Genomic DNA, 57671 nt, shown 5'->3' with positions numbered 1-57671 from the left:
CCAAAATCAGGTCTCCCTGGAGCAAAACGGGACGAACGTCACCGGATAGTAACCGCTCAAACATGCGTTTGAAATTGCTGGCCCGACGAAATATGCCGTGACCCAGCAGTCAGTTGCCTGGCTATTGGCGGTATTCGAATTCGATGGCCGCCCCTTCCACATCGCGGCGGCTTTCATTGCGTAATTGAAGTTGCATTTCGTTGCTGATCAAGCGGCCATTGAGCTGGAACGGGCTTTCATCGCTCTGCGGCTTTTCAGTGAACATGGCCGGCAGCAAAGGTTTTCGTCGCGTGGGCGAACTGCCCACATTCGGTTCAAGGTCGTTGACCATGTCGACAGGCAAACTCAGATCCAGCGCGGGCTTGGGCAACGGTGTAGCCACCGCCTTGCTGACCGGCTTGTGCGCCGTACGCTTTTTGGCAGGCTTGGCAGCTTTGCCAGCCGCCTGTTTCGACACAGGCTTGGCCACCGGCTTTTTCACGGGTTTGGTTTGGGAAGCCTGCGCCTGGCCGGCAGGCTGCGCAGCCTGGGCGACGCCGCTGAAACAGCAGATCGGCACCAGGCAAAAACTCAGAGCGATACAGCGCAACAGTTTCATGGACATCGGCAGTCAGGCTGGAAAATGCATATGCTCCCTGTTCCGCCTGCGCCTGACAAGCCTACAAAAGTGAACCTGTCGTCTCTCTGCACAATTGCTGGGCCAAAAGCCCCAGGGTAATCACCGCCCGCTCGGCCTCTTTGTTCCACGGGATGCCGCAGTTAAGCCGGATGCAGTGGTTGAATTGCTCGGTGTTACTGAAGATCAACCCCGGCGCGATACTGATGCCCTGCTCCAGCGCCCGCACATGCAGGTCCTGGGTATTGACCCGCCCCGGCAGGCTCACCCAGAGAATGAACCCGCCGGTAGGCCGGGTCATCTGCGTGCCTTCAGGAAAGTGCTGTTGCACCGCCAACTGGTAAGCACTGAGGTTCTTGCGGTACTCCTGGCGGATGTAGCGCAGGTGCCGGTCATAGCCGCCGTTTTCCAGGTAAGCGGCCACCCCCATCTGCGTCACGCTGCAGGCCGAATGGGTGGTGAAGGTCTGCAGGCGCTGGATTTCGTCCTGGTACCGCCCCGCCACCATCCAGCCGACCCGCACCCCCGGCGACAAGGTCTTGGAAAAGCTCGAGCAATAGATCACCCGGTCCAGCCGGTCGAACGCCTTCAGCGCCTTGGTCTTGCCTTGTTCGAACATCAATTCGCCATAGATGTCGTCTTCGACGATCTGGATATCGAAGTCCGAAGCCAGGCGCAGCAACTGTTTTTGCCGCTCCTCAGGGATGGTGCCGCCCAGCGGGTTGCTCAGGCGCGACGTCAGCACCAACGCCTTGATCGACCACTGGTTGGCGGCCAACTGCAAGGCTTCCAGGCTGATCCCGGTGGACGGGTCGCTTGGAATTTCGATCACTTTCAGGCCCAGCAGGTCAGCCAACTGCAGCAAACCGTAGTAAGTCGGCGACTCGGCGGCGATCAAGTCCCCCGGGCGGGTCAGCACGCGCAGCGACATCTGCAAGGCATCGACGCAGCCATGGGTCACGATGATTTCACGCGGGTCGACCAGCACACCGGCATCGCGCATGCGGATGGCGATCTGTCGGCGCAGCGGCTCGAAGCCTGGGCTGAACATGTAACTGAACGCACGTGGGCTATGGAAGCGGGTCACTTTGGCAATCTGCTGGTGCAGGGCGCGCACCGGCAGGTAATCCACATGAGGCACCGCAGCACCGAACGGAAACACGCCGTCGCGGCGCGCTTCGGTCAACACCTGCTGAATGATGCTGGCCCGGGTCACCAGGCCAGGGCGCTCTACCCGGGCGATATCCGGTGTTTGCGCGGTCAGGGCGGGGGTCTGGTGAACGTAGTAGCCCGACTGCGGGCGCGCGCGGATCAGCCCTTGGTCTTCAAGATTGGCATAGGCCTGCAGCACCGTGGCGTGGCTGACATTGAGCTGGGCGCTCATCTTGCGCACGGAGGGCACGCGCTCACCCGGCTGGTAGACACCCCGGCGGATGTCCTCGGCCAGTTGCTGGGCGATACGCTGGTATAGCAGCAGGTTGGTCATGGCGATATCTCGACGCGCGGACGGGCTCGTTATTGTTGTGCGACTCACTGACGGTAGAGAATACCGTAACAGTTGCGAAGTGTACTGGGACAGATTGCAGAATAGCCAACAATACAATGCCAGGACAGCATCCAGACAAGCGAGCCGGCCCGCTCACCGGTAATTGGCAGACAACCAAGGGGGCTGGGCTGGTGAGCGGGCTAACCCGTGGGAGCGGGCTTGCCCCGCGAACACCGGCGAAGCCGGTGCCATGCATCGCATCGCCCCCTTCGCGGGGCAAGCCCGCTCCCACAATGACCAGGCTCAATCACCTACAAGAAGGACCATCCGGCAGCGAGATCAACGCGCGGGGGCGAGCTTGCCTTTGTCGTCAGAAAAGACGATTTCTACCCGGCGATTCTGCGCCCTGCCCCGCTCCGAAGCATTGGCTTCGATCGGGTACTGGTCACCATAGCCTTCAACCTGCAGACGCTTTTCGTCGATGCCCAGGTCCACCAGCATGTCAGCCACCGCCTGCGCGCGATCACGCGAGAGCTTCAGGTTGTCTTCCGGGGCGCCGGTGCTGTCGGTGTAACCCTCGATGCGCACCACACGGCGCGGGTTGAGCTGGAGGAACTGCACCAGTTTTAGCACCGTACGACTGGCCGAATTCTTAAGGTCGGCACGCCCGGTATCGAACAGCACATCGCCCAAGGTCATCACCAGGCCACGGTCCGTCTGCTCCGAAGCCAATGCGGCAATCTGCGACTCGACCCACTTGCCTTGCTGCTGCACGCTGACGAGCTTCGCTTCACGCAGCGCCAATTGCAGGCGTTGGCGCTCCAGGTCGAGCTTGGCCAGGCGCTCCTGGTTCAGCGCAAGCTTGGCATGTTCGCTGGCAATTTCGCTGTAGCGCTGGCTCAGGTAGGCGTAGTGGCGCACATCGGTACCGGTGCCGATATAACTGGACAGGCGCTCGGCCCGCGCCAGCGATTCACCGGCACGAATCACATCGCGCGGCGCACTGCGCAGCACGTCGGAGTCGTCTTTTACCTTCTGGAAGGTGGCACTGGCTTCATCCAACGCCGCCTCGCTGCGATGGCTGGCGCACCCGTGCAAGCCTGCCGTCAACGCCAGCAACACCAGCGCCGTCATGGGTGTATGGCGCATCATGGCTGCACCTCCAGCTGTTTGCGCAGGCGCGTAACCCGCGATTGCAGCACTTGCAGCTGCTCTTCACTCTTCTGGTTCAGCACCTGGGCCTCGGCCAGGCGTGCATCCAGTTCGGCCTGCTCGGCACGCATGCGCGCATCGCGAAAATCTTCGGTAAGCATGTTGGTCTTGGCCCGGGCAAGCTTGTCTTCGGCCAGCTTCAGCGCCTCGACCTGCTCGGTGGCGCCAACGGCCTTGGCCTGTTCCAGCGCCTGCTCAGAAATGCGCAGCTGCTCGTTCGGCGCCGGGTCGTTGGCGCAACCCGCCAGGCCGAGCATGGCCAGAGCAAGGAATAGTGGTTGGATTCTCACGCAATCTTCCTAATGTTTGGGGGCGTCCAGCGGCACCTGCATCTGCGCCTTCCAGCGCTCGACATTTCGTTGCAGCACAGCCTCGGACGCACCGGAGATCGGCAATTCTGTCAGTTTTTTCGCCAGTTGCCCACGCAACCAGCTGTCATTGCACGCCGAGTTGTGCGACACGGCCAGGTACAGCCCTGGGCGATCGACTGGCAGGCCGCGGGCAATCAGGTCGTTGCTCATGCCCAGGCTCTGGGTCATGGCCATGCCGGAGTAGCGCCCGGCGAGCACATAGTCCACCTGCCCCAGCACCAGTTTCTGGAATGCCTGGGTCAGGTTTTGCGCAGGCTGCAACTTCAGATGGGCTTTGGCGAACGCTTCAAAGGCCGGCGTGAGACGCGCGCGCTCAGACAAACTGCCCTGGTACTTGGCCAGGTCTGCCGGGCCCTCGAAGGCCAGCTCGGCGTCATGCCGCGTCCAGACCAGGTATTCGTTCAACTGCAACGGCGGGTGGATGTAGTCCAGTGCGGTCAGCTGGCCGACCTGCAGGGGCGTATCGAGCAGCAGGTCCATTCGCCCACTGCGCACTTCTTCCAGCGCCTGGTCACGTCGCCCTGCACTCAGCACGTCCACCTTCACACCCAGCTCACTGGCCACCTGCTGCAACAGGTCGACATTGGCGCCGATCAGGTGCTTGGGGTCTTTCGGGTCCTGCCAGGAATACGGGGGCGCATCGGGGCTGCCGGTCGCGACCAAACGTTCGCACTTGCCTGCCGCCATCGCGACGGGCGCCAGCATCGCCGCCATGCATGCCAGTACACCGCCTGCTTTACGCAGCACCATTGCTCACTCCTTGTATTGCTTGGCCCGGCCCATCAGGTACACGCCGCACCTGTAGGAGCAGCCTTGTGCGGCGAAAGGGCCGGCATGACCAACAAATTTTTGTGGCTGTGACTGCCTCTTCGCAGCACAAGGCTGCTCCTACAGGAACCGCGACAAGCACTGCATCGGAAAAGGCCATAAAAAAACCCGGCCCTCAGTACGAGGGCCGGGCTTCTTTATAAGTGAAGCAGGCGGATCAGACCAGCTTTTCCAGCTCCGGAACCGCTTCGAACAGGTCAGCGACCAGGCCGTAGTCGGCCACCTGGAAGATCGGCGCTTCTTCGTCCTTGTTGATCGCAACGATCACTTTGGAGTCTTTCATGCCGGCCAGGTGTTGAATCGCGCCGGAGATACCGACGGCGATGTACAGCTGCGGTGCGACGATTTTGCCGGTCTGGCCGACCTGCATGTCGTTTGGCACAAAGCCTGCGTCGACTGCGGCGCGCGAGGCACCGACGGCTGCGCCGAGCTTGTCAGCCAGGCTGTACAGGTGCTTGAAGTTGTCACCGTTGCCCATGCCACGGCCGCCGGAAACGACGATCTTGGCAGCGGTCAGTTCTGGGCGGTCGGACTTGGCCAGCTCTTCACCGACGAAGGTGGAGATACCGGCGTTGTGCGCAGCGCCAACAGTTTCGACAGCAGCGGAACCGCCTTCTGCAGCAACGGCGTCAAAACCGGTGGTACGCACGGTGATGACCTTGACCGCAGCGCTCGATTGCACGGTGGCAATGGCGTTACCGGCATAGATCGGGCGCTTGAAGGTGTCGGCCGATTCAACCGAGATGATCTCGGAGATCTGGTCGACGTCCAGCAGTGCGGCGACGCGCGGCAGGATGTTCTTGCCGTTGGTGGTGGCCGGGGCCAGCACGTGGCTGTAGCCCTTTGCCAGCTCGACGATCAGCGGCGCGACGTTTTCTGGCAGGACGTGGGCGTAGGCTGCGTTATCAGCAACCAGTACCTTGGCAACACCCGCGATCTTGGCAGCAGATTCGGCAACGCCGCCGACGTTCTGGCCAGCGACCAGCACGTGCACATCACCACCGATCTTGGCGGCTGCGGCGACAGTGTTCAGGGTGGACGGGGCTACAGCACCGTTCTCGTATTCCGCGACAACCAGGATAGTCATTTAGATTACCTTCGCTTCGTTCTTCAGCTTCTCGACCAGTTCGGCCACCGACTTGACCTTGATACCTGCGCTGCGTGCAGCCGGCGCTTCGACTTTCAGGGTCTTGTTGGTGGAAGCGAGCGATACGCCCAGCGCGTCTGGCGTAACGGTCTCCAGCGGCTTCTTCTTGGCCTTCATGATGTTCGGCAGCGACGCGTAGCGCGGCTCGTTCAGGCGCAGGTCGGTGGTGACGATCGCTGGCAGGCTCAGCGATACGGTCTGCAAGCCGCCATCGATTTCACGGGTGACGTTCAGCTTGTCGCCAGCGACTTCAACCTTGGAGGCGAAGGTGCCTTGGGCGTAGCCGGTCAGCGCAGCCAGCATCTGGCCGGTCTGGTTGTTGTCGCTGTCGATGGCCTGCTTGCCGAGAATGACCAGCTGTGGCTGCTCTTTGTCGACAACGGCTTTCAGCGCTTTGGCCACGGCCAGCGAATTCAGCTCATCAGCGGCTTCGACCAGAATGGCACGATCGGCACCCAGTGCCAGCGCAGTACGCAGCTGCTCCTGGGCAGTGGTCGGGCCGACGGAAACGACGACGATCTCGGTCGCAACGCCCTTCTCTTTCAGGCGTACGGCTTCCTCAACGGCGATTTCGCAGAAGGGGTTCATGGACATCTTGACGTTTGCAAGGTCGACGCCGGAGTTGTCCGCTTTGACGCGAACCTTGACGTTGTAGTCGACCACTCGTTTGACAGCTACAAGAACCTTCATGGATTCCTCGTTACTCTCCGGTGAATAGAAAGTCGCCTGGGGACATGCCCGGCGATGCGCGTGGGTACAAGGGCACCTCTAAAAACGTACCGGGAGAAGCAAACTTCAAGGTGACCGAGCAGTCTTGTCGCGACGCTTGCGGCAAATACCCGCGGGTCATTTTCTGTGGTGGCGTGTAAACTCCACTACATACCGTGAATTGGCCCGAAAGCCTTACTCCACACCTGGTCTTTAGAGGTGTACCTGCGCCCGGCGGTAAGCCTACGGCGAACGTAAAACCGCTCGTATCTTGACCGCAACACCCAATCCGGTCAATACGGCAAATCGGTCACCCTCCAGCCGTACGCCTGTGATTTTACTGGCCTGCGGCAAATTCAAACAAACGTTTGTATTGGACCCGCCAAGTGGTGTAGATATAATGCGCGGCCAAGACAAAACGGTGTAGTCCATCCTCTGCGCTGCTACAGCTCCGCTCCCGTGAAGCGCGGTGCGCATGATCACCCCACACCCATAAGACAAAGCAACAGCACGAGCCTTGATGAGTAGGAGAGAACCAGTGGAACGCGAATACATGGAATTCGACGTGGTCATCGTCGGCGCCGGCCCGGCGGGGCTGTCCGCCGCCTGCCGCCTGAAGCAGAAGGCCGCCGAAGCCGGTAGCGAGATCAGCGTCTGCGTGGTCGAAAAAGGCTCCGAAGTCGGTGCGCACATCCTCTCCGGCGCGGTGTTCGAGCCGCGCGCACTGAACGAACTGTTCCCTGACTGGAAGGCACTCGGCGCGCCGCTGAACACCGAGGTCAAGCGTGACGATATCTATGTGCTGAAGGACGCTGGCAGCTCGACCAAGGTCCCCGACCTGTTCGTGCCCAAGACCATGCACAACCACGGCAACTACATCATCTCCCTGGGCAACCTGTGCCGCTGGCTGGCCCAGCAGGCCGAAAACCTGGGCGTTGAAATCTACCCAGGCTTCGCTGCCCAGGAAGCGCTGTTCGATGAAAACGGCGTGGTGCGCGGCATCGTCACCGGCGACCTGGGTGTCGACCGCGAAGGCAACCCGAAAGACGGCCTGTACACCCCTGGCATGGAACTGCGTGCCAAGTACACGTTGTTCGCCGAAGGTTGCCGCGGCCATATCGGCAAGCAGCTGATCAAGCGCTTCAACCTCGACAGCGAGTCCGACGTCCAGCACTACGGCATCGGCCTCAAGGAAATCTGGGAAATCGACCCAAGCAAGCACGAGCAGGGCCTGGTGGTGCACACCGCAGGCTGGCCGCTGGACGTGATGAGCGCCGAAAACACCGGTGGTTCGTTCCTGTATCACCTGGAAAACAACCAGGTGGTGGTAGGCCTGATTGTCGACCTGTCCTACAGCAATGCCTACCTGTCGCCGTTCGATGAGTTCCAGCGCCTGAAGCACCACCCTGTGATGAAGCAGTACCTCGAAGGCGGCAAGCGCATCAGCTACGGCGCCCGCGCCATCTGCAAAGGCGGCCTCAACTCGTTGCCGAAGATGGTATTCAACGGTGGCGCATTGATCGGCTGCGACCTCGGCACCCTGAACTTCGCCAAGATCAAGGGCAGCCACACCGCAATGAAATCCGGCATGCTCGCCGCAGAAGCGGTCGCCGATGCGTTGATCGCAGGCAGCGAGGGCGGCGACGCACTCACTACCTATGTCGACGCTTTCAAGGCCAGCTGGCTGCACGAAGAGCTGTTCGCCAGCCGAAACTTCGGCCCGGCGCTGCACAAGTTCGGGCCGATCCTGGGTGGTGCGTTCAATTACATCGACCAGAACTGGTTCGCCGGCAAGCTGCCCTTCACGCTGCACGACACCAAGCCCGATTACGCCTGCCTCAAGCTCGCGGCCGACTCGAAAAAGATCGACTACCCGAAACCGGACGGCAAGCTCAGCTTCGACAAGCTCAGCTCGGTATTTCTCTCCAGCACCAACCATGAAGAGGAACAACCCTGCCACCTGAAGCTGACCGACCCGAACATCCCGATCGCCAGCAACCTGCCGCTGTACGACGAGCCGGCCCAGCGTTACTGCCCTGCCGGCGTGTACGAAGTGGTCAGCCAGGATGACGGCAGCAAGCGCTTCCAGATCAACGCGCAAAACTGCGTGCACTGCAAGACCTGCGACATCAAGGACCCCGCCCAGAACATCACCTGGGTAACCCCTGAAGGCGCCGGCGGGCCGAACTACCCGAACATGTAAGGCCCGTGCCCTTGCGGCATTAAAAAGCCCCCGCCTCGTCAGAGCCGGGGGCTTTTTGCTGCCTACTCGCATCAGGCAGTGCGTACTTCTTCGAACAGTTCCGGGTGGCGATCCAGCAGTTTGAACAGCTTGACCAACGCCACGGGTGGCCTGGTTTTACCGTTTTCGTAACGGGAGAACGCATTGACGCCACCCCCGAAGATCTCCCCTGCTTCACGCTGGTCGAGATCGAATTTCTTGCGTACTGAGACGATGAAGCCCGGGTCGACCGCCGCAGCGTTGACCTGGCGATTGAACGCCGACATCAGGTCACTGATGCGCAAAGCTTCATCATGGCTCAGCACTGCCTCACCACAGGCAGCACAGTAGTCGCCACTGACATTCGGAATAAGGGTCGCTTCACCCTTGTATCGATAGGGCATGTCCTGAGTGTCGGGCGCAAGCTCCGCACCGCCGCAGATTGGACATCTCATGGTTACATCTCCTTGAAAGACACGATGAGAACGTCGTCCACCACAGACAGTTTGAGGTACACGTACCCCTTGACCGTAAGCGGACGATAAACATCCTGCCAAACGCGATGATCAACGTAGCTGGTCATGCTTTTGTAAAAGTCTCTGCGCTCCAAGCCATTGATGACATCGAGCATATCCGGGTATTCCATCCCCAGTGCCTGGGCGTCTCGCAACGAGGCGGTAGTCGGGCTGATACGTCCAGCACTGACCAATGCCCTTATCCGCTGCAGCGGACAGTGAGGCGTTCTCTTTTCCATGAGAAATTAACCTTCCAGGTTAAATTTGGCTAATAGGTTATTCCAATAGCCCCCACCCGGAAGTCTGCCTCACCACTTGCCAGCCGCTAGTGGCTCATTTGTCACCGCACATGATTGGCATGGGCTCCGCCGCAAACGCCAAGGGCTCGCGACGCCCGAAGTACAGGGCAGTGAGCAGCCCCACCATGCCCATGATCAGACAAAACCCGACACACACCCATGGGCTCCACGGCATCAAGGCGATCAGCGCCAGCGGCGTGGTGCTGGCCCACAGGGCATAGGCGACGTTATAGGTGAAGGAAATGCCCGACACCCGGATCTGCGCAGGGAACAGCCCGACCATCACCGACGGCACCACGCCCACCACGCCACAGCACAGCCCTGCCACGGCATAAGCCAGCCAGGTTGCGCCCCACTGGCCCACCAGGCTTGCATACAACACACCGATGCCCAGCGGCAGCAGCAGGCTGTAGATCATCAGCGCTCGCCAGGCGCCCAGGCGATCGACCAGCAGGCCGGCCAGCACACAACCGATATTAAGGAAGACAATACCCGCACTGCTGAGGGCAAAGGTGTGCCCGGCAGTCATGCCAAAACGCTGCTGCATCACCGTCGGCGTGATCACCACCAGCACCACCACCGCCGACGTCAGCACACAGGTCAGCAGCGCCGCGGGGATCAGCGCCCGGCGATGCTCGCCCAGCACGCGCCGCAGCGGAAACGCCACCGGCTGCTCCTGGCGCTCGCGCAAGGCCAGGAACACGGGCGTTTCACTTAGCCACCGGCGCAGCCACACGCCTATCACGCCAAACACCCCACCCAGCAGGAAGGGGTAGCGCCAGGCATGGTCGAGAATTTCTTCGGGGGTGAACACCTGCGCCAGCAGCGTGGCCGTCAGTGCGCCCAGCAAGTAACCGAAGGTAAGCCCAGCCTGCAAGAAGCCCAGGGCATAGCCCCGTCGCCCAGGTGGCGCATGCTCGGCAACGAACGTCCAGGCACTGGGCACTTCGCCGCCGACAGCCGCCCCCTGCAGAATGCGCAGCGCCAGCAGAATCAACGGCGCGGCGTAGCCGATATCGGCGTACGTCGGCATCACACCGATCAGCAGGCACGGCAGGGCCATCATCAGGATGCTCAGGCTGAACACCCGCTTGCGCCCCAGATGATCGGCGAAATGCGCCATCAGGATGCCGCCCAGTGGCCGCGCCAGGTAACCGGTGACGAAGATCCCGAAGCTTTGCAGCAGGCGCAGCCATTCAGGCATTTCTGGCGGGAAAAACAGCTTGCTGAGGGTCAGGGCGAAGAACACGAAGATGATAAAATCGTAGATTTCCAGCGCGCCACCCAGTGCCGCCAGGCCCAAGGTCCGGTGGTCGCCACGGCTGAACCGTGGCGGGCGAGCGGTATCGATGGCAGTCATGGCAGAGTCCGCAGATCGGCAAAGGGCAAGAGGATAGCAAATAGCTGCCCCCTTGCCCCGCCCACATCGGCGCTAGCGGCTGAAGACCGTGTGCGCGAAGTTCACCCGCGGGCGCAGGTGCAGCGCGCTGGCGGGCACGGCAGCTGGCAGGGGCAGCTTGCCGACCAAAAGCGGCGCATCAATGATCGCCATGAACGATTCCAGTGCCTCGTTATCGGGCGCTTGCGGCAGGCTCACGCTCACGGATTGGCGCTCGGTTTGCGGCACCGAAGGCACTTGCAACTGCTGGGAGTGATAAAGCAGGGCGTGCTGGATTTGCGTGCTCACCCGGCAGAAACGCGCCAGGTCGACGCCGACGTGGCTGGCCAGTTCGATGTTGCCAAGCAACAGATGAAAAGGCTGCAAGGCAGATTGCACCAGGCGTTGCAGCTCCTCGAAGCTGTCCACGGGCGCAATCCGGTAATAGCCCAGGCCATTGAGCAACTTTTCCAGCTGCAAGCGCTGGCTGGGGTGCTCGTCGGCGATGAGGATGCGCAGGGTCTTGTTTGCCATTTTCGGACCTGGGCAGTTAGGTAATAAGGGACACTCCCTGACCATACTGCGCCAGTAACGGCAATCGCCAAAGCTTTGCCTGGCTGGGGTCTACCTAGATAGTTGTCGGGAAACCCGCAGAAATCAAGTCGATGCTTGACGGAATTTTCATTCGTCTTTCACCAGACTTTCAGGATTCCCACTCACGCATGCGCACCCGGCAGTGCTTCATGGCATTGACGATGTGCTTTTCCACCACGCTGCGAGACACCCCCAGGTGCTCGGCAATCTGCTGATGTGACAGGCCATCGAGCTTGCGCAACAGGAAGCAGTCGCGGCAGACCTTGCCCAGTTCATCCAGGGCGCGCTGCATCAGCGCCAGGCGCTGATCGAGCTGCATGTCATGGGTGGGTGCCGGGCTGTGCCAGCGCTCATCGCTGTCGAGCACCTCCAGTGGCTCAGCCTGGCGAACCTGATGCCGCCGGTGGCGGTCGACCACCAGGTTGAGCGCGGTACGGTACAGAAAGGCACGCGGGTGCTCGATCCGTTCCGCATCGGTGCGCTCCAGCACCCGCAGATAAGCATCGTGCGCAACATCTTCGGCCGCCTGACGACTGCCCAGGCGCGCGGAAAGGAAGCCCACCAGTTCGCGATAGTAATGTTCCACGACGTTACCTGAGAGGGCCCTGCTGCTTTTTCTGAAAGCCATTTCACAAAGCTGTGCAGGACCGAAGTGATGTCAACGTGCGATCTTACAAATTATAATTATTCTCAGCAACACGACATCCTCCTGCCCTGTACGCTAAATCCCGCCCGCTAGCCTTCGTCTATCTGGGACCTCAGTGCGCGCCGCTTCTTGCGCTGCGCGTAGCCTTCACTCCTGGCTGGAAGTCTGCATGCGACGTTTACCCCACACCCGCCGTCGGCTACTGCTCAGTGGCTTGGCCCTGCTGAGCCTGGGCAGTTTGCTGGCCTGGAAAACCCTGCCCTTCGGCGCGCAGCCGATCAGCACAGTCGCCGTCACCCGTGCCGATATCGAAAGCAGCGTGACTGCCCTGGGCACCCTGCAGCCGCGGCGCTACGTCGACGTGGGCGCCCAGGCTTCCGGGCAGATCCACACGCTGCACGTTGAAGCCGGTGACCAGGTACGCAAAGGCCAACTGCTGGTAGAGATCGACCCGTCCACCCAGCAAGCCAGGCTCGATGCCGGGCGTTACTCGATCGACAACCTCAAGGCACAACTGGCCGAGCAACGTGCACAGTTTCAACTGGCCCAGCAGCAGCTCAAGCGCCAGCGTGACCTGGCGGCCGCCGGTGCGACCCGTGACGAAGACGTGCAGACGGCCGCTGCCCAGCTCAAGGTGACTCAGGCCCGCATCGACATGTTCCAGGCGCAGATTCGTCAGGCCCAGGCCAACCTGCGCAGCGACGAGGCGGAACTGGGCTACACGCGCATTTATGCCCCCATGGACGGCACCGTGGTAGCGGTCGATGCCCGAGAAGGCCAGACCCTCAATGCCCAACAGCAGACCCCTCTGATCCTGCGCATCGCCAGGCTTTCGCCAATGACCGTCTGGGCCCAGGTGTCGGAAGCCGACATCGGCAAGGTCAAGCCCGGCATGACCGCTTACTTCACCACCTTGGCCGGCGGCAAGCGCCGCTGGACCAGCACGGTCCGGCAGATTCTACCGATCCCGCCCAAACCACTGGACCAGAGCAGCCAGGGCGGCGGCAGCCCGACCAGCGCCACCAATGGCACCACCGGCAGCCAGGTGGTGCAGTACACCGTGCTGCTGGATGTCGACAACCCGGATGGCGCCCTGATGGCCGAGATGACCACGCAGGTGTTCTTTGTCGCCGGCCAGGCCAGCCAAGTGCTGACCGTGCCGCTTGCCGCACTGGACGACAACAATGGCTTGCGCCTCGCCCGGGTACTCAACAGCAAAGGCGAAGTGGAACAGCGCCAGGTCCAGACCGGCCTGAGCGACCGGCTGCGGGTGCAGGTACTTGACGGCCTCAGCGAAGGCGAGCGCCTGGTGATCGGCGCCCCCAGCATCAGCGGAGGTTGAATGACTACGCCCCTGATCGAACTGATCGACATCCGTAAATCCTACGGCGGCGTCGATACCCCCAAGGTCGACATCCTCCAAGGCATCAGCCTGAGCATCCACCCCGGCGAGTTCGTCGCCATTGTCGGCGCCTCCGGCTCCGGCAAATCGACGCTGATGAACATCCTCGGCTGCCTCGACCGGCCAACCGCTGGCAGCTACCACTTTGCGGGCAAGGACGTGGCCGAGCTGGACAGCGACGAACTGGCCTGGTTACGCCGTGAAGCCTTTGGCTTCGTCTTCCAAGGCTACCACCTGATCCCCTCGGGTTCGGCCCAGGAGAACGTCGAGATGCCGGCCATCTATGCCGGTATCGCCGCCAGCGAGCGGCACGCGCGCGCCACCGCCCTGCTCACCCGCCTGGGCCTGGCCAGCCGCACGGGCAACCGCCCGCACCAGTTGTCCGGCGGCCAGCAACAACGCGTATCGATTGCCCGGGCACTGATGAACGGTGGCCACATCATCCTCGCCGACGAACCCACCGGCGCGCTCGACAGCCACAGCGGCACCGAAGTCATGGCGCTGCTCGACGAACTGGCCAGCCAGGGCCATGTGATCATCCTGATTACCCACGACCGCGACGTGGCGGCGCGGGCGCAGCGGGTCATTGAAATCCGCGATGGCCTGATCATCAGCGATTCGGCCGCCGAGCAGCCACCGCCCCCCACACGCCAAGGGCTGCAGGCCGACGACCTGCGCCAGCGCCTGGGCCGCGGCGCCACCCTGCGCGGGGCCTGGAAAGGTGAGCTGGTCGAAGCCTTGCAGGCCGCTTGGCGAGTGATGTGGGTCAACCGTTTTCGCACCGCCCTGACCTTGCTCGGCATCGTCATCGGGGTAGCCTCAGTGGTGGTCATGCTGGCCGTCGGCGAAGGCAGCAAGCGCCAGGTCATGGCGCAAATGGCGGCCTTTGGCTCGAACGTGCTCTACCTCAATGGCAAGCCGGCAACGCTGGGTGAACAGGCCGGCACCATCACCCTCGACGACGTCGCGGCCATCGGCGAGCTGCCCCAGGTCAAGCACGTCATGCCGGTGATCGGCGACAAACTGATGGTGCGCCACGGCAACAACAGCCAGCAGTTTTATGTCGGCGGCAACAACATCTGGTTCCCGGAGATCTTCAACTGGCCGGCGGTCGAGGGCACCTTTTACACCGAGGCCGACGAAGCCAGTGCCGCGCCTGTGGCGGTGATCGGTCAGAAGGTGCGGGAAAAGATGCTCGACCCGGGGCGCGACCCGCTGGGGCAATACATCCTGATCGGCAATGTGCCTTTCCAGGTCGTCGGCATTCTCGCCGGTAAAGGCGCCAGTTCCGGCGACCAGGACAGCGACGGGCGCATCGCGGTGCCCTATTCCGCCGCGGCTATCCGCCTGTTCGGCCAGCGCGACCCAGACTACATCGCCGTCGCCGCGCACGACTCCACCCGGGTCAACGAAGCCGAAGTGGCCATCGATCACTTGCTGCGCCAGCGTCACCAGGGCCGTCAGGATTTCGAGCTGACCAACGACGCAGCACTGATCCAGGCCGAGGCACGCACGCAGAACAGCCTGTCGCTGATGCTGGGCGCGATCGCGGCAATTTCGTTGTTGGTGGGTGGCATCGGGGTGATGAACATCATGCTCATGACCGTGCGCGAGCGTACGCGTGAGATTGGCATCCGCATGGCCACGGGCGCGCGCCAGCGCGACATCCTGCGGCAGTTTCTCAGCGAGGCCGTGATGCTGTCGATGGTCGGCGGCGTGGCCGGCATCGTCCTGGCCCTGGCCATCGGCGGCGGCCTGATGCTGGCCGAGGTTGCCGTAGCCTTCGCCCTGCCTGCCATATTCGGCGCGTTCGCCTGCGCTGTCGTCACCGGCATCGTGTTCGGCTTCATGCCGGCCCGCAAAGCCGCCCGACTCGACCCGGTCAAAGCCCTTACCAGCGAATAATCCATGACCTTGCCAAGCCGAATCAGCCTATTGACCTTATGCCTGAGCCTTGCCGCCTGCAGCACGCCGCCCACGCCTGACAGCGGGATTGCCGCGCCGCACGCCTGGCAAGGCGAGGCCGCGCCGTCATCCACCGAGCTGCCATCAGCACAGTGGTGGCGCGCGTTTGCCAGCAGCGAGCTGGACCGCCTGGTCGAGCGCGCCCGGCTCAACGCTTATGACCTCGCGGCCGCCACGGCGCGTGTGCGCCAGGCCCAGGCCCAGGCCGTCATCGCTGGCGCGCCATTGCTGCCCGAACTGAACCTGGGCCTGGATGGCAGCCGCCAGCGGCTGTTGAAGGGTGAAGGCAACGACCAACTGGACGTCAGCAGCAGCGAACGCACCAGCACCGCGTTCGACCTCAAACTCAGCGCCAGCTACGAGATCGACTTCTGGGGTGGCCTGCGCGCAGCACGGGCCAGCGCCTTGCGCAGCCTCGATGCCAGCCGCTTCGACCGGCAGACGGTCGAGCTGACCTTGGTCAGCGCCGTGGCCGACAGCTACCTGCAAGGCCTGGCCCTGGAAGCGCAACTGAACATCGCCCGGCTCAACCTGCGCAATGCACGTGACGTGCTGGGCCTGGTCGAAGCCCGCCAGCGCACCGGCTCGGCCACACGCCTGGAACTGGCCCAACAGCGAAGCCTGGTGGCTGCCCAGGAGCGGCAAGTGCCGTTGCTCGAACAGCAGTGGCAAGACAGCCGGGTCACCTTGGCGACGCTGCTCGGCGACCCGGTGCAGGCCCTGCCGCCCAGCCGTGAAGCGTTCGATGCGCTGCAGTGGCCGTCCATTGGCAGCGGCGTCCCCAGCGAACTGCTGGCCCGTCGCCCCGACATTGCCGCCGCCGAAGCGCGGCTGGCAGCGGCCAGCGCCAACGTACAGGTGGCCAGGGCGGCGATGCTGCCCAAGCTGACCCTAGGGGCCAACCTGGGCAGTGGCGCCAATACCTTTGCTCATGTGCTCGACAGCTCTTTTTATACCCTCAGCGCCGGGCTGGTCGCGCCGATCTTCAACAACGGCCGGCTGCGCGCTTCTCGCGACCTGGCCGAGGCCGAGCAAGCTGAGTTGCTGGAGACGTACCGAGGCAGCATCCTGGCCGGTTTCGCCGATGTCGAGAAAGCGCTCAATGCGATTCACGGCGTGGACCGCCAACGCCGGTGGCAGGACGAAGAAGTGCAGGAGGCGCGCCTGGCTTTCGAGCTGGCTCAGCAACGCTATGGCGCGGGCGCCGAGACCCTGCTCAGCGTGCTTGAAACCCAGCGCACCCTGTACCTGGCCCAGGATCAGCAGGCGCAGCTGCGCTTGGCACGGCTGCAAGGGAGTGTGGCGCTGTACAAGGCGTTGGGGGGTGGGTGGAAGGTTGAGCGGTAGTGTAGGGCGATGGATTTGCTGCGGGTTCGAGATCGAGCGCCGCCCGCGCGGCGCATCGCGAGCAACGCTCGCTCCTACGTTTGTTTCGGGCCAGTTATTCCTGGGACAAATGCGCGCGGCCGCCTTGGCGCATGGCGCGATATCGCGTCGAACAAACAAGGCGTTCGCGCGCGCCTGTCACAGGCGTTATTGGCCGAGAACAAACGTAGGAGCGAGCGTTGCTCGCGATGCGCCGCGCGGGCGGCGCTCGATCTAAAACCCGCCGACAATCCCTCGCCCTACACCCCGATCCCATCCCCACCCCCTCAAAGCGACCGCTGCGCCACCTTGAGATTGCGCGCATACCAAGGCCGCTGGGGCACCTTCGGTCGCAACTTGTCGAACAGGTCTTCATCGCTGTAGATGATGCGCAAAGCCAGCTTCATCGTCTCCGGGTCCATCTCGACGCTGCGCCCCGGCCGCAAGCCCGGCACCGTCGAGCAACCATGGGTGTCAGGCCCTAGCCAAGGGTCTGCCACTTCGACCCAGCGCCCTGGCGCAAACCAAGGCACGCCATTGATTTCCAGGCGCCGCACCTCGCCGGGGTGAACCCGCTCATGGGCGCGGAACCAGTCCTCGATGCGGTCATCGATCCAGCCATGAAAGTGCCAGAACACGGGGTTTACATGGGATGAAAACGGGTCACCCAGAAAGTCGTTTTCGGCCGCGAACCAACGCGCTGCAAAGTCGTCAGGCGTGCGCGCCGTCGGCACCGGCATGCCGTTGGCCGGGTCACGCGGCACCGAGGCCCAGCGCATGTGCAGCCAGTCATGCAGGCCCAGTTCCACCTCTGAACCGAACTGGCCCAGGGTCAGTGTGCTCAGGTAGTCCGGGTCGCTGTAACGCGACTCCCAGACCTGGAAGTTGCCATGGTAGGTATCCGGGTGCTTGATGTCGCGCACCCACTGGGTGTATTCCGCATCACCACTCGCCAACCAGGTGGGCGGCAAGGCGTTGCCGTCATGGTTGTCCCAATAGCGAGCGAACCCGGCACGGTCGCGCTCAAGCTCCGGCTGTGGCTGCGGAAACCGCGTCCATGAAGGCAGGTCCTGCAAGGCGCGGGCACTGCCAAGCATGTGCCGGTGCATGAAAAAGAAATCCTCACCCGAGCCGTTGCGGTCCTTGTGCCGGCCGCGCGCGTCACGCTCCCGATCACGCGGCCCCGGCTGCCAGCCCAAGCCGCGTAGGGCCGCTTGTTTGTCTTTGTCCAGCTTGTGCCATTTGTCACGCGAGGAATGCCACAACTGGTGGAACAATCGGTGCTCCGGGGTGATCAGCCAGGCCAGCAGTTGCGGGCTTAACGGCGTGCGCTCGCGCGCCTCGGGGAAGGTGTGTTTCAGCGCCAGAAAGTGGTTGTCTTGCACCGGCAACGACAACGCTCGGTCCAGTGGCGCAATGCGCCCGTTGAGGGTCGCGGGCCCGGCATTGCCGAAGCGGCCCCAAACCTCGTCGATGACGATATGGCATTCGTAGCGGGCCTGTACCTCACCTGGCCGGTTCGAGAACAAGCGCCAGCGTAAAGTGCCCGGTTTGTCTGCCAGCAGGTCACCCACCACACGGTAGCGCGGTTGTTCATCGCTGCGTAGGCGCTCGGGGGTATCCAAGTAGCCGCGCAACGCCCGCCCACTGGGCGCAACATCCAGGAACAGCTCCAGCTCGCCTTCAGGCAACCCTTGCAGGCCCGCGTCCTTGCCCTGCAAGGTCCAGCGCCAGATCCCGCGCAAGGTATCACCCAACTGCTGAAGGTGCGTATCAGCCCGTTCGACGACCGCCTCGCCGGGGGTTTCCGGAAACGCCTCGGCGGCCTGCTGGCGCTGTACATACAACGCGCCGGGCACCACCACGCCCGTCAATGCCACTCCGGCGATGAACCCGCGTCGAGAAATCGTCATTGCAACTACCTGTGCATTTATTGCGGCCGTGGAGCACAGCCCGTCCAAGGCTAGAACGTTGTCCACACCGCGAAATTTACCGATGCCGCCGCAGGGGTGCCGCCACGGCTGGGTAAATTTCCACAGGGTGGGCTCGTTCACTCCAGGTAGCGGCGGCCTCTGTGCCCATCCCTCGACGGTGAACCTACTGAGACCAAGATGACGACTCCACGCTGGAAAAAAGCCCTGTTTATCAGCCTGGCCGCGGCCGTGACCGCAGGTGCCGGATTTGCCGCCTGGCACTACTTCACCACGCCGGCCGGCTACTCCAGAGAGGTGGTGCGCCAGGCCAACGACCTGCAGGAACGCATCATCTCGTTCGACAGCCATATCACCCTGCCGCTGACGTTCGGCACTGAGGGCAGCGAGGCCGACAAGGATGGCAATGGCCGCTTCGACCTGGCCAAGGCCGCCCGCGGGCGGCTGTCTGGCGCCGCGCTGACGATCTTCGCCTGGCCCGAATCGTGGACCGGCGACGATGGCCCGCACCGGCCGACCGCAGGCTTCGTCGAAGCCGCACGCCACACTCAGGAGGTGCGCTACAACGCTATCGACGCCATGGTCCGCGACTTCCCCGAACAGGTCGGTATCGCCTACACCCCTCAAGACATGCGACGCCTGCACGGCGAAGGCAAGTTCGCGGTGTTCCTCAGCATGCTCAATGCCTATGCCCTGGGCGACGATATCGACCAGCTCGACCGCTGGGCCGCCCGCGGCGTGCGCATGTTCGGCTTCAGCTACGTGGGCAACAACAGCTGGGCCGACTCTTCGCGCCCGTTGCCGTTCTTCAATGACACCGCCGATGCTTTGGACGGCCTTTCGCCGGTTGGCAAACGCGCCGTACAGCGGCTTAACGACCTGGGTGTGATCATCGATGTGTCGCAGATGTCGAGCAAGGCACTGGCCCAGGCGGTCAGCCTCAGCCGCGCGCCGGTGGTGGCGTCGCACTCTGCGCCACGCGCCATGGTCGACATTGCCCGCAACCTGTCCGACAAGGAAATGCAACTGATCAAGGACAGCGGCGGCGTGATTCAACTGGTGGCCTTCTCCACCTACCTCAAACCACTGAGCGTGAAAACCCAGGACAAACTCAACGCCCTGCGCGCCCGCTACGACTTGCCGCCGCTGGCCAACCTCAACTACGCGCTGATGCCAGGTGACCCGGTCATCGCCGGCTGGCCCGAGCAGAAGGTGGGCCAGTACGCCAACGCGTTGTACGGCATCCTCGACGAAGAGCCACCGGCCACGCTCAAGGACTTCGGCGACGCCATCGACTACACGGTGCGCAAGGTCGGCATCGACCATGTGGGGCTGAGCTCGGACTTCAATGAAGGCGGCGGCATCGACGGTTGGCACGACGCAAGCGAAGCGCGCAACGTCACCGCCGAACTGATCACCCGCGGCTATTCCGAGGCCGATATCGCCAAGCTCTGGGGCGGCAACTTCCTGCGGGTATGGGAGCAGGTGCAGCACGCCGCGCAACCCGCCACCACTTCGTCCCGATAACCCTGCGAGCGCCTTCATGAACGACCGCCGTACCTTCCTCAAGCAGGCAGGCCTGCTGGCCGCTGCCCTGCCCCTGGCCAGCCAGTTGTTGCCGGGCGCTCAGGCCGCGCCATTGCCACCCGCTGGCAGCGACGCCTGGGCCGCTTTTCGCGGCCTGTTCGACCTGGACCCCGCCTACGCGCACTTCGCCAACTTCCTGATCACGTCACACCCAAAGCCGGTGCGCGAGGCCATCGAGGCCCTGCGTGCGAGCTTCGACCGCCACCCCGCGCGCAGGGTTGACTGGGACAGCCAGGCGGAGTGGAAGCACGAGGCCGCAGTGCGTGAATGGGCCGGTCGCTACCTTGAGGTAAACCCCCGACAGATTGCCCTGACCGGCAGCACCACGGAAGGCCTGGGCCTGATCTATGGCGGCCTGAAGCTTGCACCTGGGCAGGAAATTCTCACCACCGTGCACGAGCATTCGGCGGCGCGCCAGACGATGAGTTTCCGCACGGCACGCGATGGCACGCCGGTGCGCCGCTTGCGCCTGTTCGAGAACCCGTCACAGGTCAGCACCGACCAGGTACTCGGCACCCTGGCTGCGGCCATCAGCGCCAAGACGCGGGTACTGGGCATGACCTGGGTCCATTCCGGCAGCGGTGTGAAGCTGCCGGTGGGTGAGATTGGCGCGCTGGTGCGCGAGGTCAATCGCCAGCGCGACGAGAAGGACCACATTATTTACGTGATCGACGGGGTACATGGCTTTGGCGTCGAGGACATGCGCTTTGCCGACCTGAACTGCGACTACTTCATCGCCGGCACCCACAAGTGGATGTTCGGGCCACGTGGCACCGGGATCATCTGCGCGGCCTCCACCGAGCTCAAGCAGCTGAACCCGACCATTGCCACGTTTTCCGAGAATGAAGACTTCGCCACCATCATGACCCCAGGCGGCTACCATGCCTTTGAGCACCGCTGGGCGCTGGGCAAGGCCTTCGAGCTGCACCTGCAGCACGGCAAGGCGAACATCCAGGCGCGTATTCATGGGCTCAATGACTACCTTAAGCAGCGTCTTGAGGCGGTTGAAGCGGTCGAACTGGTGACGCCGCGCAGTGCCCAGTACTCGGCTGGGTTTACCTTTTTCAGGGTCAAGGGCCAGGATGCGGATGACGTGGCCGGGTATCTCAACAGCCAGCGCATTGTCGTCGATGCCGTGTCACGTGATGCTGGGCCGGTGGTGCGTACCGCCCCTGGGCTGCTGAACACCGAGGCCGAGATCGACCGCTTGGTCGATGTGCTGGGGCGGCGGGTGCGTAGTTCGTGACGAATGCTGGGGGCGCTTTGCGCCCCTTTCGCGACGCAAGGCCGCTCCTACAGGCTGAGGATAGCGCTGGACGTGTAGGAGCGGCCTTGGGTCGCGAAAGGGCCGCAAAGCGGCCCCAGTGCCCCCAAACTAACCCCCAACCTTCTGCAGCCAGCCCCCCACATCCTGATAAATCTCCCCCACCTGCCCCACGATCCCGGACATGCGCAAGAAGTCATGGGTCAGCCCCTCGACCCGGGCAAACGTCACCTCGGTACCCCCCGCCACCAGCCAGTCACGGTAGGCAAGCCCTTCGTCATGCAACGGATCGTACTCGGCCACGAACAGGTACGCCGGCGCCAATGGCTCACGCACCGTCGACAGCAAGGGCGACACACGCCAGTCCAGACGCTGCTCCGCCTGCGGCGCATAGTGCTGGTAGAACCACTCCAGGGTAGGCGTTTCCAGCAGGTACCCCTCGGCATGCTCGCGGTGAGAGTCGCGCTGGCAGGAAATGTCTGTCACCGGGTAGAACAGCAACTGCGCCAGCGGCTTGAACGCCAGCGCTTCGGGCTGCTCGACGGCCGTGATGGCCAGCACGGCGGCCAGGCTGGCACCGACGCTGTCCCCGGCCACCACCACCCGACGGTTGTCCAAGCCCAACGCCCCAGCCTGCTCGGCCAGCCAGTTGGCGGCATCCAGCACATCGTGCAGCGCTACCGGAAACTGCTGCTCCGGCGCCAATCGGTAGTCCGGCGCCAGCACCGCGAACTCACCCATGGCTGCCAGGCGGCGGCACACCGAGTCATGCGAGTCGAGGCTGCCTACCACATAGCCACCACCGTGCAGGTAGAAGATCACTGGCTGCAAGGCATCGCCTGCGTCACCCGTGCGGTACAGCCGCGCTGGCAGGCTGGCGCCATCGCGCGCCGGGACCTGCAACTCGCTCACCGCCACGCTGCCGGGCGGGCTTGGGTCGAGCACTTGCGAACTGCCCTCGAACTCGGCCCGGGCCTGGGCCACGTCCATCGCGTGCATGGGCAGGCTTCTGCCCGTCAACCGGCCAAATTCGACCAGCTCCAGAAATCCCGCCAGATCAGGGTGCAATGCCATGTCGGATCCTTGCTTGAACAATATGACTGCTGTCCCTACGGGACGTAGAAGGCGCACCGAAAATTAGCTGTAAGCGCCGCTAAATCGATGGCGGACACACTCGTTATCCCTGCACAACGAAATCCCATCAGAGGCTAACCGTGGACCTTCAGAGCATCCTCAGCAAACTGTTCGCCAACGCCCATGCCGTCGGCATCGAAGGCGTGTTCCAGTTCGTCTTCGGCCCGGACCGTGCCTTCTGGTCGGAAGTGCGCGACACCAGCCGCACCGGCGCAGGCCGGCACAGCACCCCGGATGTCACCATCGAGGTGGCCGAGCGCGACTTCCTCGGCATCATGGGCGGCACGGCCAACGTCGAGGAGCTGTTCGCCAGCGCACGCCTGAAGATCACCGGCAACATGGGCCTGGCCACCTTGCTGCCGCAAATCATCAACAACGCCCGCAAAGGCGCCGCAGCGACCAAGGTGGCGATGAACCAGCGCTACCCAACGCCGGCACGCCTCAGCGAGCGGGTCTCGGCCGCGCTGCCGGTGCAGTGCGAGGTGCAGCGCATTGCCCGGGCAGACATGCCCCTGCAACGGTTTCAAAGCGACTACCTGGCGCACGGCATACCGGTGGTGCTCAGCGATGCCCTGCAGGACTGGCCACTGTTCACCATGGGCCGCGAAGCGTCACTTGAGCATTTCGCCGAGCTGCAAGGCATTACCCGGCACGGTGACTACGTCAAGAAAACCTTCTCTACCGACCGCGACTTCCGCTCGACCTCCATGGCCGACTTCATCGCCTCGCTGGACACCCCGGCCAAGCCTGGCGAAACGCCGGCCTACATGGGCAACAACATCGTCCCGGAAAAACTCCTGACCCTGATCCGCTTTCCGGACTACTTCGAGCGCCAGCGCTTCATCTCGCCACGCATCTGGATCGGCCCAAAGGGCACCCTGACGCCCCTGCACCGCGACGACACCGACAACCTGTTCGCGCAGGTGTGGGGGCAGAAGTCGTTCATCCTGGCTGCGCCCCACCACCGTGCGGCACTGGGCACCTGGTCGACCAGCCCCAAGGGCGGCCTGGACGGCTGCGATTTCAACCCCGACGCACCGGACTACCAGCGCTTCCCAGCAGCGCGTGACGTGCCGTTCCTGCGCGTGGTGCTGCAGGCCGGTGACCTATTGTTCCTGCCTGAAGGCTGGTTCCACCAGGTGCAGTCGGTGTCCACGTCGTTGTCGGTGAACTTCTGGGTGAATTCCGGGCGCGGCTGGTAGCCGCACCTGCGGGGTTAATTTGCAGTGGCGTCGGCTCGTTCCTTGAGAAACCGCTTGCAAGAGTACTCCCGCATGCCCCCCTCAAAAGGTCTGAGCCTGCGCAGTTACCTGTGGGAGCTGGCTTGCCGGCGATTGGGCCGCAGAGCGGCCCCGGAAATGATCAGACAGCAGCCCTGAGGGCTTCGGCAAACCGCTGCGCCACGTCGTCGATCTGCTCGCCACTGATGATCAACGGCGGCAGGAAGCGCACCACCGCGCCATGGCGCCCACCCAGCTCCAGGATCAGGCCACGCTTGAGGCACTCACGCTGCACCTTCGGCGCAAGCTCACGGTTGGCCACAGGGTGACCTAGGGCATCGCGCTGACCTTGCGGGTCGACCAGCTCCACCCCAAGCATCAGCCCACGCCCACGGATATCACCCAGTTGCGGGTAATCCCGCTGCAGGTGAAGCAAATGCTGGCGCAGGCGCTGGCCCATGGCCTCGGCATGCTCGGCCAGGCGATGTTCGACCAGGTAATTAATCACTGCAGAACCTGCGGCCATAGCCATCTGGTTGCCACGGAAGGTGCCGGCATGGGCGCCCGGCTTCCAGGTGTCCAGCCAGTCGCGGTACACCACCACTGCCAGCGGCAGGCTGCCGCCAATTGCCTTGGACAAGGTCACCACGTCCGGCACGATACCGGCATGTTCGAAGGCGAACATCCGCCCGGTGCGGGCGAAGCCGCTCTGGATCTCGTCGACGATCAGCGCCACCCCCGCTTGCTCGGTGATCCGCCGCACGCCCTTGAGCCACTCGATATCGGCCGGGATCACCCCGCCTTCGCCCTGCACCACCTCTAGAATCACTGCAGCCGGCAGCGGCACACCGCTTTCAGGGTCGAGCAGCAGGTTTTCCAGGTAATGCAGGTTAGCCTTCACCCCCGCTTCGCCACCCAGGCCGAACGGGCAACGGTAGTCGTACGGGTACGGCATGAACTGCACACCGTTGCCCAATAAGGCACCCAACGGCTGCTTGGGCCCGTGGCTGCCCATCAGGCTCAGCGCACCTTGGCTCATGCCATGGTAGGCACCTTGGAAGGCCAGCACCGTGCTGCGCCCTGTGGCGCCGCGCACCAGTTTCAGCGCCGCCTCAACGGCATCGGTCCCGGTCGGGCCGCAGAACTGCACCTTGGCTTCCCGGCGCAGCGCCTCGGGCAGCACGCCGAACAGGTCCTGAACAAAGCGGTCCTTGACCGGCGTGGTCAGGTCGAGGGTGTGCAGCGGCAGTTCGTCGGCCAGTACACGCTGGATCGCCTCGATCACCACCGGGTGGTTATGGCCCAGGGCCAAGGTGCCGGCACCGGCGAGGCAGTCGATGAACTGACGGCCTTCGACATCTTCGACATGGATGCCACGGGCGCGCTTGAGCGCCAACGGGATGCGCCGCGGGTAGCTGCGGGCGTTGGATTCCTGTTGCTGCTGGCGTTGCAGCAAGGGCGAATCGGTGAACGCGTACAGGGGTTGCGGCGCACTGGCCGGCAAGACCTGGGCAAAGCTGGAAGCGGTCGACATGGGTAGATCCTCGCAAGCAAGCGAAAGTGCCCCGCCACGCCCCTGTAAGCAGATGTGTGCGGGTAGTTGTCGCTTGGAGAACGCTTCAGCGCAAGGAGGATTTAGCGGTTGTTGTGGGATTTTTACAGCCTGGGCCGGCCAATAGGCCGGCCCAGGCCAGCAGATCAACGCCCCGAACGCGCCGGTACCTGCAACAGCACCCGCAAGCCATCGCTACGGCTGTCGAAACGCAGGCTGCCGGCACAGCGCTGGACGATTGCCTGGACGATCGCCAAGCCCAAGCCACACCCGCCACTCTGGCCGTTGCGCCAGAAACGCTCGGTCAGGTGCTGCAGGTCCGCTTCGGCAATGCCGGGCCCGTGGTCGCGCACCATGAACCCCACCTGGCCGTCAGTCATCTGCACCTCCAGCTCCACCGCGCTTTCGCCACCATGGCGCAGGGCGTTGTCCAGCAGGTTGCGCAAGGCCGCAACTGCCAGCGGCGCGGGCATGCCTAGGTAGATTTGCGTGGCCTCCTCGGGCAGGCGCAATACGATGCGACGGTTATCGCCACCGCCGGCATCCTGCACCGCCTGGCGGGCGACCTGCTCGGCGCTGCACTGCACGCCATCCTCGAACGACAGGCTGCCTTCCACACGCGCCAGCATCAGCAGTTGCTCAAGCGTGCGGTGCATGCGGTCGGTACCTTGCTCGGCATGCTCCAATGCCTGTTCACGCACCGCGCCGTCGGTCATCCGCGCCACCTGCAGGTGAGTCTTGATCGCCGTCAGCGGGCTGCGCAGCTCGTGGGCGGCGTCATCGGTCAGGCGCCGTTCGCGCTCGATGGTTTGGGCGATCCGCAGGAACAACTGGTTCTGCGTGTCCAACAGCGGCTGCAGCTCGCTGGGCAGGCCCGACACCTGCAGGGGCTCGACGCTGTCGGCGCGCCTTCGACGCAAGGCGTCGCGCATCCGGTTGAGCGGCTCCAGGCCCTTGCCCAAGCCGATCCACAACAGGCCGAGGCTGCCGAGCAATGCCATCAGCACCGGCGCCGAGGCGGCCAGCAGGATCGACTGGTTGAGGGCCTCGCGCTCCATGTGGCGGTCGGCGGTGGTGATGCGCACATCGCCGTGGTTGTAGGTGAACGTACGCCACAACGCGCCGTCGATGGTCTGGTCACGGAAGCCGCTGCGCTGGTCATCCATGGCGCCATCATGCTTGTGGTTGCTGGCCAGGATCTCGCCGCGCAGCGAGCTTACCTGGCACGCCATGCCATCCGGCACGCTGAACTGGTCGGCGGAAAAATGCGCGTCCTCGCCCTTGGCCGCCAGCGGCTGCGGCAACTGGTCGATCAACCCGGCCACCATGCGTGCCGAAGCCACCAGGCGCTGGTCGAGGGAGAACATCATCTGCTGGCGCAGGTCGCGCAGCATCCACGCGGCAGCCAGTACCCAGATAATCACGAAGGCGCTGCCCAGGATCAGGCTCAGGCGTACCCGCAGGCTCATGAAGCAGCCTCTTCCGGTGCTTGCGCCGGGCCAAGTCGGTAGCCCAGGCCGCGCACGGTCTCGACGATACCATTGCCAAGCTTGCGGCGCAGGTGGTGGATATGCACGTTGAGGGCGTTGCTTTCGACCTCGTCGCTGAAGCCGTACACGCAGTCCTTCAACTGCTCGCTGGACAGCACCCGCCCAGGGTTCTGCAGCAATGCCTGGAGCAGCGCCTGCTCACGACGGGACAGATCGACCGGCTGCCCGGCCAGGAAGGCTTCGCAGCTGCTAGGGTCGTAACGCAGCGGCCCATGCTCGATGACATTCACCGCGCGCCCGGCCACCCGGCGCAGCAGGGTGTGCAGGCGCGCTGCCAGCTCGCGCAGGTCGAACGGCTTGAGCAGGTAGTCGTCGGCACCGGCTTGCAAGCCATCGACCCGGTCGGTGACCGCATCGCGGGCGGTGAGCACCAGCACAGGCAGGGTCTCGCCCTGCTGACGCAAGCGCCGCAACAGCTTCAGGCCATCCTCGTCGGGCAGGCCGAGGTCGAGGATCATCACATCGAACTGCGCGGCCTGGAGCATCGCCCGCGCACCTGCGGCATTGGCTACCCGGTCCACGGTCAGGCCCTGGGCGGTGAGGCCGGCGCAGATGCCGCTGGCGATCAGGTCATCGTCCTCGCAGAGCAGAACGTGCATGGTGGGGGCTCCGGGGTAAGTGAGGCAGATACTGCACCACGGGTGGATTAAGTGGGGATTATGGACCTTGAGCGTGCGTTTAGGGGGGATGTAGGACCGGGTTAACCTTGGGTTAATCGACCCAGGCCAGCATGGCCCACTTCATCGTATAGCCAAGGCGAAGACATGCGCGCCCTCTTTCTGTTCCTGGCCCTCCTGCTGGCCGGCCCCCTGCAAGCCAACCCGTTCGAGGTCAAATCCGACTTCCTGCCCGTCGACCAGGCCTTTGTCCTGAGCCACGACCGCCAGCCCAACGGCCAGATGCGCCTGTTCTTCCAGATCAAGCAAGGCTACTACCTGTACCAGAAGCGCCTGAAGTTCGACGGCCTGAGCCCCGAGCAGCAGCCACAGCTGCCCCCCGCGCTCAACCACCATGACGAATTTTTCGGCGACAGCGCGGTGTACCGCGACCAGCTCGAACTGCTGATCCCGGCCAGTGCGCAAGGCCAACTGCGCCTGGGCTGGCAAGGCTGTGCCGACGCCGGCCTGTGCTACCCACCGCAGACCACCGCCATCGACTTGGGCGGCAGCGTGGCCCCCGCCGCCGATCAGGCCAGCGACCAGGCCCTGGCCAGCAACCTGCAACAGGGCAACCTGGCCTGGGGCCTGCTGGCCTTCTTTGGCCTCGGCTTGCTGCTGGCCTTTACCCCCTGCTCGCTGCCGATGCTGCCGATCCTTGCCGGGCTGGTGCTGGGCAATGGCGCCAGCGCCCGGCGCGGCTGGCTGCTGGCCGGGGTCTACGTGCTGAGCATGGCCTTGGTGTACGTCGCCCTGGGGGTGGTGGCCGCGCTGCTCGGCGCCAGCCTGCAGGCCTGGTTGCAGCAACCCTGGCTGCTGGGCAGCCTGGCGGTACTGTTCGTGTTGCTGGCGCTGCCGATGTTCGGCGCTTTCGAGCTGCAGTTGCCCGCTGCCTTGCGCGATCGCCTCGACCGCGCCGGCCAAGGCACCCGTGGCGGCAACCTGTACGGCGCGGCGTTGCTCGGGGCGCTTTCCGGCTTGCTGCTCGGCCCGTGCATGACCGCACCGCTGGCTGGCGCGCTGCTGTATATCGCCCAGAGCGGTGACGTGCTGCAGGGTGCGCTGGTGCTGTTCAGCCTGGGCCTGGGCATGGGCGTGCCGCTGCTGTTGCTGGTGACCCTGGGCAATCGCTACCTGCCACGCCCCGGCGCATGGATGAATCGGGTCAAGGGCGTGTTTGGCTTCGTGTTCCTGGCCATGGCCTTGTATACCGTGCGCAGCCTGCTGCCAGACAGCCTGCTGCTGGCCCTGAGCGGTGCCTGGCTGATCGCCCTGGCATGGGCCGCGTGGCCGGGCCTGCAGCGGTTACCAGCACTTCGCGCGGTGCCGTTGCTGGGCGCGCTCTGGGGTGCCCTGTTGCTGGTCGGCGCGGCCGCCGGGGGGGATGACCTCTGGCAACCCCTGCGACCGTTCGCAGGGGGTGCCGCGCCTGCGGCCGGGCAGCACGCCGAGGATGCCTTCGTCACCGTCAACCGCCCCGAGGACCTGCAACGCGAGCTTGCGGCTGCCAAAGCCCGTGGCCAGTGGGTGATGGTCGACTACTATGCCGACTGGTGCGTGTCGTGCAAGGTCATGGAAAAAAACGTCTTCACCCGCGCCGACGTGCAAGCCAGCCTGGCCGGCGTGCACCTGCTGCGCCTGGACGTGACCGCCGACACCCCGGCGAGCAAGGCATTGTTGCAACGCTACCAGGTACCCGGCCCGCCCAGCATCATCTGGGTCGGCCCGGAAGGCGACGAACGCCGCGCGCGGCGCATCACCGGTGAAGTGGATGCCGCCGCGTTCCTGCAACACTGGACCCAGACCAGGAGCCAAGGCTGATGCTGACCGTAACCCTCGGGCCACTGACCATGGCCCTCAACCACCTGCTGATGCTCACCGCCCTGGTGATCGCCAGCGTGGTCGGCTGGTGGGTCGCCCGACGCGGTGGCGAAAGCCCGGAGTCGGCCCTGTTCAACCTGTTTCTGATCGGGGTGCTGTGCGCGCGGCTGGGCTTCGTCGTGGCTTACTGGCCCATGTACCAGGATGACCTGGTGCAAGTCATCGACATCCGCGACGGCGGCTTCCTGTTCTGGTCTGGCCTTGCCGGCATCGTGCTGGCCGCGCTATGGCAAGGCTGGCGTCAACCAGGCCTGCGTCGCCCGCTGGGCTGGGCATTGTTCAGCGGCGCGCTGTTCTGGGGCCTGAGCAGCCTGGGCAGCCACCTGTACAGCAAAGGCACCGAGTTGCCTGAGTTGAGCCTGCGCAACGCTGGCGGGCAGCCCGTGGCGTTGCACAGCTACCGCGGCAAGCCACTGGTCATCAACATCTGGGCCACCTGGTGCCCGCCGTGCCGGCGTGAAATGCCCGTGCTGCAACAGGCCCAGGGCGACTATCCCCACGTAACCTTCCTGTTCGTCAACCAGGGCGAGACGCCCGAGAATGTCAGCACCTTCCTCGCCACCACTGGCTTGAGCCTGACCCACGTGCTGTTCGACGGCGCCGGGCAACTGGCCCAGCGCGTCGGCTCGATGGCCCTGCCCACCACGCTGTTCTACGACAGTGATGGGCGGCTGATCGGCAGCCACCTTGGCGAGCTGTCCCGGGCCAGCCTGCGCCATGCCTTGGAACCTTTCGACCGGGCGACCGCGCCCACCCCTGCCGCACAAGGAAACTGACATGCGATTGACTGCACTACTGCCCCTGTCCCTGGCCCTGCTGGCCGCCCCGCCCTTGCACGCCGAAGACGCGCTGCCCAAGGCGATCCAGCAACTGCAAGCCAAGGGCGCCGTGATCAAGGGCAGCTTCGACGCCCCCGACGGCCTGCGCGGCTACGCCGCCGAATACCAGAACAACGGCATCGCCCTGTACCTGACGCCTGATGGCAAGCATGTACTGGTCGGCAGCCTGTTCAACGAACAAGGCCAAGACCTCAGCGCCGCACCGCTGGACAAGCTGGTGTATGGGCCGATGAGCAAGGAAATCTGGGCGAAGATGGAGAAAACCGCCTGGATCGCCGACGGCAAGGCCGACGCGCCGCGCAAGGTGTACCTGTTCAGCGACCCCAACTGCCCGTACTGCAACATGTTCTGGGAGCAGGCGCGGCCGTGGGTCGAGTCGGGGAAGGTGCAGCTGCGCCACATCATGGTTGGCATCATTCGCGAGGACAGCCCCGCCAAGTCGGCAGCATTGCTGGCGGCAAAAGACCCGGCCAAAGCATTGGCAGAGCACGAGAAGGCCGGCAAGGCCAGTACGCTCAAGCCGCTGGAGAAGGTGCCAGAGGCCGTGCAGCAGAAGCTGGCGGCGAACATGGCGTTGATGGAAGAAATGGGGCTGCAGGCGACCCCGGCGATTTTCTATCAGGATGAGCAGGGTAACTTGCAGAGCCAGCAAGGGGCGCCGCGGCCGGATCTGCTGGGGAAGATTTTGGGTAAGCGCTAGTTCACCCCGCAGGTTCTAGGTTGGGGCGTAGATCGAGCGCCGCCCGCGCGGCGCATCGCGAGCAACGCTCGCTCCTACGTTTGTTTCGGGCCAGTTATTCCTGGGGGAAACGTGAGCGGCCCCTTTAGTGCCCGCCTCAATATAGAGTCGAACCAACAAGGCGGTCGCGCGCGCGTGTCACAGGCGTGACTGACCCGAAACAAACGTAGGAGCGAGCGTTGCTCGCGATGCGCCGCGCGGGCGGCGCTCGATGTCCGCCGCCCCGCAAAACTCTCGGCATACCCTAAAGCCCCGAGAAGCCCCTTCGCCCTACAGCCCCTCAAGCTACGCCATCAGGTCACTCAGCCGGTCAACCTTGTCGTCATCCAGCACACGCCTCTGCAACCCCTCCACATACACCGCCAGTTCCGTCGCCGTGCCCGCCATGATCGAAGAGCATTACCCATACCTACTTCATGCACATAAGCCCTTTCGATTTAAGTACTACTTCTCTTTCGTGCGTCAGCTTGCATAGTTGAAAACAGCTAATGAACCACATGGAAATACAATGAAACACTACAACTTACTCATTCGCAACTGAACACAGAGCTAGCAACACCAGTGCCAAAATATAAAAACCAAACCAATCTAGGAAACACCCTTAATTGCAATCAGAACCGTCAGACACAGGAATCAGAAAATTCCGACTATGATTCGAGAAACGAAAACCAAATAACTGCAACGCTAACCCTTTGCAGGAATACCCTTAAAGAACACTCTTACACAAAGCTATTCTGGCAAACAAAGCAGGCAACAGTGCCTGCGCCGCTAAAACCCACAAACCATTGACATTATGCAAATCCAAATCTAATCCTCTACTTGCCCTGGCAATCGGGGCGACAACAAAAACAATCGAGGATATATCAATGGAAATTCAATACGGCATCAACCTCTTGGAACTAGTCCCTGATGCAAACTGCGAAATGGAAGCGACATTTTTCGGTGGTTCAGGGGGTGCCGGCGGGTGTGGCGGTTGTGGAGGTGGCGGTGGATGTAGTGGTGGCAGCGGTGGTTCAGGAGGTAGCGGCGGCAACGCGGCAGACAATAGCGAGAACGCTAGCCACTAACTAAAAGGCGGCGCTCTTGATGATTTATCGAGAGCGCCCGCCCCTGCCGAGGCGACAACTATGAATACGCTGAGAATTTACAACTACGAAATCCTCAACTTTGACACTGAGCCTATGGTCTTCTCTGCCACGGGCTTTACAAAAATCACTGAACCTAACATTACAAATGCGCTGAAGCGTATCGAAAAAATTCGATCAAAATACATTCACTACGACGCATTACAACAACTACTTCGCGATGAAAACCTTCATCCCGACACCGCCATTCAATTCCTGAAATCGCTACTAATTATTAGCGAAAAGGCAGAAACACCCCACATTAAAAACACAATAATATATCACGACCTAAACATATCAGATAACCTGAGGCTCCACCTGGAGAAAACAAACGAAAGAAATATACAACTTAAAGATCTCCCAACCAACGACCTACCTCATTCGGACTCACCCACCTTATACGTGCTCGCCTGCTTAAAACTTTGCCCTCAATCGCTTAGAAACACCTATACCGAACTACTAAAACAGAATCCAGAATGCGCGATTAGCGTTGGCTTTGTCAGTGGAAATCATTTCCACTTGACCGAGCCTCACATACCAGCGATTGGGAATCCTTGCGCCTACTGTACGCTCGATCGTATCGCTCATTACGAGTCAAAAAGGACCAGCCAGCACTACTGGAGCAAGATTTTGACGTTCTGTTGCGCTAACAATCTTGACCTTCCCAGAACAGAGACTGACGAGTTTCAAAACACCTTAATTCTCGGAGCCATCATTTCCTTCGCAAACAAACTGACGCAGGCCCCTAAATCCAAGATCACGCAAGATCAAACATTACTCTCAAGAACCCTTAACTTGGACAACGGCACATACACTGAGGACTGCAGCATTCACTGGCCACTCTGCCAATGCCTAGGAGACAAACCATGAGTATTACCCACGACCACTACCTGAAATACACCTCCCCCAGCGTACTGGATGAAACCTTAGCATTCCACGCCAAAGGCAATTACGTAATTCACAAGACTACCCACCACTTGAGCACCCTCCATCAACTACCACCCAGCGCGCTCGAAAAACTGACCGGCAATGAACTTCAGCTCAATATCCTCGCCTGCGAAAACGGACAAGGAAATATCGAACTTACAGGACTCCCCTCGTCCCATCCTCTGAAGAGAAACAGCTCCTGCGAACGATTTAATGAACGCCCACTCCACTTTGATACTGTCCGAACACTCCTCGCGCCCTTACTTGAAAAGGACAGTACCACGGGCAAGCGAGGCTACCCAAGTGGCGGAGCACTTTACCCTATTGAGGTTTTTTGCATCAATTTAAATAACACCATTCAACAATGGCCATCCGAGCAGAGCGCACTGCACTTACATCCCTCATCAAGATCCTTTGAAGTGCATACACCCGACCTCAATTCAAAGCCACTCGCGCGTGCAATTCTACCGATGACTGCCGACATAGGCTCGCCCTCGCTGGCGCTGATTTACTTCATTTACTTACCCAAGGCGCTGTTCAAGTATCGCTACAGAGGGTATCGCTTAGCGCTCATGGAGGTGGGTTCAATGTACATGCTCACAGATCTGCGTTGTAAGGAGCTAAAGCTTGGCAGTAGGCCTTGGTCAGGCTTCACCGACCATCAAGTATCAAAGTACTTAAACTTAAATCCCACCCTCTTTTTACCTGCATGCATCCAACTAATTGGTTGACCCATGAATACGTATAACGAGATCCACAACCCTACCTTTGCTGATTTTAAATTACTCCGACCCAGCGCGACCCTCCACTTCCCGCACAGCATCGAATGCGGTAGCCGCTGGCAAACATTCGGCTCCAGCAGCGGCTGGACCACTGACATAGCATCAAGCGCCTTAGGTGAGCATTTCGAACGCAAGCATTTCTATTTGGACGTACCGGTGCACGACACTGGTACGCTCGATGACGGATTGACATCTCAAGAATACGACGATTTTATCAAAGCATTCTCCCAGACAAAAAACCACCGAACGAGGGCGGACTTGGCTTCACATGTCTTTGATCGTACAAATGTTTATAGGATCGTTGACTTTACACGCTGCAAAGTACCGACCGCATGCATCTCAATATCAGCGTGCCTAAATCCCATCGACAATCACTTTTACCCCATGAGGGACACCTGCGGCTGCAGCGCACATATTAGTGTAGAGCGCGCACTTCTTGGCGCTCTTAAAGAGGCTATGGAACGCCAGTTTCTGCTCCGATTCTGGTTAACCAACACCTGCACTGAGAAAATCGGACATGACGAATCCTGCGCCATGCTTCTTGGGCGCTCTTGTTTGTCGCTTTTCAAGGAGCTGTGTAAAACGGGGGAAATCTGCGTACTCGATCTAACTGATAAGCGCTTCCCCGGTAGCTGCATTTTTCTGTCTTACGGAAATCAAAATGACAACGCTAAAGTCAAATATTGCGCTGGCATGGCGTATGCGGAATCGCTAGACAAAGCACTCGAAAAGTCGATTGTTGAATTATGGCAGACCTTTCGCTTCATGCTGTCATTCGATCAGGCAAACATCGGCAAGACTGAAACCTTAGACCCTTACATCAAGCACTTTCTAGAGTGCAATCGATATGAGACATTTGGCAAGACCTCTTCCCCCACCAAACTGGCAGCTCTCCAACATCACAAAATACAACCCGACACACTGAGCCTTAGCAGCTTGCTCCCTGCTGTACGCCGCCTTGAAATCAATGGCTATTTTTATTTAGCCTCCCTACCAACAAAAGGACCGACCCTCTACTTTTGCAAGTACCTTTCACCCAAACTATTCCTCCACATGAACAATGCCAGCAACTTCAATCTTGAGAACACCTACTCCGCCCCCTTCCTTGATCAAATTATTAAAAATCGTCTAACAGAAATGGTACCCTTCCCATGACCCACTCAGCCCAGCACATTACCTCCACTGCGGCAAGTATATTTAAGCTTACAAAAACCCTCACCCTCGAAAACCTGAGAGAACCCACTGCACTTCTATGGACAGCTATTGCACCATCGGTGATGTTCATTTTCGCAACTCAAAACAACCGAGCACTCCCCCCTTTAGAAGAAAACTTTCTAGCCTCAGCCGCGTGGTTTTACTCATATATTTCTGCAAGCGTCGCCTTTTTTGGATTCAGTTTTTACTTAATAGGAAGAAGGGAAAGTGGGTTTCTCCGATCCTTTATTTATCAACGGAACGCAATCAAACTCTTCCTCGCCTCACACACCCTAAGCTATTCATTACTCAGCTTCGTCTACTCCTCGCTTTTCTACATCGTCGCCAAACCCTTGTACGGTCCTTATTCGGCCAACGAGTTCTTTTACCTTACAGCATGTTTCTATACCAGCTATCTTATATTTACCTGCATTGGCCTGGTGATCATTGCACTGCCGATTAAATTCAGCACTGCCAGCACCCTATTCTCGCTCATGTCATTTCTCATGCTGCTTTCCGGCTATTTAGGTGCAGCTCAACACAGCACTCCTCACGCAGTGACACTGCTCAGCCCATTGTATTTAAGCACCCAAATCTTCCTGGGCGACGTCTCACTGCCTATCAGTTTTCTCTCAGCGTTTAGCGCCTCAACGCTTGGCATCTACCTCACGGGAAGATTCTTCAGAACCCAGCCTGTCTGGAGCAGATATTAAATGAACCTATTATCTATCGATAACTTAAAATACCAACACAACCGCAAGACACTCATGGAGAACTTATCACTCACGGTAAAAAAAGGCGAACTCGTTGGCGTCCTCGGCATTAATGGTGCCGGAAAAACAACACTATTTGATCTGATCTGTAAAATGAGAAAACCCAGCCACGGGACGATTATCAACCGCGCCGAGCGCCAAGTTTACTTGACGCAGATCCTGACACCACCTCCTTTACTTCGTATGCGTGAGATTTTCAGCATCATCAGTTGCCTAAATTCAAACCATGCGCTCAGCCAGCGCGAAGTTTTTTCCCGCCTAGCCCACTGGTCACCCTCATTGTCCAAACGCTATGCGGATATATCGGAAAAGAAAGCCGCCACGTGCAGCTATGGTGAGATTCGCAGTTTTTTCACGCTGACGCTTCTGCTGATGGGCAGTGACTTGATCATCCTCGACGAGCCCACTGCAGGGGTGGACCCTGAGTTCCGACATTATATTTGGCTCGGCATCAAGCACGCCTGCGAGGAAGGCGCAAGTGTGCTGGTTTCCTCACACTACACTCAAGAAATCTCAGAGAACTGCCACCGTTTTTACATGCTTGCCCATCACCGGCTCGAAGCCTTCGACAATGGCGATCAATTTTTGAATCGCCACAACGCAGCCACGCTCGATGAGGCGTTTATCAATGCCGCGATGTAGTAGCTGAGGTTGCTGGGTGAGGAGACTTGGCATGCCCGCGAAGGGGCGCAAAGCGCCCCTCAACTTTTTACAGCCCCTCAAGCTCCGCCATCAGGTCACTCAGCCGATCAACCTTGTCGTCATCCAGCACACGCCCCTGCAACCCCTCCACATACACCGCCAGTTCCTCCACCGTGCTGCACTCGAACATCGCCCGCAGCGGCACATCCAACTGCAACTGCTTCTGCACCCGCGAAGCGATCTGCGTGGCCAGCAGCGAATGCCCGCCCAACTCAAAGAAGTTGTCGTGTACCCCCACCCGTTCGGTCTTGAGCACATCGGCCCAGATACCGGCCAACACCGCTTCCAGCTCGCTGCGCGGCGCCAGGTAGGCCTGGCTGTGCTGGCTGCCGATGTCGATGGCCGGCAGTGCCTTGCGGTCGAGCTTGCCGTTGGCGTTGTGCGGCAGGCTGTCGAACCAGCCCCAGTGCAGCGGCACCATGTACTCCGGCAATGCCGCGCGCAGGCGCTGCTTGATTTGTTCGAGCAACGCCGCATCAGGGGTTACGCCCTGATGGGCCACCAGGTAGCCGACCAGGTGCTTGCCGTTGACGCCCTCCTGCACGCCCACCGCAGCATCGCGGATTTCGGCCTGTTCATGCAGGCGCGCTTCGATCTCACCCAGTTCGATGCGATACCCGCGAATCTTCACCTGGTGATCGATGCGGCCCACATACTCCAGCACCCCGTCCAGGCGCTGGCGCGCCAGGTCGCCGGTGCGGTACAGGCGTTCACCCGGCGCGCCATGGGGGTGCGGGATGAAGGCCAGGGCGGTACGCACGGGGTCGCCAACATAGCCACGGCCCACGCCGGTACCGGCAACACACAGCTCGCCAACCGCGCCCAACGGCACCAGGGCCTGGTCCTCGCCGAACAGGTACAGGCGGTTGTTGTCGGTCGGGGTGCCAATCGGCAGGTAACTGCCGCGGGTGGACTCGACATCGACACGGAAGAACGCCACGTCGTCCGAGCACTCCGCCGGGCCGTAGGCATTGACCAGGCCAATGCCTGGGTAACGCTGCAGCCATTGCGCGGCCAGCTCTGGCGGCATCGCCTCGCCGGTCGGCAGCATCCAGCGCAGGCCGCTGAGGGCCTGGTGATCGTTGGCCAGCATGCCCTGGATCAGCGACGGCACGCTTTCCAGCACGGTGATGCCGGTAGCCTGCACATGCGCCAGCAGGCCTTGCGGATCATGGGCGATGGCATTGGGCACGATCTCCAGCCTGGCGCCGAACAACGGCGCGGCCAGGAACTGCCAGACCGAGATATCGAAGCTCTGCGAAGCGGTCTGGGCAATCACGTCCTGCTCGTTCAAGGCCAGGTAAGGCACCTTGCTGAGCTGGTTGTTGAGCATGCCGCGCTGCTCGACCATCACCCCTTTGGGCAAACCGGTGGAGCCCGAGGTGTAGATGACATACGCGAGGTTGTCGGGCCCACTATAAATACCCGGGTTGTGGCTGGCGATGTTGCTGGCCTGGATGTCTTCCCACACCAACAATTGCGGCCGCGCCACACCCTCCAGTGCGTCCAGCAACTGCCGCCCCTGCTCGGCACAGGCCGCGCTGCATACCAGCACCGGTGTGCGGCTGAGCGCGACGATGCGCTGCAGGCGCGCGGCGGGCAGGCCGGGGTCCAGCGGCAGGTAGCCGGCACCGGCCTTGAAGCTGCCGACAATCATCCCCAGCAATGGCAAACCGCGCTCGGCCAACAGCGCAACCGGCTGATCGACGGTTACGCCTGCGCCGATCAGGGCATGGCCCAGGCGGTTGGCCGCAAGGTTCAGCCCCGCGTAGTCAAAGGACGCGTCCAGGCAACGCGCCACCGTACGTTCAGGGTGCGCGGCGACCTGCGCCTCGAACTGCTCGACATAGCTCTGTTCCAGCGCATAGGCGTGCTCGGTGCGGTTGCAGTCTTCAATCAGGAAGCGTTGCTCTTCGGCACCCAGCAGCGGCAAATCGCTTACCTCGCCCTCGAAGCCCTGCACCAGCGCCAACAGCAGGCGCTTGAACTCGGCCAGCAGGCGTTCGACGGTCGAAGTGTCGAAGTAACGTTGGTCGAACGACAGGTGCAGGCCCAGGTCATCCCCCGGGTAGCACACCGCCGTCAACGGGAAGTTGGTGTGGGTGCGGCCCGAGTCGGAGCTGGCGTTGAGGTGCTGGGCGTGGTCCAGCACTGCGGTTTCCACCGGCGCGTTCTCGAACACGAACAGGCTGTTGAACAGCGGCTGGCCCTTGGGCAGTTCGCTGCATTCCTGGATCGCCACCAGCGGCAGGTACTCGTACTCGCGCACTTCCATATTGTGCTCGAGCACGCCTTGCAGCCACTGGCGCACGCTGCAGCGCTCGCCGGCGGCGGGCAGTTGCACGCGCAAGGCGATGCTGTTGATGAACAGGCCAACGGTGCGCTGCATCTGCGGCATGCTCACCGGGCGCCCGGCCACGGTGACGCCAAAGGCCACGTCGCGCTCGCCGCTGTAGCGCGCCAGCACCAGGGCCCAGGCCGCCTGGGCGAAGGTGTTGATGGTCAGCTGATGGGCCTGGGCCAGTTCGCGCAAGCGAACACCGTCAGTGACGTCCAGGCGGGTGTAGCAGTCGCCGACGATCATGCCGTCACCGGCGTGGTCGTGGCGCAACGGGCGGTCGCTGGGGATCGCCGTGGCCCGTTCGAACCCGGCCAGGTTGGCTTGCCACCACTGGCGCGCTTCGTTCAGGTCCTGGCGTTGCAGCCAGCCGATGTAGTCACGGTAGCGTGGCGGCACCGGCAACTGGGCCGGGCGGCCTTCGCCAAGGGCCTGGTAGACCTCGAAGAAATCATTCATCAGCAACGAGCGGCACCAGGCATCGATCAGGATGTGGTGGTTGCTCATCATGAACCAGTAGCGTTCATCGGCGACGCGCACCAGGCGCAGGTGGAACGGCGCTTCACGCAGCAGGTCGAAACCGGCCTCGCGCTCCTGTTTGTGCAGGGCTTGCAGGCGGGCTTCCTGGGCACCGTCGTCGAGGCCGCGCCAGTCTTGATAATCCACTGCCGTCTTGCCGGGCTTGTGGATGATCTGCAGCATCGCCTCGCCGGCGCTCCAGCTGAACGACGCCCGCAGGGCCTCATGGCGCGCCACCACCGCCTGCCAAGCTTGGGCGAAGCGCTCGGCGTCGAGCGCGCTGTTGATGCGGTAGCGGTCCTGCATGTAGTAGATGCCGGTGCCTGGCTCCAGCAAGGTGTGCAGCAGCATGCCTTCCTGCATCGGCGTCAGCGGGTAGACATCGTCGATCTCGGCGGCAGCGACCGGCAAGTTGTCGATCTGCTCCTGGGTCAGGTGCGCCAAGGGGAAGTCGGACGGCGTGAAGCTGCCGTTGCCGTCGGCCAGGCAGTGGCCGACCAGTGCCAGCAACTCTTGGCGGTAGCCTTCGGCCAGGGTGGCGATGGTCTGCTCGTCGTAGCGCTCGGTGCTGTAGGTCCAGCGCAATTGCAGGGCACCGGCATAGACTTGGCCGTCGACACTCAGCCAATTGGGCAGCGGGGCCTCCAGGTCATGGGCCAGGCCCGCCGGTGCGTCCAGCGGCTGGAACAGCGCATCAGTGTCAAACTGCTGGTCGAACTGCCCCAGGTAGTTGAAGGTGATGCGGGCCTGCGGCAGTGCGGCCATGCGCTCGCGCCCGGCCGCGTCGGCCAGGTAGCGCAGCACGCCATAGCCCTGCCCTTTGTGCGGCACCTGACGCAGTTGCTCCTTGACCCGTTTGATCGAGCGGGCGCGCGCAGCATCGTCATCACCCAGCACCGGGCAAAGGCTCAGCGGGTAGGCGTTGGTGAACCAGCCGACGCTGCGGGTCAGGTCCATGTCTTCGAACAACCCGTCGCGGCCGTGGCCTTCGAGCTGTACCAGCACTTCGCTGTCACCGCTCCACCGGCACAGGGCGCGTGCCAGGGCTGTCAGCAGCAGGTCGTTGACCTGGGTGTGGTAAGCCGCGGGTGCCTGTTGCAGCAACTGGCGGGTCTGCTCGGCATCAAGGCCGATGGCCAGGGTGCGGGCGTGGCGGTGCAGGTTGCCACCCTGCGGGTGATCACACGGCAGTTCGTGGCGTACAGTGCCGAGCTGGGCGTGCCACCAGTCCAGCTCGTCGCGCAGCGAGTCGCTGCCGGCGTAGCTGGCCAGGCGTGCGGCCCAGTCGCCCAGGGTGTGGGTCTTGGCCGCCAACGGCTGGCCACGGTACAGCGCCTGCAAGTCTTCGAGCAGCACGCGCCAGGACACGCCATCAACCACCAGGTGGTGAATCGCCAGCAGCAGGCGTTGGCTGCCCTGCCCGTCTGTTACCAGCAAGGCGCGCAGCAGCGGGCCTTGCTCCAAGTCGAGGCTGCGCTGCAGGTCGGTGTACAGCGCCTGGCAATCATCGAAGTCGGCAACCGTGGCCGCCCACAGCAGTTGCTGAGGCGCAGGCTGGGCATACTCGGCCTGCCAGCGGCCATTGGCCTGGCAGAAACGCAGGCGCAGGCTGTCGTGGTGCTGCACCAGTGCAGCCAGGGCCTGCTCCAGAGCCGCGCTGGCCAGAGGCTGGCGCGCTGCCAACAGTACGGCCTGGTTCCAGTGCTGTGGCTGGGCCACTTCGCTGTCGAAGAACCAGTGCTGGATTGGCGTCAGCCCGGTTTGCCCCTCGCGCAGGCCCTGCTCGATACCGCTTGGCGCGGCGCTCAGGCTGACCACCGTGGCCAGGGTCTGGATAGTCTGGTGCTGGAACAGGTCACGCGGGGTGAACTGCAGGCCCAACTGACGGGCCCGGCTGACCACCTGGATCGAGAGGATCGAGTCGCCACCGAGTTCGAAGAAGTTGTCCTGCACGCCAACGCGGGCAACGTTGAGCACGTCGCGCCAGATCTGCGCCAGCTGCGCTTCCACTTCGTTGCCTGGGGCCTGGTAATGCTGGTGCGCCTGCTCCAGGTCCGGCAGCGGCAGCGCCTTGCGGTCGAGCTTGCCGTTGCCCATCAGCGGCAGGCTGTCGAGCAGCACCAGGTGCGCGGGCACCATGTAGTCTGGCAGTTGCTGGCGGGCATCGGCCTTGACCGCGTCGCGCAGCGCGGCCTGGGCCTCGCTGTTGGCACCGGCCTGCTTGCACACCAGGTAACCCACCAGTTGTTTGCCGCCCGGCAGGTCGAGGGCCAGGACCACCGCCTCGTCGACATCGGCATGCGCCTGCAGGCGGCTTTCGATTTCGCCCAATTCGATACGGAAGCCGCGAATTTTCACCTGCTGGTCAGCACGGCCAACGTACTCGACCAAACCATCGGCGCCCAGGCGCACCAGGTCGCCGGTGCGGTACAGGCGCCCGCCCTGTGTGCTGAAGGGGTCGGCAACGAAGCGCTCGGCACTCAGCCCCGGGCGGTCGTGATACCCCTGGGCCAGGCCGGCACCGCCGATGTACAGCTCGCCGATGCCGCCTTGTGGCAGCAAGGCCAGGTCCTCATCGAGGATGTACGCAGTGCGGGCGCCAATCACATGGCCGATCGGCACGCTGCCCAGGTCGGCCGGCAGCGTGGGTGGCGCCAGGCAGGCCAGCGGCATGACCACGGTTTCGGTCGGGCCGTAGGCGTTGAAGAACTGTTGCGGCGTGAACGCCTGGCGAATGCGCTGCAGGTGCTCGCCGGTCAACGCCTCACCGCCGGTGATCACCAGGCGCACCGGCAACTGCTCGCCCTGCCCGGCCAGGTACTGGGCCAACTGGCTGCCATAGCTTGGGGTGAAGCCAAGAATGCTCACCTGTTGCTCGCGCACCAGTTGGCAGATCTCTTCAGCGCCCCACTGGCCTTGAGCACGGATCACCACGCGGGCACCACACAGCAGCGGGGTCAGCAGGCGTTCGCTGGCCGCGTCGAAGTTGATCGAGTAGAAGTGCAGTTCGCAGTCGTCGCTGCGCATGCCGAAGGCCTCGATCACGGCCTGGCAATGCATGGCGATTTCACCATGGCTGACCACCACGCCCTTGGGCTTGCCGGTGGAGCCGGAGGTGTAGATCAGGTAAGCCTGGTGCTGCGGCAGGTTCAGGTTATCCAGCGGGGCATCGCTGAAGGCGGACAAACCTGCAGTATCGTCTTCCAGGCTCCAGCGGGCCACGCCGTCTGGCAGTTCGCCAAGGGTTTCCAGCAGCGCGCGCTGGCTGAGCAGCAGGCCGATGCGGCTGTCTTCGATCATGTAGCGCAAGCGGTCGAGGGGGTACTCGGGGTCGAGCGGCACATAGGCACCGCCCGCCTTGAGGATGGCCAGCAGGCCGACGACCATTTCCAGCGAACGCTCCAGGGCCAGGCCGACGCGTACCTGCGGGCCGACACCGCGCTCGCGCAGGGCGCGGGCCAGGCGGTTGGCCTGCTGGTCCAGTTCGGCGTAGCTAAGGTGCTGGCCCGCGAAGGTCAGCGCAGGGGCCTGTGGTGTGCGCGAAGCTTGGGCGGCAAACAGGCCGTGCACGGTCTGGTCGAGGGCAAAATCCTGCTCGCCTTGTAATTGCCCAACCAGCACTTGCTGCTCGCCCGGGCTCAGCATCGGCAGCTCGCACAGGCGCTGTTGTGGGTCGTCCAGCAGGCCGATCAGCAACTGCTGCCAGTGCTCGGCCATGCGCGCAATGCGCGGCGCGTCGAACAGGTCGCGGCTGTAGGTCAGGCAGCAGCCCAGGCGGCCATCGAGGTCAGTGACTTCGAGGTACAGGTCGAACTTGGTGGCGCTGGCGTCGTTGACCAGGTAGTCGACCTGCATGCCCACCAGCTCACGGCTTTGCTGGAACGCCCAGCGCTGGACGTTGCACATCACTTGGAACAGCGGGTTATAGGCGCTGCTGCGCGGTGGCTGCAGGGCTTCGACCAACTGGTCGAATGGCAGGTCCTGGTGCGACTGGCCTTCGATGGCGGCCTGGCGCATCTGCTCCAGCAGCTCGGCGGCGGTCATCTGGCCGTCCAGTTCGCAGCGCAGTACCTGGGTGTTGAGGAAGGCGCCGATCAGCCCCTCGCTTTCCGGGCGGATGCGGTTGGCCACCGGTGCGCCGATGCGCAGGTCACGCTGGCCGCTGTAGCGGTGCAACAAGGCCGCCAGGGTTGCCGTCATGGTCATGAACAGGGTCAGCCCGCGCTGGCTGTTGAACGCATGCACGCGCGCCACCAACGCCGGGTCGAGCTCGAACCGGTGCAACTCGCCACGGTGGCTCTGCACCGCTGGGCGCGGGCGATCGGACGGCAATGCCAAGACCGGGTGCTCATCGCCCAGGCGGGCTTTCCAGTAGGCCAGCTGCCGCGCGCCTTCGCCGCTTTCCAGCCAGTGCCGCTGCCACACGCTGTAGTCCAGGTATTGCACCGGCAGCGGCGTCAGTGGCGACTCGCGATCATCGACAAAGGCTTCGTACAGCTCGCCCAACTCGCGGGCGAAGATGTCCATGGCCCAGCCTTCGGTGACGATGTGGTGCAAGGTCAGGACGAAGTAATGCTCACGTTCCTCGGCCTTGACCAGGCAGGCGCGCAGCAGCGGGCCACGCTCGAGGTCGAACGGCTGGTGCGCCTGGTCGTCGGCGAGCTGTTGCAGGCGTTGCTGGCGGGCCTCGGCGGGCAAGGTGCTGAAGTCTTGCCAGTCGAGGTGCACGCCGCTGTCTTCGGCCACGCACTGGTACGCCACGCCGTCGATGCTGGGGAACGTGGTGCGCAGGGTTTCGTGACGCACGATCAGCGCCTGCAGCGCCCGCTCGAAGGCGTCCACGTGCAGCGCGCCACGCAAGCGGGCCATGCCGCCGACGTTGTAGGCGGGGCTGTCGGGCTCCATCTGCCAGAGGAACCACATGCGCTGTTGCGAATACGACAACGGCACGGCCTGGCGGCGGTCGACGCGGGCGATTTCGCCTTGCAGGTTATGCGCGCCGGCCTCCCGCAGGCGCGTGATCTCGGCACAGAACGCGCCCAGCTCGCTGGCGTCGAACAGCACTTTCAGCGGCAGCTCGACATCGCAGGCCTGACGGGCCCGCGAGACGATCTGGGTGGCAAGTAGCGAGTGGCCACCCAGGGCAAAGAAGTCGTCCTGCAGGCCCACACGCGGCAGGTTGAGCACTTCACGCCAGATCGCCGCGACCTGCTGCTGCACGGCACTTTGCGGCTCAACATGCTCACGCTGTTGCCACACCGGGGCGGGCAACGCCTTGCGATCGACTTTGCCGCTTGGGCCCAATGGCAAGTGTGCCAGCGGGATCAACTGCGCCGGCACCATGTACGCCGGCAGTTGCTCGGCCAAGGCGGCCAGCAGTGCAGCCGGCTCGGCCGCACCGCTGTAGTAGCCGACCAATTGCGCGCCCACAGCGTCCTTGTGGATCAGCACCAGTGCCTGGTCGACACCCGCTTGCGCCAACAGGCAGGCCTGCACTTCTTCGGGTTCGACGCGGAAGCCGCGCACCTTCACCTGCTGGTCGAGGCGCCCCAGGTATTCAAGTGCCTCCAACTGGACTTGCCAGCGGGCACGGTCGCCACTGCGGTACAGGCGCTGGCCGTCGCCGTCGGCCTGGGGCACGAAACGCTCGGCCGTCAGGCCCGGACGGCCCAGGTAACCTCGGGCAAGCCCCGCGCCGCCCAGGTACAGCTCACCCGGCACACCGGGCGCGGTCAGTTCCAGTTCATCGTCGAGCACGCGGCACAGCACGTTGCCCAACGGGCGGCCGATCGGCGAGCGCTCGCCGTCTTCGGCCTGGCAGTGCCAGTGGGTGACGTTGATCGCGGTTTCGGTCGGGCCATAACGGTTGTGCAGTTGCACCTGGGGCAGCAGTTTCAGCACACGGTCACGCAGGTTGGCCGACAACGCTTCGCCGCCGGAAAACAACCGGCGCAGGCTGGTGCAGGCGGCGGCCTGTGGCTCTTGCACGAACACCTGCAACAGCGGCGGTACGAAGTGCAGCGTGGTCACGCCATGCGCTTGCACCAGCGCAGCGATGCGCTGCGGGTCACGATGCTCGCCAGGGCCTGCCAGTACCAACTTGCAGCCGGTGACCAGCGGCCAGAAGCACTCCCACACCGAGACGTCGAAACTGATGGGCGCTTTTTGCATCAGCACGTCGCTGTCGTTCAGCGCATAGGTGGCCTGCATCCACTGCAGGCGTTCGGCCAGGGCCGCATGGGTGTTGCCCACGCCCTTGGGCTGGCCAGTGGAGCCCGAGGTGTAGATCACATAGGCCAGGTTGTCGCCGTGCAGGTGCAGGCCGGGAGCATGGCTAGGCCAGCTGTCCAGGTGCAACTGGTCGAGGGCGATGGCGCTGACGCCTTCGACCTGCGGCAGCTTGCCCAGCAGGCCGCTGTGGCTCAGCAGCAGGCTGGCATTGCAGTCGCCGAGCATGTAGGCCAGGCGCTCGGCCGGGTAGTCCACGTCCAGCGGCACGTAGGCGCCGCCGGCCTTGAGGATGGCCAGCAGGCCAACCAGCAGCTGCGGCGAACGCTCGACGGCGATGGCCACGCAGGTATCGGGGCCAACGCCTTTGTCACGCAGGTAATGGGCCAGGCGGTTGGCCTGCTGGTGCAACTCGGCATAGTCCAGGCTGCCGCCCTGCCAGGCCAGCGCGGTTCGCTGCGGGGTCAGCCGGGCCTGCTCGTTGAGCTGGTCGACCAGCAGGCGCTGGGGCGCCGCCGCCGGTGCCTGGCCCCAGCCGAGCAGCTGTGCGCGGTGCTGTTCATCGAGCAACTGCACCTCGCCCAGCGCCAGCTGCGGCCGGGCGCAAACCTGCTCCAGCAACGCCAACAGGTGCGCGGCCAGGCGTTTTACCGTGCTGGCCTCGAACAGTTCGGCGGCATAGTCGAAGGCCAAGGTCAGGCGGCCTTGATGGTCCTCTTCACTGTGCAGCTGCAGGTCGAACTTGGCTTCTCGGCTGTGCCACGGCAACTCTTCGGCAAGCAAACCTGGCAAGCGGCGCAGCGCCGAAAGGTCACGTTGCTGGTGGTTGAACATGACCTGGAACAGGCCCTGCTCGCGCGCCTCGGGCAGGGCTTCGAGCAACTGTTCGAACGGCAGGTCCTGGTGGGCCTGGGCTTCAAGGGTGGCTTCGCGGGCCTGGGCCAACAGATGCTCGAAGGGCATGCGGCCATGCAACTGAGCACGCAGCACCTGGCTGTTGATGAAGAAGCCGACCAGGCCCTGGGTTTCCAGGCGCGGGCGGTTGGCATTGGGCACGCCGATGCGCAGGTCTGCCTGGCCGCTGTAGCGGTGCAGCAGCGCTTGCCAGCCGGCCAGCAGCACCATGAACAGGCTCGCCTGCTGCTCGCGGGCCAGGGCGTTGAGCGCTTCGGTCAGCTTGGCCGGCACCTTCAGGGTGTAGCGCGCCGCGCGTTTGTCACGCTGGCTGGCACGCGGTTGGTCGGTGCACAGGTCGAGCACCGGCAGTTCATCACCCAGCTTGGCTTTCCAGTACTGCAACTGGCGTTCGGCCTCGCCGTCGGCCAGCCATTGCCGTTGCCAGGTGCCGTAGTCGGCGTAACCCAGGGGCAGCGGCGCCAGCGTGGCCGTTTGGCCCTGGCAGTGCGCGGCGTACAGTTTGGCGAACTCGTCGAGCAAAATGTTCAGCGACCAGCCATCGGCGACGATGTGGTGCAACGTCACCCACAGCTGGTGGTCTTCATCGTCCAGGCGCGCCAGGGTCACGCGCAGCAGTGGGCCTTGGCACAAGTCGAACGGCTGCTGGGCCTCTGCCTCGCGGCGCGCGGCAACTTGCTCGGGGGCCTGGCCTTCGAGGTCCAGACGACGCAGGCCGAACGGCTGCTGAGCCTGAATTCGCTGCAAGGCTTGGCCATCCACTTCGCTGAACACCGTGCGCAGCGATTCATGGCGCGCCACCAGGGCCTGGAACGCAGCCTCCAGTGCGGCGACGTCCAGCTCACCGCGCAGGCGCAGGCCGGCCGGAATGTTGTAGGCCGCCGATTGTGGCTCCAGTTGCCACAGCAGCCACAGGCGGTTCTGTGCCAGCGATTGCGGCAGCGACTGGTCGCGCGCCAGGGTGGTGATGGCCTGGGCTTGGGCGCCACCCTCAGCGAGGACCGCGGCCACCGCAGCGCTGTACTCGCCCAACAGCGGTGCTTCGAACAAGGTACGTAGGCTCAGGTTGATGCCCAGCTCATCCGCCAGGCGCGCGGTGGCCTGGGTGGCTGCAATGGAGTTGCCGCCCAGCAGCAGGAAGTGGTCGTCCGCCGCCACGGCTTCGACCTTGAGCACATCGCGCCACACGGCGGCGATTCGGGCCTGCAGATCATCTGCCACCGCGCCGCTTGCGGGTTGCTCACCGGCCTGCGGGAAGCGCGCGTAACAGTCGAGGCTGCCATCGTCCATGCGCTGGCGGCAGGCCGAGCGTTGCAGCTTGCCGCTGGAAGTCTTGGGCAGCGCGCCCGGGTTGAGCAACAGGACCACGGCCGGCGCCTGGCGGCAGGCGTCGGCGATGACCTGGCGTAGGGTCTTGATCAGTGCCTGGGGCTCGAGGGCTTTTTGCACGTTGCGGCTGATCTCCACCGCCACGCCGATGCCCTCCTCGCCCTGGTGGTCCACGGCAAATACCGCCACGCGGCCTTTGCGCAGCACGTCGACTTCGCGCTCCAGGGTTTTTTCCAGATCTTGCGGGTAAAGGTTTTGGCCGCGGACGATGAGCATGTCTTTCAAGCGCCCGGTGACAAAGACTTCACCCTCGCGCATAAAGCCCAAGTCGCCGGTGCGCAGCCAGGTCTGGCCATCGCGCTCGACGAACGTGCGCGCGCTGGCCTCGGGGTTGCGCCAGTAGCCCAGGGCGATGCTCGGGCCACCGGCCCAGATTTCACCCACCTGGTTGTCGCCCAACGCTTCGAGGCGCTGCGGCTCGACGATGCGCACCGCATGCCCGGGTTGCGGGTAGCCACAGCTCATCAGCACGCTGCCGCTGCCGTTTTCGGCGCGGTTGGCGGCGAAGGCTTCGGCGTCCAGCGCGAGGGCGCCGATGCCCTGACCACGGCGGCTGCCGCTGACGAACAGGGTCGCTTCGGCCAGGCCATAGCTGGCAAAGAAGCTCTGCGGGTCGAAGCCACAGGCCTGGAACTTGTCGGCGAAGGTTGCCAGGCTGTCCTGGCGAATCGGTTCGGAGCCGGAATAGGCCACGCGCCAACGGCTCAGGTCGAGCCCGGCCAAGGACGCTTCGCTGACCCGTTCGCTGCACAAACGGTAGGCGAAGTCGGGGCCACCGCTGATGGTGCCGCCGTATTCGCTGATCGCCTGCAACCAGCGCAGCGGCCGGGCAAGGAAGTAGCCCGGCGACATCAGCACGCACGGCACGCCGCTGAAGATCGGCTGCAGCAAGCCGCCGATCAGCCCCATGTCGTGGTACAGCGGCAACCAGCTGACGATGACATCGTCGGGGTTCACATCGATGCCGAAACCGTGACGGATCAACTGCTCGTTGGCCACCAGGTTGCCGTGGCTGACCTGCACGCCCTTGGGCAGCGCTGTGGAGCCCGAGGTGTACTGCAGGAAGGCGATGTCATCGCTGGCCAGGGTTGGTGCCTGCCAGGCATCGGCCAGGGCCGGGTCTAGGCCATCTACGGCCAGCAGTTCAGGGGCGTTGTCCGCCGCCAGCGCGTCCAGGCCCTGCAAGCTGTCGTGCAGGGCCGCGACGGTCAGCAGCAGGCGCGGTTCGGCGTCGTCGATGATCGACAGCAGGCGCTCCTGGTGATGGTGACGGGTGGATTCTGGTGGGTACGCTGGCACGGCGATGACGCCGGCGTAGAGGCAACCAAAGAACGCCGCGACATAGTCCGGGCCACTGGGGAACAGCAGCACCGCACGGTCACCGAACCCGGCCCGGGCCTGCAGGGCGGCGGCGATGGTGCGCGCGCGGCGGTCCAGGTCCCGGTAGCTGAGCACGGCCTGCTCGCCAGGAGCGTCGGCGAGAAAGCGCAGGGCTATCTTGTCCGGGGTCTGCGCGGCGCGTTGCGCCAGGGCCTGGACCAGCGAGAGCGGGAGTTCGAAGGCGTCCGTCATGGGGTGTTCCTGCCAGTGTCTGGTGAAGTCGGGCCGGCTGCACCGCGCACGTCGGCGGGCAGCACTCGGCGGCCGGATGTACACAGGGGAACGGATGGGCGGGGGAAGAAATTAGCGGGGTTTGCCTTCAGAGGTGTGGCGCGTGGGAGACCCGCAATGTGCCACACGTCTCAATCCTTGCTTAGAACCGAAACGTACAGATACTAATTACGTTTCGTATTTGACAATCATTATCATTCTTAATAGCTTGTCGCACGTCTCGGGAAGCTTCCCAACTTTGGGTGCCTCCTCTCCCCTCTGTGACAAGGTGATTTCCATGGCGGAACAACTATCCACAAGTAAGTGCGATTCACCATTACTCCAGGCCTTCGTCGACAATCGCAGCATTCTGGTCAAGATCGCTGCGCGCATCACCGGCTGCCGCTCACGCGCGGAAGACGTGGTGCAAGATGCATTCTTCCGGCTCAGCGCCGCCCCGCAGATCACCTCGTCCTTCAAGGCGCAGCTCAGCTACCTGTTCCAGATCGTGCGCAACCTGGCCATCGATCACTACCGCAAGCAGGCGATGGAGCTGAAGTATTCCGGCAGCGAAGAGGAAGGCCTGAACGTGGTCATCCAGAACGCTTCGCCCGAAGCCACGCACATCAACCTCGCCGCCCTCGATGACATCGCCGAGGCATTGAGCGAGTTGCCACAGCGCACCCGTTATGCGTTCGAGATGTACCGTTTGCACGGCGTGCCGCAAAAGGACATCGCCAAGGAACTGGGCGTGTCGCCGACCTTGGTCAACTTCATGATTCGCGATGCCTTGGTGCATTGCCGCAAGACGGCCAACCGTCAGGTTTGAATAGCTGAAATGGCTGGGGGCGCTTCGCACCCCTTTCGCGACGCAAGGCCGCTCCTACAACGGCGCGATCTCTTGTAGGAGCGGCCTTGCGTCGCGAAAGGGGCGCGAAGCGCCCCCCAGCAATCTCAGACCAGCGTGCACCGATCGAAAAACCGCTCTCGCCCCAGAATCATCAGCGCCGCGCGCTTGTGCGGGAAGTCGAATTCTTTGTCGCAATGGAAACACTGATCGTGCATGTAGCCGATCATCTTGCCGTTGTCCGCCCGCGGCTCTGCCACCACCCGTTGGGTGCGCGGGTCATCGAGGAACAGGTAGTGCACCAGCGCCGATAACCAGCTGGCCACCTTGTGCGGCCCACGGTGCGCCTCCTCCCCTACCAACATATGAATGCCGCGGTCGTAATCATCAGCCGAGTAGAACGGCGCAATCCGGTCTTCCTTTGCCCAATACGCCTCGAAGTAGGCGAACGGCTCATCGTCGAAGCAGCCGATGAGCGTGAGGGTATGCGGGTCGGCTTCCAGCTTTTCCAGGTATTCACGGTGCTGCTGTAAAGAGCCGCTTTCCTGCCAGAACGCGTCGACCCGAGGGTTGTTCTGCCAGCGGCTGAAGCGCTCCAGGTCCTGATCGATTTCCAGTGCGCGCAGCGACACCCAACTGCCCAGGCGCGCATCGAAGCGCCGGTACACTTCGCCGCGGGGCTTGGGCGCCCGGCGCGGATGGCGCTTGCCGTTGCTGATCTGCATCTGCTGCGGGTAAACACTCGCAGCCGTGTCGCCGAGCCAAGGCTGGGGCAACTGCCAGAACAGCGCACGCTCGCACAAGTACACACCCGGCTGCTCGCCGGGCAGCAACAGGCCGCTGGCAAGCGCCTGTGGCACGCCCTCGGGCAGGTGCCAGGCCAGGCGCTGGCAGGCGACATCACGCGATAGCAGCCAATAGCAGGCGGCCCACAGGGCCTGGTAAGGGCGCTCTGGGCAAAGGCTTTGCAGGTGAACTTCCAGGCACGCACCCGGCACCAGCCGTAACTGGATCAGCGGGCGCCCCTCAAGGGTCAGGCTCAGCCAGCTGTCGCCCTCATCGGCGCTGAGGGTGCGCCAGCGTGGCGGTGACAGTGGCTGCGAAGCGGCATCGAACGGCATGGTCTTGGCTCACGAAGATGAAAAAAGGCTCACCGTGGAAAACGTTACCGCTGCAGCGGAATTTAGTCGCGCGGCGCCTGCACCGTGATCCGGTAGGGCTGGAAGATTCGCGTCAGCTCCCCGTTGTCGCGCAGGGCACGCATCAGGGCCGCGAACGACTGCTCGCCGATGGGCGCGCCCGGGCGTAGCAAGGCGTAGTGGTGATAGACCTGGTCGATACGCTGCGATGCCACCAGTTGCGCCTGGCTGTTTGGGTTACGCTGCAGGAAGTCGCTTAGGTACGAACGCGTGACCAGGGCAATGTCGGCACGGCCAGCCTGCACCATCAGCAGGTTGCTGTCGTGGGAATAGGTCAGGGTCGCGTTGAAGGCTTTACGCAAGTAGTCAGGGTCGGCATTGAAGCGGGCGAAGGCGTAGTGATAGCCGTTGAACAGCGCCAGGCGCTTGCCACGCAGCTCATCGAAGTACCGAGGGTCACGGCCATTGGCCTGGCTGGCGACGAACACCTCGGCATCCTCCAGGCCCATGTCCACGGTCTGGTGAGCAATGCCCTGCCAGCCCCATTGCGGGTTCTCGAAGATCGCCATGTCGGTGCGGCCCTGCTGCAAATCGCCAAAGCGCCGCTGGATGGACGTGGGCACCAGCACAAAATGGTAGCCCTGCTGCGCACGGTTCAGGGCTGCAACCAACTGCGGCAACAGACCGGTGTCGGCCCCCTGCTCGGGGCGCACGGTGTAGGGCGGGAAGTGCGCGGCGCCGATCTTCACTTCGATCGCGTCGGCAGCCCAGCCCGGTATCGCCAGCCAGAGCGCGGCCAGCATCAGCAGAATGGGCAAGGCCTTTAAGCCGGGCGCTGGGGTCAAGACGCACACTCATCACGGTTCGTACCTGGTTGCGCCTAAGCTAGGCGTTTTCCGGGCAGGGCACAACTGCTGGTCGCCGGCCTTAGTGCCAAAGCAGGCGGCAAATTGCCAGGGGGTGCCGTAAGGCCAGACATTGGCTACGCTCTAGCAGGATCTGCAAGGGAGCCTGGTATGGGCCATTGGTTGGTGATCGACCTGGAAGCCACCACCGACGATGGTGGGTGGCCGGTCACAGAGATGGAAATCATTGAAATCGGTGCAAGCCTGGTAACCCGCGAAGGCCGCGAAGTCGACCACTTCCAGCGTTTCGTACGGCCCCGGCGGCGGCCACAGCTGACGCCGTTTTGCCGCGAGCTCACGCACATCAGCCAGGCCAGCGTCGACAGCGCCGCGCCCTTCCCTGAGGTGTGGGCGCGCTTCGAACGCTGGCTGGGTCACCACCGCGGGCAGTTGCAGGCCTGGGTCAGCTGGGGCGACTACGATCGTCAGCAGTTGCTGCAGGAATGGCAACAGCATGGGCTCGACAGCCTGCTGCGCAACGTGCCGCACATCAACCTCAAGCAGCGCTTCGCCAAAGCCCGTCACCTGCAGCGGCCGACCGGCCTCAATGGCGCCTTGCAACTGGCCGGCATGCACTTTTGCGGGCAGCAGCACCGGGCCCTGGAAGATGCGCGCAATACCGCGCGGCTACTGCCCTTGAGCCTGCCGGCCAATGGCACCTGAAAGCAGATGACGACGGGCAAGGCCTTGGGCATACTGGCCAGCCCTTTTTCATCCCCCTGTTCAGGAGTCGCCCATGTTCCAGGTCAACGAGTACTTCAACGGCACCGTCAAGTCGATCGCATTCGCAGGCGAAGAAGGTCAGGCCACCGTGGGTGTAATGGCACCGGGCGAATACGAGTTCGGAACGGCCAAGCGCGAAATCATGCATGTGATTTCCGGTGCTTTGACCGTCAAGCTGCCGGGTAGCGACAACTGGGAAACCTTCAAGGCTGGCGACAAGTTCAATGTGGCCGCGGACAGCAAGTTCCAGCTGCAAGTGAAAGTGGATACCGCCTACCTGTGCGAGTACCGCGACTAAGCGCTGGCCTGCACCGGCCTCTTCGCGGGCAAGCCCGCTCCCACAGGGACATCACAATGCTTGAGTCCTGTGCCACACCTGTGGGAGCGGGCTTGCCCGCGAAGAATCCATCACTATTTCGACAAAAAGCCCGCCACCTTCTCAGCCGCCGCCTGCAAATGCTGCGCATGGCTGAACCCCGAAGCCTTCAACGGCTTCAGGTCATGATCGCCCGCCACCAGCCAGCTCACCTCGATCGCCGGTGACAGTGCATACCCCGCCACAGCCTCACGGTTACCCAGCGCATCCCGTTCGCCCTGCACGATCAACGTCGGTGTCTTGAGCCCCGCCAGGTGCTCGACCCTGGGCTTCTCCGGCTTGCCCACCGCATAGAACGGATACCCCAGGCACACCAGTGCATCCGCTTCGAGCTCGTCAGCCAACAAGCTGGCCATACGCCCGCCCATGGACTTGCCACCGATGGCCAGCTTACCTGTGACCAAAGGTCGCACCTGCCGGTACACCTCGCGCCAGCATTCCAGTAGCACCTTCTGCGGATTGGGCGGCCGCTTGCCGCCGTTCACCCTGCGCTCGGCCATGTACGGGAACTCGAAGCGAATCACCCCGACCCCAAGCGCCGCGAGCCTTTGCGCCATCTCGTCCATGAACCCGCTGTCCATCGGTGCACCAGCACCATGGGCCAGGATCAGACAGCCTTTGTAGCCGTCATCCCCTTGAATTTGCGGAAGATCGCAGCGCAAGCCTGGGACATTTCCGACCTTCGCCCATTGATCCCCGTCAATACCGGCACTTTGCCCATTAATCATGCTTGCCTCGCTCTATAGCCTGCCAATAACCGTGGATGGGAACCCATACATGAACACAACCAGCAGTACCGCCTACAACTACAAGGTGGTCCGCCAATTCGCCATCATGACGGTGGTGTGGGGAATCGTCGGGATGGGGCTCGGCGTCTTCATCGCCGCCCAGCTCGCCTGGCCGTCCCTCAACTTCGACCTCCCCTGGACCAGCTTCGGCCGCCTGCGCCCCCTGCATACCAATGCGGTGATCTTCGCCTTCGGCGGCTGTGCACTGTTCGCCACCTCGTATTATTCGGTGCAACGTACCTGCCAGACCACCCTGTTTTCACCCAAACTGGCCGCGTTCACCTTCTGGGGCTGGCAACTGGTGATCCTGCTCGCGGCCATCAGCCTGCCGCTGGGCTACACCAGTTCCAAGGAATACGCCGAGCTGGAATGGCCGATCGACATCCTGATCACCATTGTCTGGGTCTGCTACGCCATCGTGTTCTTCGGCACGCTGATGAAGCGCAACACCAAGCATATCTACGTGGGTAACTGGTTCTTCGGGGCCTTCATCCTGACCGTGGCGATGCTGCACATCATCAACAACCTGGAGCTGCCGGTCAGCCTGACCAAGTCGTACTCGGTCTACGCGGGCGCCACCGACGCCATGGTCCAGTGGTGGTACGGCCACAACGCGGTGGGCTTCTTCCTCACCGCTGGCTTCCTGGGGATGATGTACTACTACGTGCCCAAGCAGGCCGAGCGGCCGGTGTATTCCTATCGCCTGTCGATCGTGCACTTCTGGGCACTGATCACTCTGTACATTTGGGCCGGCCCGCACCACCTGCACTACACCGCGCTGCCCGACTGGGCGCAGTCGCTGGGCATGGTGATGTCGCTGATCCTCCTGGCACCGAGCTGGGGCGGCATGATCAACGGCATGATGACCCTCTCTGGCGCCTGGCATAAGTTGCGCAGCGACCCGATCCTGCGCTTCCTCGTGGTTTCGCTGGCGTTCTACGGCATGTCCACGTTCGAAGGCCCGATGATGGCCATCAAGACGGTCAACGCCCTGTCGCACTACACCGACTGGACCATCGGCCACGTCCACGCCGGCGCCCTTGGTTGGGTGGCGATGATCTCGATCGGCGCGCTGTACCACACCATCCCCAAAGTGTTCGGCAAAGAGCAGATGCACAGCATCGGCTTGATCAACGCGCACTTCTGGCTGGCGACCATCGGCACCGTGCTGTACATCGCCTCGATGTGGGTCAACGGTATCGCCCAGGGCCTGATGTGGCGCGCGGTCAACAGCGACGGCACGCTCACCTACTCGTTCGTTGAAACCCTGGTGGCCAGCCACCCTGGCTTCATCGTGCGCTTCGTCGGCGGTGCGATCTTCCTCAGTGGCATGTTCCTGATGGCCTGGAACACCTGGCGCACGGTGCGTGCGCCCGCCACTGACGCCGCCCCTGCGAACGCCCAGCTGGCCTGAGGAGACACGCCTGATGAAACATGAAGTCATCGAGAAAAACATCGGCCTGATGGCGCTGCTGATGATGTTTGCCGTCAGCATCGGCGGCCTGACCCAGATCGTCCCGCTGTTCTTCCAGGACGTCACCAACAAGCCGGTCGAAGGCATGAAGCCCTACACCGCGCTGCAACTGGAAGGCCGCGACATCTACATCCGCGAAGGCTGCGTCGGCTGCCACTCGCAGATGATTCGCCCATTCCGCGCCGAGACCGAGCGCTACGGCCATTACTCGGTCGCTGGCGAGAGCGTGTGGGACCACCCGTTCCTGTGGGGCTCCAAGCGTACCGGCCCGGACTTGGCCCGCGTGGGCGGCCGCTACTCGGACGACTGGCACCGCGCGCACCTGTACAACCCGCGCAACGTGGTGCCCGAGTCGAAGATGCCGTCCTACCCGTGGCTGGTCGCCGAGCAGGTCGACAACAGCCACACCGAAACCAAGATGCGCACCCTGCGAACCCTCGGCGTGCCGTACACCGACGCGGACATCGCCGGTGCCCGCGACGCGGTCAAGGGCAAGACCGAGATGGACGCGCTGATCGCTTACCTGCAGGTGCTCGGCACCGCGATCAAGAACAAGAGGTGAGTGCGATGGAAATAGACATCGGCATGATCCGCGGGCTGGGCACCCTGGTGGTGATGATCGCCTTCATCGGCCTCTCGCTCTGGGTATTCAACCGCCGCCGCGACCGTGATTTCGCCGAAGCGCGCCTGCTGCCCTTCGTCGACGACCGCCTGCCCCCTGCCGGGCAGGAACCTGCTGCCAAGAGGAGTTCCGGGCAATGACCACCTTCTGGAGTACGTACATCAGCGTACTGACCATCGGCAGTTTGATCGGCCTTACCTGGCTGCTGCTGTCGACCCGCAAGGGCCAGAGTACCGACACCACCGACCAGACCATGGGCCACAGCTTCGATGGCATCGAGGAATACGACAACCCGCTGCCCAAGTGGTGGTTCTGGTTGTTCGTGGGCACCCTGGTGTTCTCGGTCGGCTACTTGATCCTCTATCCAGGCCTGGGTAACTGGAAAGGCATCCTGCCGGGCTACGACAACGGCTGGACCGGGGTTAACGAATGGCAGAAGGAAATGGACAAGGCCGATGCCAAGTTCGGGCCGATCTTCGCCAAGTACGCGGCCATGCCGGTCGAGGAAGTGGCCAAGGACCCGCAAGCCCTGAAGATGGGCAGCCGCCTGTTCGCCTCCAACTGCTCGGTGTGCCACGGCTCGGACGCCAAAGGCGCCTATGGCTTCCCCAACCTGACCGACAAGGACTGGCGCTGGGGCGGCGAGCCGGAGACCATCAAGGCCTCGATCATGAACGGTCGCCACGGCGTGATGCCAGCTTGGGCCGAGGTCATTGGCGAGCAGGGCGTGGCCGATGTGGCGGCGTTCGTGCTGACCAACCTGGATGGCCGCAGCTTGCCGGAAGGGGTCAAGGCCGACCCGGCCAAGGGCAAGGAAATCTTCGCCGGCAACTGCGTGGCCTGCCACGGGCCTGAAGCCAAAGGCACCCCAGCCATGGGCGCGCCTGACCTGACTCACCCGCAGGCGTTCATCTACGGTTCGAGCTTCGCCCAGTTGCAACAGACCATTCGTTATGGTCGCCAGGGGCAGATGCCGGCACAGGCCGAGATCCAGGGCAATGACAAGGTGCACTTGCTGGCGGCTTATGTGTATAGCCTGTCGCACGGTGACGCGCCTGAAGCAGTGACTGTTAAGTAATACCAGGGGGCCGCTTTGCGGCCCATTCGCAGCGCAAGGCTGCTCCTACAGGCGATCGCATGCTTCTTGTAGGCGCAGCCTTGTGCTGCGAATGGGCTGCAAAACAGCCCCCACGCCCTCCCCCGCCATACC

The 57671-nt window shown here is 63.0% G+C and carries 43 protein-coding genes; 22 read left to right on the top strand and 21 right to left on the bottom strand.

Going from position 1 to position 57671, the window contains the following annotated elements; genetic code table 11:
• Positions 1-121 precede the first annotated feature (121 nt).
• The 7 genes from HU750_RS22780 to HU750_RS22750 form a co-directional block, all read right to left on the bottom strand.
• Positions 122-598, bottom strand: a complete 477-nt coding sequence (locus HU750_RS22780) for a hypothetical protein (protein ID WP_186682539.1) — start codon at positions 596-598, stop codon at positions 122-124.
• 61 nt (positions 599-659) lie between these two features.
• Entirely contained in the window at positions 660-2102 is a 1443-nt protein-coding gene (locus tag HU750_RS22775; RefSeq protein ID WP_027592882.1) for an aminotransferase-like domain-containing protein, read from the bottom strand.
• Positions 2103-2441: 339 nt separating this feature from the next.
• Positions 2442-3254, bottom strand: a complete 813-nt coding sequence (locus HU750_RS22770) for an OmpA family protein (RefSeq protein ID WP_186682525.1) — start codon at positions 3252-3254, stop codon at positions 2442-2444.
• On the bottom strand, positions 3251-3604 hold the full coding sequence (locus HU750_RS22765; RefSeq protein WP_027592884.1) for a DUF4398 domain-containing protein: 354 nt from the start codon (positions 3602-3604) through the stop codon (positions 3251-3253). Before HU750_RS22765 ends, HU750_RS22770 begins: the two co-directional genes overlap by 4 nt.
• Positions 3605-3613: 9 nt before the next feature.
• Positions 3614-4435 (bottom strand): substrate-binding periplasmic protein, encoded by an 822-nt coding sequence (locus HU750_RS22760; RefSeq protein ID WP_186682524.1) that lies wholly within the window; start codon positions 4433-4435, stop codon positions 3614-3616.
• Positions 4436-4670: 235 nt separating this feature from the next.
• Entirely contained in the window at positions 4671-5600 is a 930-nt protein-coding gene (locus tag HU750_RS22755; RefSeq protein ID WP_027592886.1) for an electron transfer flavoprotein subunit alpha/FixB family protein, read from the bottom strand.
• Positions 5601-6350 carry an electron transfer flavoprotein subunit beta/FixA family protein gene (locus HU750_RS22750; protein ID WP_027592887.1) on the bottom strand — a complete coding sequence of 250 codons (750 nt, stop codon included), beginning with the start codon at positions 6348-6350 and terminating at the stop codon, positions 5601-5603.
• Between the two features lie 538 nt (positions 6351-6888).
• Here HU750_RS22750 and HU750_RS22745 point away from each other — a divergent pair.
• On the top strand, positions 6889-8571 hold the full coding sequence (locus HU750_RS22745) for an electron transfer flavoprotein-ubiquinone oxidoreductase (protein WP_081717456.1): 1683 nt from the start codon (positions 6889-6891) through the stop codon (positions 8569-8571).
• A 71-nt stretch (positions 8572-8642) separates the two neighbouring features.
• On the opposite strand, the gene HU750_RS22740 is transcribed toward HU750_RS22745, so the two are convergent.
• The 5 genes from HU750_RS22740 to HU750_RS22720 all read right to left on the bottom strand — a co-directional run bounded on the left by HU750_RS22740 (position 8643) and on the right by HU750_RS22720 (position 11961).
• Positions 8643-9044, bottom strand: a complete 402-nt coding sequence (locus HU750_RS22740) for a type II toxin-antitoxin system MqsA family antitoxin (RefSeq protein ID WP_027592889.1) — start codon at positions 9042-9044, stop codon at positions 8643-8645.
• 2 nt (positions 9045-9046) lie between these two features.
• Positions 9047-9343, bottom strand: a complete 297-nt coding sequence (locus HU750_RS22735; RefSeq protein WP_027592890.1) for a type II toxin-antitoxin system MqsR family toxin — start codon at positions 9341-9343, stop codon at positions 9047-9049.
• A gap of 94 nt (positions 9344-9437) precedes the next feature.
• Positions 9438-10763, bottom strand: coding sequence for an MFS transporter (locus HU750_RS22730; protein ID WP_099454840.1), 1326 nt, complete (start codon positions 10761-10763; stop codon positions 9438-9440).
• A 72-nt stretch (positions 10764-10835) separates the two neighbouring features.
• Positions 10836-11315: a histidine kinase gene (locus tag HU750_RS22725; RefSeq protein WP_186682522.1), complete on the bottom strand. Its 480-nt coding sequence runs from the start codon at positions 11313-11315 to the stop codon at positions 10836-10838.
• A gap of 169 nt (positions 11316-11484) precedes the next feature.
• Positions 11485-11961 (bottom strand): sigma-70 family RNA polymerase sigma factor, encoded by a 477-nt coding sequence (locus HU750_RS22720; RefSeq protein WP_027592893.1) that lies wholly within the window; start codon positions 11959-11961, stop codon positions 11485-11487.
• A gap of 229 nt (positions 11962-12190) precedes the next feature.
• Here HU750_RS22720 and HU750_RS22715 point away from each other — a divergent pair, with 229 nt between their 5' ends.
• From HU750_RS22715 to HU750_RS22705, 3 genes are read left to right on the top strand one after another with little or no spacing between them, the layout of a single operon-like run.
• Entirely contained in the window at positions 12191-13363 is a 1173-nt protein-coding gene (locus HU750_RS22715) for an efflux RND transporter periplasmic adaptor subunit (protein WP_027592894.1), read from the top strand.
• Positions 13364-15328: a MacB family efflux pump subunit gene (locus HU750_RS22710; protein WP_027592895.1), complete on the top strand. Its 1965-nt coding sequence runs from the start codon at positions 13364-13366 to the stop codon at positions 15326-15328.
• Between the two features lie 3 nt (positions 15329-15331).
• Positions 15332-16735 carry an efflux transporter outer membrane subunit gene (locus HU750_RS22705; protein ID WP_027592896.1) on the top strand — a complete coding sequence of 468 codons (1404 nt, stop codon included), beginning with the start codon at positions 15332-15334 and terminating at the stop codon, positions 16733-16735.
• A gap of 305 nt (positions 16736-17040) precedes the next feature.
• Here the strand turns inward: HU750_RS22705 and pvdP are convergent, their stop codons facing one another.
• Positions 17041-18666, bottom strand: a complete 1626-nt coding sequence (pvdP, locus tag HU750_RS22700) for a pyoverdine maturation tyrosinase PvdP (protein WP_186682520.1) — start codon at positions 18664-18666, stop codon at positions 17041-17043.
• 198 nt (positions 18667-18864) lie between these two features.
• Here pvdP and pvdM point away from each other — a divergent pair, with 198 nt between their 5' ends.
• On the top strand, positions 18865-20211 hold the full coding sequence (gene pvdM / locus HU750_RS22695; protein WP_186682518.1) for a pyoverdine-tailoring dipeptidase-like protein PvdM: 1347 nt from the start codon (positions 18865-18867) through the stop codon (positions 20209-20211).
• A gap of 16 nt (positions 20212-20227) precedes the next feature.
• Positions 20228-21517 (top strand): pyoverdine-tailoring periplasmic protein PvdN, encoded by a 1290-nt coding sequence (gene pvdN / locus HU750_RS22690; RefSeq protein WP_186682516.1) that lies wholly within the window; start codon positions 20228-20230, stop codon positions 21515-21517.
• 129 nt (positions 21518-21646) lie between these two features.
• Here pvdN and HU750_RS22685 read toward each other — a convergent pair whose 3' ends face one another.
• Positions 21647-22609, bottom strand: coding sequence for an alpha/beta hydrolase (locus HU750_RS22685; protein WP_186682514.1), 963 nt, complete (start codon positions 22607-22609; stop codon positions 21647-21649).
• 140 nt (positions 22610-22749) lie between these two features.
• On the opposite strand from HU750_RS22685, the gene HU750_RS22680 reads away from it, so the two are divergent.
• Positions 22750-23871 (top strand): cupin-like domain-containing protein, encoded by a 1122-nt coding sequence (locus HU750_RS22680; RefSeq protein WP_186682512.1) that lies wholly within the window; start codon positions 22750-22752, stop codon positions 23869-23871.
• 160 nt (positions 23872-24031) lie between these two features.
• On the opposite strand, the gene HU750_RS22675 is transcribed toward HU750_RS22680, so the two are convergent.
• The 3 genes from HU750_RS22675 to HU750_RS22665 all read right to left on the bottom strand — a co-directional run bounded on the left by HU750_RS22675 (position 24032) and on the right by HU750_RS22665 (position 27590).
• Positions 24032-25423, bottom strand: a complete 1392-nt coding sequence (locus HU750_RS22675) for an aspartate aminotransferase family protein (RefSeq protein WP_027592902.1) — start codon at positions 25421-25423, stop codon at positions 24032-24034.
• A 164-nt stretch (positions 25424-25587) separates the two neighbouring features.
• Complete coding sequence (locus tag HU750_RS22670) at positions 25588-26910, bottom strand: ATP-binding protein (protein WP_186682509.1); 1323 nt, start codon at positions 26908-26910, stop codon at positions 25588-25590.
• The gene (locus HU750_RS22665) at positions 26907-27590 is read right to left on the bottom strand and encodes a response regulator (RefSeq protein WP_027592904.1); all 684 of its coding nucleotides are present in this window, start codon (positions 27588-27590) and stop codon (positions 26907-26909) included. Before HU750_RS22665 ends, HU750_RS22670 begins: the two co-directional genes overlap by 4 nt.
• 165 nt (positions 27591-27755) lie before the next feature.
• Here HU750_RS22665 and dsbD point away from each other — a divergent pair, with 165 nt between their 5' ends.
• From dsbD to HU750_RS22625, 8 genes are all read left to right on the top strand, one after another.
• Positions 27756-29468: a protein-disulfide reductase DsbD gene (gene dsbD, locus HU750_RS22660; protein ID WP_186682507.1), complete on the top strand. Its 1713-nt coding sequence runs from the start codon at positions 27756-27758 to the stop codon at positions 29466-29468.
• Positions 29468-30304: a TlpA family protein disulfide reductase gene (locus tag HU750_RS22655; RefSeq protein WP_027592906.1), complete on the top strand. Its 837-nt coding sequence runs from the start codon at positions 29468-29470 to the stop codon at positions 30302-30304. Before dsbD ends, HU750_RS22655 begins: the two co-directional genes overlap by 1 nt.
• A 1-nt stretch (position 30305) precedes the next feature.
• Positions 30306-31067, top strand: a complete 762-nt coding sequence (gene dsbG, locus HU750_RS22650) for a thiol:disulfide interchange protein DsbG (RefSeq protein ID WP_186682505.1) — start codon at positions 30306-30308, stop codon at positions 31065-31067.
• 1166 nt (positions 31068-32233) lie between these two features.
• Positions 32234-33100, top strand: coding sequence for an McbB family protein (locus tag HU750_RS22645; protein WP_186682503.1), 867 nt, complete (start codon positions 32234-32236; stop codon positions 33098-33100).
• Positions 33097-33888, top strand: a complete 792-nt coding sequence (locus tag HU750_RS22640; RefSeq protein WP_186682501.1) for a nitroreductase family protein — start codon at positions 33097-33099, stop codon at positions 33886-33888. The genes HU750_RS22645 and HU750_RS22640 overlap by 4 nt, the downstream gene beginning before the upstream one ends.
• 3 nt (positions 33889-33891) lie before the next feature.
• Positions 33892-35094 carry a YcaO-like family protein gene (locus HU750_RS22635; RefSeq protein WP_186682499.1) on the top strand — a complete coding sequence of 401 codons (1203 nt, stop codon included), beginning with the start codon at positions 33892-33894 and terminating at the stop codon, positions 35092-35094.
• On the top strand, positions 35091-35846 hold the full coding sequence (locus HU750_RS22630; protein WP_186682497.1) for an ABC transporter permease: 756 nt from the start codon (positions 35091-35093) through the stop codon (positions 35844-35846). Before HU750_RS22635 ends, HU750_RS22630 begins: the two co-directional genes overlap by 4 nt.
• On the top strand, positions 35847-36548 hold the full coding sequence (locus HU750_RS22625) for an ATP-binding cassette domain-containing protein (protein WP_027592912.1): 702 nt from the start codon (positions 35847-35849) through the stop codon (positions 36546-36548).
• A 67-nt stretch (positions 36549-36615) separates the two neighbouring features.
• Here HU750_RS22625 and HU750_RS22620 read toward each other — a convergent pair whose 3' ends face one another.
• Positions 36616-49569 carry a non-ribosomal peptide synthetase gene (locus HU750_RS22620; RefSeq protein ID WP_186682495.1) on the bottom strand — a complete coding sequence of 4318 codons (12954 nt, stop codon included), beginning with the start codon at positions 49567-49569 and terminating at the stop codon, positions 36616-36618.
• Between the two features lie 316 nt (positions 49570-49885).
• Between HU750_RS22620 and HU750_RS22615 the strand changes: the two genes are divergently transcribed.
• Positions 49886-50416, top strand: a complete 531-nt coding sequence (locus tag HU750_RS22615) for an RNA polymerase factor sigma-70 (RefSeq protein ID WP_027592914.1) — start codon at positions 49886-49888, stop codon at positions 50414-50416.
• A gap of 125 nt (positions 50417-50541) precedes the next feature.
• Here HU750_RS22615 and HU750_RS22610 read toward each other — a convergent pair whose 3' ends face one another.
• Positions 50542-51555, bottom strand: coding sequence for a GNAT family N-acetyltransferase (locus HU750_RS22610; protein ID WP_186682493.1), 1014 nt, complete (start codon positions 51553-51555; stop codon positions 50542-50544).
• Between the two features lie 62 nt (positions 51556-51617).
• Positions 51618-52418, bottom strand: a complete 801-nt coding sequence (locus HU750_RS22605) for a substrate-binding periplasmic protein (protein WP_186682491.1) — start codon at positions 52416-52418, stop codon at positions 51618-51620.
• Positions 52419-52589: 171 nt separating this feature from the next.
• Here HU750_RS22605 and HU750_RS22600 point away from each other — a divergent pair, with 171 nt between their 5' ends.
• Together HU750_RS22600 and ppnP are read left to right on the top strand one after the other, a co-directional pair.
• Positions 52590-53141: a 3'-5' exonuclease gene (locus HU750_RS22600; RefSeq protein WP_027592917.1), complete on the top strand. Its 552-nt coding sequence runs from the start codon at positions 52590-52592 to the stop codon at positions 53139-53141.
• Between the two features lie 73 nt (positions 53142-53214).
• Positions 53215-53499 carry a pyrimidine/purine nucleoside phosphorylase gene (gene ppnP, locus HU750_RS22595; protein ID WP_186682489.1) on the top strand — a complete coding sequence of 95 codons (285 nt, stop codon included), beginning with the start codon at positions 53215-53217 and terminating at the stop codon, positions 53497-53499.
• Between the two features lie 113 nt (positions 53500-53612).
• Here the strand turns inward: ppnP and HU750_RS22590 are convergent, their stop codons facing one another.
• Positions 53613-54305, bottom strand: coding sequence for an alpha/beta family hydrolase (locus HU750_RS22590; protein WP_085272546.1), 693 nt, complete (start codon positions 54303-54305; stop codon positions 53613-53615).
• A 49-nt stretch (positions 54306-54354) separates the two neighbouring features.
• Between HU750_RS22590 and ccoN the strand changes: the two genes are divergently transcribed.
• From ccoN to ccoP, 4 genes are read left to right on the top strand one after another with little or no spacing between them, the layout of a single operon-like run.
• On the top strand, positions 54355-55779 hold the full coding sequence (ccoN, locus tag HU750_RS22585) for a cytochrome-c oxidase, cbb3-type subunit I (protein ID WP_027592920.1): 1425 nt from the start codon (positions 54355-54357) through the stop codon (positions 55777-55779).
• A gap of 13 nt (positions 55780-55792) precedes the next feature.
• Positions 55793-56401, top strand: a complete 609-nt coding sequence (gene ccoO, locus HU750_RS22580) for a cytochrome-c oxidase, cbb3-type subunit II (protein WP_186682487.1) — start codon at positions 55793-55795, stop codon at positions 56399-56401.
• Positions 56402-56406: 5 nt separating this feature from the next.
• Entirely contained in the window at positions 56407-56601 is a 195-nt protein-coding gene (locus tag HU750_RS22575; protein ID WP_027592922.1) for a cbb3-type cytochrome oxidase subunit 3, read from the top strand.
• The gene (ccoP, locus tag HU750_RS22570; RefSeq protein ID WP_027592923.1) at positions 56598-57539 is read left to right on the top strand and encodes a cytochrome-c oxidase, cbb3-type subunit III; all 942 of its coding nucleotides are present in this window, start codon (positions 56598-56600) and stop codon (positions 57537-57539) included. Before HU750_RS22575 ends, ccoP begins: the two co-directional genes overlap by 4 nt.
• The last annotated feature ends 132 nt before the right edge of the window (positions 57540-57671 follow it).

The sequence above is a fragment of the Pseudomonas sp. SWRI50 genome (genome assembly GCF_014269095.1).
GTDB classification, from domain to species: domain Bacteria; phylum Pseudomonadota; class Gammaproteobacteria; order Pseudomonadales; family Pseudomonadaceae; genus Aquipseudomonas; species Aquipseudomonas kermanshahensis.
Note: the sequence above shows the minus strand (reverse complement) of the source record. Positions and strands in the feature narration are given on the sequence as shown.

Excerpts from the sequence above, each read along its gene's own strand:
- HU750_RS22780 (WP_186682539.1), bottom strand. The coding sequence starts at position 598 with ATGAAACTGTTGCGCTGTATCGCTCTGAGTTTTTGCCTGGTGCCGATC.
- HU750_RS22775 (WP_027592882.1), bottom strand. The coding sequence starts at position 2,102 with ATGACCAACCTGCTGCTATACCAGCGTATCGCCCAGCAACTGGCCGAG.
- HU750_RS22770 (WP_186682525.1), bottom strand. The coding sequence starts at position 3,254 with ATGATGCGCCATACACCCATGACGGCGCTGGTGTTGCTGGCGTTGACG.
- HU750_RS22760 (WP_186682524.1), bottom strand. The coding sequence starts at position 4,435 with ATGGTGCTGCGTAAAGCAGGCGGTGTACTGGCATGCATGGCGGCGATG.
- HU750_RS22755 (WP_027592886.1), bottom strand. The coding sequence starts at position 5,600 with ATGACTATCCTGGTTGTCGCGGAATACGAGAACGGTGCTGTAGCCCCG.
- HU750_RS22750 (WP_027592887.1), bottom strand. The coding sequence starts at position 6,350 with ATGAAGGTTCTTGTAGCTGTCAAACGAGTGGTCGACTACAACGTCAAG.
- HU750_RS22745 (WP_081717456.1), top strand. The coding sequence starts at position 6,889 with ATGAGTAGGAGAGAACCAGTGGAACGCGAATACATGGAATTCGACGTG.
- HU750_RS22740 (WP_027592889.1), bottom strand. The coding sequence starts at position 9,044 with ATGAGATGTCCAATCTGCGGCGGTGCGGAGCTTGCGCCCGACACTCAG.
- HU750_RS22735 (WP_027592890.1), bottom strand. The coding sequence starts at position 9,343 with ATGGAAAAGAGAACGCCTCACTGTCCGCTGCAGCGGATAAGGGCATTG.
- HU750_RS22730 (WP_099454840.1), bottom strand. The coding sequence starts at position 10,763 with ATGACTGCCATCGATACCGCTCGCCCGCCACGGTTCAGCCGTGGCGAC.
- HU750_RS22725 (WP_186682522.1), bottom strand. The coding sequence starts at position 11,315 with ATGGCAAACAAGACCCTGCGCATCCTCATCGCCGACGAGCACCCCAGC.
- HU750_RS22715 (WP_027592894.1), top strand. The coding sequence starts at position 12,191 with ATGCGACGTTTACCCCACACCCGCCGTCGGCTACTGCTCAGTGGCTTG.
- HU750_RS22710 (WP_027592895.1), top strand. The coding sequence starts at position 13,364 with ATGACTACGCCCCTGATCGAACTGATCGACATCCGTAAATCCTACGGC.
- HU750_RS22705 (WP_027592896.1), top strand. The coding sequence starts at position 15,332 with ATGACCTTGCCAAGCCGAATCAGCCTATTGACCTTATGCCTGAGCCTT.
- pvdP (WP_186682520.1), bottom strand. The coding sequence starts at position 18,666 with ATGACGATTTCTCGACGCGGGTTCATCGCCGGAGTGGCATTGACGGGC.
- pvdM (WP_186682518.1), top strand. The coding sequence starts at position 18,865 with ATGACGACTCCACGCTGGAAAAAAGCCCTGTTTATCAGCCTGGCCGCG.
- pvdN (WP_186682516.1), top strand. The coding sequence starts at position 20,228 with ATGAACGACCGCCGTACCTTCCTCAAGCAGGCAGGCCTGCTGGCCGCT.
- HU750_RS22685 (WP_186682514.1), bottom strand. The coding sequence starts at position 22,609 with ATGGCATTGCACCCTGATCTGGCGGGATTTCTGGAGCTGGTCGAATTT.
- HU750_RS22675 (WP_027592902.1), bottom strand. The coding sequence starts at position 25,423 with ATGTCGACCGCTTCCAGCTTTGCCCAGGTCTTGCCGGCCAGTGCGCCG.
- HU750_RS22670 (WP_186682509.1), bottom strand. The coding sequence starts at position 26,910 with ATGAGCCTGCGGGTACGCCTGAGCCTGATCCTGGGCAGCGCCTTCGTG.
- HU750_RS22665 (WP_027592904.1), bottom strand. The coding sequence starts at position 27,590 with ATGCACGTTCTGCTCTGCGAGGACGATGACCTGATCGCCAGCGGCATC.
- dsbD (WP_186682507.1), top strand. The coding sequence starts at position 27,756 with ATGCGCGCCCTCTTTCTGTTCCTGGCCCTCCTGCTGGCCGGCCCCCTG.
- HU750_RS22655 (WP_027592906.1), top strand. The coding sequence starts at position 29,468 with ATGCTGACCGTAACCCTCGGGCCACTGACCATGGCCCTCAACCACCTG.
- dsbG (WP_186682505.1), top strand. The coding sequence starts at position 30,306 with ATGCGATTGACTGCACTACTGCCCCTGTCCCTGGCCCTGCTGGCCGCC.
- HU750_RS22645 (WP_186682503.1), top strand. The coding sequence starts at position 32,234 with ATGAATACGCTGAGAATTTACAACTACGAAATCCTCAACTTTGACACT.
- HU750_RS22640 (WP_186682501.1), top strand. The coding sequence starts at position 33,097 with ATGAGTATTACCCACGACCACTACCTGAAATACACCTCCCCCAGCGTA.
- HU750_RS22635 (WP_186682499.1), top strand. The coding sequence starts at position 33,892 with ATGAATACGTATAACGAGATCCACAACCCTACCTTTGCTGATTTTAAA.
- HU750_RS22630 (WP_186682497.1), top strand. The coding sequence starts at position 35,091 with ATGACCCACTCAGCCCAGCACATTACCTCCACTGCGGCAAGTATATTT.
- HU750_RS22625 (WP_027592912.1), top strand. The coding sequence starts at position 35,847 with ATGAACCTATTATCTATCGATAACTTAAAATACCAACACAACCGCAAG.
- HU750_RS22620 (WP_186682495.1), bottom strand. The coding sequence starts at position 49,569 with ATGACGGACGCCTTCGAACTCCCGCTCTCGCTGGTCCAGGCCCTGGCG.
- HU750_RS22615 (WP_027592914.1), top strand. The coding sequence starts at position 49,886 with ATGGCGGAACAACTATCCACAAGTAAGTGCGATTCACCATTACTCCAG.
- HU750_RS22610 (WP_186682493.1), bottom strand. The coding sequence starts at position 51,555 with ATGCCGTTCGATGCCGCTTCGCAGCCACTGTCACCGCCACGCTGGCGC.
- HU750_RS22600 (WP_027592917.1), top strand. The coding sequence starts at position 52,590 with ATGGGCCATTGGTTGGTGATCGACCTGGAAGCCACCACCGACGATGGT.
- ppnP (WP_186682489.1), top strand. The coding sequence starts at position 53,215 with ATGTTCCAGGTCAACGAGTACTTCAACGGCACCGTCAAGTCGATCGCA.
- HU750_RS22590 (WP_085272546.1), bottom strand. The coding sequence starts at position 54,305 with ATGATTAATGGGCAAAGTGCCGGTATTGACGGGGATCAATGGGCGAAG.
- ccoN (WP_027592920.1), top strand. The coding sequence starts at position 54,355 with ATGAACACAACCAGCAGTACCGCCTACAACTACAAGGTGGTCCGCCAA.
- ccoO (WP_186682487.1), top strand. The coding sequence starts at position 55,793 with ATGAAACATGAAGTCATCGAGAAAAACATCGGCCTGATGGCGCTGCTG.
- HU750_RS22575 (WP_027592922.1), top strand. The coding sequence starts at position 56,407 with ATGGAAATAGACATCGGCATGATCCGCGGGCTGGGCACCCTGGTGGTG.
- ccoP (WP_027592923.1), top strand. The coding sequence starts at position 56,598 with ATGACCACCTTCTGGAGTACGTACATCAGCGTACTGACCATCGGCAGT.